This is a genomic window from Ruegeria sp. ABV4_181, assembly GCF_056158465.1.
The window spans coordinates 173,014-230,684 of record NZ_JBSWTI010000006.1 but is presented as its reverse complement, the minus strand read 5'-3'; the positions used below and the strand labels follow the sequence as shown (position 1 = coordinate 230,684).

At 59.6% G+C, this 57,671-nt stretch carries 40 protein-coding genes (2 of these 40 only partly in view); 14 read left to right on the top strand and 26 right to left on the bottom strand.

From position 1 onward, the window contains the following. The 3 genes from ACXAC3_RS20550 to ACXAC3_RS20540 all read left to right on the top strand — a co-directional run. Positions 1-191: the final stretch of a carboxymuconolactone decarboxylase family protein gene (locus ACXAC3_RS20550; protein ID WP_475164330.1), read on the top strand. It extends 379 nt beyond the left edge of the window; the window shows 191 of its 570 coding nt (coding positions 380-570); its start codon lies off the left edge, out of view; it ends in the stop codon at positions 189-191. A 533-nt stretch (positions 192-724) separates the two neighbouring features. Then, positions 725-2,923, top strand: coding sequence for an alkaline phosphatase family protein (locus tag ACXAC3_RS20545; protein WP_475164327.1), 2,199 nt, complete (start codon positions 725-727; stop codon positions 2,921-2,923). 4 nt (positions 2,924-2,927) lie between these two features. Further along, on the top strand, positions 2,928-4,259 hold the full coding sequence (locus ACXAC3_RS20540; RefSeq protein ID WP_475164324.1) for a hypothetical protein: 1,332 nt from the start codon (positions 2,928-2,930) through the stop codon (positions 4,257-4,259). Positions 4,260-4,286: 27 nt separating this feature from the next. On the opposite strand, the gene ACXAC3_RS20535 is transcribed toward ACXAC3_RS20540, so the two are convergent. Further along, the gene (locus tag ACXAC3_RS20535; protein ID WP_475164322.1) at positions 4,287-9,506 is read right to left on the bottom strand and encodes an AAA family ATPase; all 5,220 of its coding nucleotides are present in this window, start codon (positions 9,504-9,506) and stop codon (positions 4,287-4,289) included. Between the two features lie 49 nt (positions 9,507-9,555). Between ACXAC3_RS20535 and ACXAC3_RS20530 the strand changes: the two genes are divergently transcribed. From ACXAC3_RS20530 to ACXAC3_RS20520, 3 genes are all read left to right on the top strand, one after another. Then, the gene (locus ACXAC3_RS20530; protein ID WP_475164320.1) at positions 9,556-10,422 is read left to right on the top strand and encodes a gamma-glutamylcyclotransferase family protein; all 867 of its coding nucleotides are present in this window, start codon (positions 9,556-9,558) and stop codon (positions 10,420-10,422) included. 22 nt (positions 10,423-10,444) lie between these two features. After that, complete coding sequence (locus ACXAC3_RS20525; protein ID WP_475164316.1) at positions 10,445-11,170, top strand: MBL fold metallo-hydrolase; 726 nt, start codon at positions 10,445-10,447, stop codon at positions 11,168-11,170. A gap of 100 nt (positions 11,171-11,270) precedes the next feature. Further along, a complete protein-coding gene (locus ACXAC3_RS20520) occupies positions 11,271-13,001 on the top strand; it encodes a hypothetical protein (RefSeq protein ID WP_475164315.1) in 1,731 nt (576 codons plus the stop codon). 83 nt (positions 13,002-13,084) lie between these two features. On the opposite strand, the gene ACXAC3_RS20515 is transcribed toward ACXAC3_RS20520, so the two are convergent. The 3 genes from ACXAC3_RS20515 to ACXAC3_RS20505 all read right to left on the bottom strand — a co-directional run bounded on the left by ACXAC3_RS20515 (position 13,085) and on the right by ACXAC3_RS20505 (position 17,150). Continuing rightward, positions 13,085-14,677, bottom strand: coding sequence for an EF-hand domain-containing protein (locus tag ACXAC3_RS20515; protein WP_475164312.1), 1,593 nt, complete (start codon positions 14,675-14,677; stop codon positions 13,085-13,087). 24 nt (positions 14,678-14,701) lie between these two features. Beyond that, positions 14,702-16,129, bottom strand: a complete 1,428-nt coding sequence (locus tag ACXAC3_RS20510) for a hypothetical protein (RefSeq protein WP_475164311.1) — start codon at positions 16,127-16,129, stop codon at positions 14,702-14,704. Positions 16,130-16,580: 451 nt separating this feature from the next. Beyond that, positions 16,581-17,150, bottom strand: coding sequence for a DJ-1/PfpI family protein (locus ACXAC3_RS20505; RefSeq protein ID WP_475164310.1), 570 nt, complete (start codon positions 17,148-17,150; stop codon positions 16,581-16,583). Positions 17,151-17,396: 246 nt separating this feature from the next. On the opposite strand from ACXAC3_RS20505, the gene ACXAC3_RS20500 reads away from it, so the two are divergent. Beyond that, positions 17,397-18,518: an NAD-dependent epimerase/dehydratase family protein gene (locus ACXAC3_RS20500; RefSeq protein ID WP_475164308.1), complete on the top strand. Its 1,122-nt coding sequence runs from the start codon at positions 17,397-17,399 to the stop codon at positions 18,516-18,518. Between the two features lie 18 nt (positions 18,519-18,536). On the opposite strand, the gene ACXAC3_RS20495 is transcribed toward ACXAC3_RS20500, so the two are convergent. Then, positions 18,537-19,685, bottom strand: a complete 1,149-nt coding sequence (locus ACXAC3_RS20495) for a glycosyltransferase family 4 protein (protein ID WP_475164306.1) — start codon at positions 19,683-19,685, stop codon at positions 18,537-18,539. 348 nt (positions 19,686-20,033) lie between these two features. Here ACXAC3_RS20495 and ACXAC3_RS20490 point away from each other — a divergent pair, with 348 nt between their 5' ends. Further along, a complete protein-coding gene (locus ACXAC3_RS20490) occupies positions 20,034-21,581 on the top strand; it encodes a GMC oxidoreductase (RefSeq protein ID WP_475164305.1) in 1,548 nt (515 codons plus the stop codon). Positions 21,582-21,596: 15 nt separating this feature from the next. Here the strand turns inward: ACXAC3_RS20490 and ACXAC3_RS20485 are convergent, their stop codons facing one another. Beyond that, complete coding sequence (locus ACXAC3_RS20485) at positions 21,597-23,030, bottom strand: oligosaccharide flippase family protein (protein WP_475164304.1); 1,434 nt, start codon at positions 23,028-23,030, stop codon at positions 21,597-21,599. A gap of 381 nt (positions 23,031-23,411) precedes the next feature. Continuing rightward, positions 23,412-23,894, bottom strand: coding sequence for a MarR family winged helix-turn-helix transcriptional regulator (locus ACXAC3_RS20480; protein WP_475164302.1), 483 nt, complete (start codon positions 23,892-23,894; stop codon positions 23,412-23,414). 149 nt (positions 23,895-24,043) lie between these two features. Between ACXAC3_RS20480 and ACXAC3_RS20475 the strand changes: the two genes are divergently transcribed. Genes ACXAC3_RS20475 through ACXAC3_RS20465 form a run of 3 tightly spaced genes read left to right on the top strand, consistent with a single transcriptional unit; the run spans position 24,044 to position 26,871 of the window. Beyond that, positions 24,044-25,066, top strand: coding sequence for a TRAP transporter substrate-binding protein (locus ACXAC3_RS20475; protein ID WP_475164301.1), 1,023 nt, complete (start codon positions 24,044-24,046; stop codon positions 25,064-25,066). A gap of 6 nt (positions 25,067-25,072) precedes the next feature. Next, positions 25,073-25,564 (top strand): TRAP transporter small permease, encoded by a 492-nt coding sequence (locus ACXAC3_RS20470; RefSeq protein ID WP_475164300.1) that lies wholly within the window; start codon positions 25,073-25,075, stop codon positions 25,562-25,564. Next, entirely contained in the window at positions 25,561-26,871 is a 1,311-nt protein-coding gene (locus ACXAC3_RS20465) for a TRAP transporter large permease (protein WP_475164297.1), read from the top strand. The genes ACXAC3_RS20470 and ACXAC3_RS20465 overlap by 4 nt, the downstream gene beginning before the upstream one ends. Positions 26,872-26,895: 24 nt before the next feature. Here ACXAC3_RS20465 and ACXAC3_RS20460 read toward each other — a convergent pair whose 3' ends face one another. The 6 genes from ACXAC3_RS20460 to ACXAC3_RS20435 form a co-directional block, all read right to left on the bottom strand. After that, the gene (locus ACXAC3_RS20460) at positions 26,896-28,800 is read right to left on the bottom strand and encodes an alpha-amylase family glycosyl hydrolase (protein ID WP_475164295.1); all 1,905 of its coding nucleotides are present in this window, start codon (positions 28,798-28,800) and stop codon (positions 26,896-26,898) included. A gap of 194 nt (positions 28,801-28,994) precedes the next feature. After that, entirely contained in the window at positions 28,995-30,083 is a 1,089-nt protein-coding gene (locus ACXAC3_RS20455) for an ABC transporter ATP-binding protein (protein WP_475164293.1), read from the bottom strand. Next, the gene (locus ACXAC3_RS20450) at positions 30,076-31,758 is read right to left on the bottom strand and encodes an alpha-glucosidase (RefSeq protein WP_475164292.1); all 1,683 of its coding nucleotides are present in this window, start codon (positions 31,756-31,758) and stop codon (positions 30,076-30,078) included. Before ACXAC3_RS20450 ends, ACXAC3_RS20455 begins: the two co-directional genes overlap by 8 nt. A 7-nt stretch (positions 31,759-31,765) precedes the next feature. Beyond that, entirely contained in the window at positions 31,766-32,923 is a 1,158-nt protein-coding gene (locus tag ACXAC3_RS20445) for a carbohydrate ABC transporter permease (RefSeq protein ID WP_475164290.1), read from the bottom strand. Continuing rightward, positions 32,923-34,158, bottom strand: coding sequence for a carbohydrate ABC transporter permease (locus tag ACXAC3_RS20440; protein WP_475164289.1), 1,236 nt, complete (start codon positions 34,156-34,158; stop codon positions 32,923-32,925). The genes ACXAC3_RS20445 and ACXAC3_RS20440 overlap by 1 nt, the downstream gene beginning before the upstream one ends. 107 nt (positions 34,159-34,265) lie before the next feature. After that, complete coding sequence (locus ACXAC3_RS20435) at positions 34,266-35,534, bottom strand: ABC transporter substrate-binding protein (protein ID WP_475164287.1); 1,269 nt, start codon at positions 35,532-35,534, stop codon at positions 34,266-34,268. Between the two features lie 177 nt (positions 35,535-35,711). Between ACXAC3_RS20435 and ACXAC3_RS20430 the strand changes: the two genes are divergently transcribed. Further along, the gene (locus tag ACXAC3_RS20430) at positions 35,712-36,746 is read left to right on the top strand and encodes a LacI family DNA-binding transcriptional regulator (RefSeq protein ID WP_475164285.1); all 1,035 of its coding nucleotides are present in this window, start codon (positions 35,712-35,714) and stop codon (positions 36,744-36,746) included. A gap of 67 nt (positions 36,747-36,813) precedes the next feature. On the opposite strand, the gene ACXAC3_RS20425 is transcribed toward ACXAC3_RS20430, so the two are convergent. The 9 genes from ACXAC3_RS20425 to ACXAC3_RS20385 all read right to left on the bottom strand — a co-directional run bounded on the left by ACXAC3_RS20425 (position 36,814) and on the right by ACXAC3_RS20385 (position 51,895). Further along, on the bottom strand, positions 36,814-38,445 hold the full coding sequence (locus tag ACXAC3_RS20425; protein WP_475164283.1) for an alpha-D-glucose phosphate-specific phosphoglucomutase: 1,632 nt from the start codon (positions 38,443-38,445) through the stop codon (positions 36,814-36,816). Then, positions 38,433-40,436 (bottom strand): 4-alpha-glucanotransferase, encoded by a 2,004-nt coding sequence (malQ, locus tag ACXAC3_RS20420; RefSeq protein WP_475164281.1) that lies wholly within the window; start codon positions 40,434-40,436, stop codon positions 38,433-38,435. The genes ACXAC3_RS20425 and malQ overlap by 13 nt, the downstream gene beginning before the upstream one ends. Positions 40,437-40,444: 8 nt before the next feature. Beyond that, positions 40,445-42,535 (bottom strand): glycogen debranching protein GlgX, encoded by a 2,091-nt coding sequence (glgX, locus tag ACXAC3_RS20415; protein WP_475164279.1) that lies wholly within the window; start codon positions 42,533-42,535, stop codon positions 40,445-40,447. Then, positions 42,532-43,968 (bottom strand): glycogen synthase GlgA, encoded by a 1,437-nt coding sequence (glgA, locus tag ACXAC3_RS20410; protein ID WP_475164276.1) that lies wholly within the window; start codon positions 43,966-43,968, stop codon positions 42,532-42,534. Before glgA ends, glgX begins: the two co-directional genes overlap by 4 nt. 1 nt (position 43,969) lies before the next feature. Then, positions 43,970-45,229, bottom strand: a complete 1,260-nt coding sequence (gene glgC, locus ACXAC3_RS20405; RefSeq protein ID WP_475164274.1) for a glucose-1-phosphate adenylyltransferase — start codon at positions 45,227-45,229, stop codon at positions 43,970-43,972. 34 nt (positions 45,230-45,263) lie between these two features. Next, positions 45,264-47,468, bottom strand: coding sequence for a 1,4-alpha-glucan branching protein GlgB (gene glgB, locus ACXAC3_RS20400; RefSeq protein ID WP_475164273.1), 2,205 nt, complete (start codon positions 47,466-47,468; stop codon positions 45,264-45,266). Beyond that, a complete protein-coding gene (locus ACXAC3_RS20395) occupies positions 47,465-49,843 on the bottom strand; it encodes a glycogen/starch/alpha-glucan phosphorylase (RefSeq protein WP_475164271.1) in 2,379 nt (792 codons plus the stop codon). Before ACXAC3_RS20395 ends, glgB begins: the two co-directional genes overlap by 4 nt. A 678-nt stretch (positions 49,844-50,521) precedes the next feature. Next, the gene (locus ACXAC3_RS20390; protein ID WP_475164269.1) at positions 50,522-50,806 is read right to left on the bottom strand and encodes a YjiS-like domain-containing protein; all 285 of its coding nucleotides are present in this window, start codon (positions 50,804-50,806) and stop codon (positions 50,522-50,524) included. A gap of 132 nt (positions 50,807-50,938) precedes the next feature. Continuing rightward, entirely contained in the window at positions 50,939-51,895 is a 957-nt protein-coding gene (locus ACXAC3_RS20385) for a homocysteine S-methyltransferase family protein (RefSeq protein ID WP_475164268.1), read from the bottom strand. A 165-nt stretch (positions 51,896-52,060) separates the two neighbouring features. Here ACXAC3_RS20385 and ACXAC3_RS20380 point away from each other — a divergent pair, with 165 nt between their 5' ends. Continuing rightward, on the top strand, positions 52,061-53,614 hold the full coding sequence (locus ACXAC3_RS20380) for a winged helix-turn-helix domain-containing tetratricopeptide repeat protein (protein WP_475164267.1): 1,554 nt from the start codon (positions 52,061-52,063) through the stop codon (positions 53,612-53,614). Here ACXAC3_RS20380 and ACXAC3_RS20375 read toward each other — a convergent pair. Together ACXAC3_RS20375 and ACXAC3_RS20370 are read right to left on the bottom strand one after the other, a co-directional pair. Next, positions 53,589-54,572, bottom strand: a complete 984-nt coding sequence (locus ACXAC3_RS20375; RefSeq protein ID WP_475164264.1) for a hypothetical protein — start codon at positions 54,570-54,572, stop codon at positions 53,589-53,591. The genes ACXAC3_RS20380 and ACXAC3_RS20375 overlap by 26 nt on opposite strands. A 234-nt stretch (positions 54,573-54,806) precedes the next feature. Continuing rightward, positions 54,807-55,535: an antibiotic biosynthesis monooxygenase family protein gene (locus tag ACXAC3_RS20370; RefSeq protein ID WP_475164263.1), complete on the bottom strand. Its 729-nt coding sequence runs from the start codon at positions 55,533-55,535 to the stop codon at positions 54,807-54,809. A gap of 75 nt (positions 55,536-55,610) precedes the next feature. Here ACXAC3_RS20370 and ACXAC3_RS20365 point away from each other — a divergent pair, with 75 nt between their 5' ends. Beyond that, positions 55,611-56,225: a TetR/AcrR family transcriptional regulator gene (locus ACXAC3_RS20365; protein ID WP_475164261.1), complete on the top strand. Its 615-nt coding sequence runs from the start codon at positions 55,611-55,613 to the stop codon at positions 56,223-56,225. 72 nt (positions 56,226-56,297) lie between these two features. Here ACXAC3_RS20365 and ACXAC3_RS20360 read toward each other — a convergent pair whose 3' ends face one another. Together ACXAC3_RS20360 and ACXAC3_RS20355 are read right to left on the bottom strand one after the other, a co-directional pair. After that, positions 56,298-57,089, bottom strand: coding sequence for an endonuclease/exonuclease/phosphatase family protein (locus ACXAC3_RS20360; protein WP_475164803.1), 792 nt, complete (start codon positions 57,087-57,089; stop codon positions 56,298-56,300). Between the two features lie 287 nt (positions 57,090-57,376). Further along, a protein-coding gene (locus ACXAC3_RS20355) for a Tc toxin subunit A-related protein (RefSeq protein WP_475164260.1) crosses the window boundary here: on the bottom strand, positions 57,377-57,671 show its final stretch. The gene runs 8,588 nt beyond the window's last position; only the last 295 of its 8,883 coding nucleotides appear in the window; the start codon falls outside the window, past its right edge; its stop codon occupies positions 57,377-57,379.

The following is a 57,671-nucleotide window of genomic DNA, read 5'->3' as shown; positions in this document are numbered from 1 at the left end:
GGTCGGAAGCCGCGCTGTTTGACGCAATCCAGGTTTGTGGTGTCTTCAATCTAGTGAACCGGTTCATCGAAGGCACAGGTGTCGTGAGTCCCGGAGGCGATCCGAAGAGCGCTGATGAGGATACGCTGGCCAGGTGTCGCAGTGCGTCCTTTTACACCGATTTCGGAAAGGCAAATGGTCTCGACGTTTAGGTGGCGGCCACATTTCTGAACGAACCTCAGACGAAACCTCTGAAAGGTGATTCTCTGCGAATTCTCGGTTTCGTGACCTCGATTCCAGCGTCTGGTCGTGCAGGTCACGGTCAATTTGGCGGTGCGCTCAGAAGGAGTACAGGCACTGCTGCGCGCGGGTCGGCAAGGGATCGTGTCGCCTGCGGGCCTGCTCGGCTCTGGGTCCCGGATATGTCGATCGGCTCTGCAAGGACAGATAATCGGCAAGCTGTTGTTTGCGTGCCAATATTCCACGCGACAGGTGTCGCTGGTTTCCAAAGTTGCGCAAACAAAAGAGCGCCGCTGACGACGTGAGTGCCGCAGTTTTCCGACGGTTGGGCAAGGCGAACCAACCTTGCGAATCCGGCAGCTTGCACCACGGCGGGCAGATTTGAGGTGCGTGCACGTATTGCAATTTTTCTTTTTGTGAACTGCCGTTTGTTGCACATTGGTCAACAAATCGTTTCCCAAATCTCAATTTTTAAAGTTTTGACCCTGTATCGATTGGACGGACCATGACCGAGAAGGACCTTATTGCAAACGCAGCCCCAACATATGTCATCAGCCACAGTTCCCAGGGCGACAATTATGCGCTTTGGCGGATGGATTCGGATCTGCCGGACCTGTTTCAGCCAATGGAGCTGGGGCCGGGGGCATCATTTGCCGCGGGAAAAAAGTTGTGCCCGGTTGGGGGCTATATGTTCGCCTACGATCTGGCGCCGCTGCAGGACGCGGACAATCCCCATGTTGCCTATGACCTTTTCAGGTTCGACCCGACGCTGCCCGACCCGCTGAACGTGGCGCCCTTGCAGTCGGGCAAGTGGAAGAAAATGAAGTTCTGGCAGTATTTTGACCATTACACATGGGACGCGAGCGACACGGATATCGTGCAGCTTGTACCGATGACCGGATATGTCATGGCCTATATGCCGACCGCGGCCCGCGGAACCTATATGCTGTGGAATTTCGACCCGGCACCCAGCCCGGTGAAACCCCCTGATCCGCTGCCGAACGCAATGGGTCCGCAGGATGCCTTTGCCGAGATCGGAGAAGGCAGCGAGCTGCTGCCCATGGGCAATTACGTGCTGGAATGGATTCCGGCCCACTCGAAGTACCGCGTGTGGAATTTTGACCCGCAGAACTGGCACCCTCTGGCGCTGCCCACGATATCCGAGGGCGAACGCGCGGATATGGACGCCTCTCACCGGCTGATCGCGCTGGGTGAATTCATTCTGGATATTGCCACGGGCGACAGCAGTTACCGGCTGTGGGGCTTTGACCCGTTTCGGTCCGACCCCCTTGTCGGTCCGCTGAAATCCGGCACGCTGCCGCAGGGTTTTGACGTTACCGGCGATCTGACCCCTGTGCAGACCGAGGTTCCGGTTGATGCCGCGCGGGCGGCGGTGCCGGGCACGATGGATTTCATGCGCTCGAACATCGAACATGTGGTCGTCTATATGCTGGAAAGCCGGACAATGGACAGCGTTCTGGGCTGGCTTTACGAGGCAGACGCGCCGCATCTGAACTATGTGAATGCGGAACCGCCATTTAAGGCGAATTCCTATTCCCATACCAACAGTTATGACGGTGAAAACTACGCCGTGCATCAGTACAACAAGGGTGAGTTGAGCGCCGATATCGTGCTGTCCTCGCCAAAGATCGATCCGTTCCACGCCACGGCCGACTGCATAGATCAGCAATACAGCGGCGGCTTTTCAGCGTATGAGAGCGGCGCGGTTCCCGATATGGGCGGGTTCGTGTCGAACAACGTCAGCCCCGAGGCGATGGTGTCCTTCAGTCCGACCCAGCTGCCGGTTCTGAACGGTTTGGCAGAGCATTTTGCGGTCAGCGATTACTGGTTCTCGCCGATGCCGGGCGGAACAGTGGCCAATCGCGGATTTGCCCTGTCGGGATCAAACTACAACATCACGGTGAATTGCGAGGGCGAGCCGCAATATACCCAATATGCCGACCAACCCCTGCGGCAGCCAATCTGGAAGGTGCTGCAGAACAACGGCCACAATGACTGGAAAATCTACTACTCGGTCGAGTGGGAGAAACAAGTCTTCACCTACCATCTGTACATGCGCAACCAACTGCCCAGCGTGGATGCGAGCAAGTTCGAGTATGTGCAGACGCTGAACGCGTTCATCGCGGATGCGAAGGCGGGGATGCTACCGAAGTTCTCGTTCGTCGAACCGGCCTGGATCGCGCCGACCGGGGCGACCTCGTACCACCCCGGCGCGTCCGGGGACATGGTGCCCGGCGAACGGACGCTGAACCAGATATACGAAGCGCTGTGCAACGGGCCGCAATGGCACAAAACCGCACTGGTGATCACCTTCAGCAAGGGCGGTGGCCTCTACGATCACGAAGCCACGCCCGCCGCACAGCCCGCCTGGCCGCGGGATGAAAATGACGGGTTCAAATACGATGTGCTTGGGCCGCGCGTGCCGACGATCGTGGTCTCGCCACACGTCAAGGCCAACACCGTGTTCCGCAGCGGTCAGCCGACCCCTTACGAAGGGACCTCGCTGTTGTCGACGGTACTGGAGTGGTACGGCATCCCGCGAGCCCGCTGGGGGCTTGGCGACCGGGTGCAGGTTGCACCGACCTTCGAGTCGGTCTTTGAACTGGAAGAACCGCGCTCGGACAAACCGGCATTCACCCCGCCATATGACAAGAACTTTCCGCCCGGAGGGTCCGGGGGCTGATCGGGTGGCACGCCATTCCTATTCCTTGGGCGCAACCGATCTGCTGGACGAGCTGTTTCCGCCCGCGGATCTGGCAAATCGCGATGTTGGGCTGACCGACCGCGAAAGCGTCATCGCCCATTACACCCGGAACTCGCTTGAGGCGGACGGTTTCGCGGCGGCCAAGGTCGCGGTCACCCGGTCCGAAGGGCAGTATTGGGTCTTGGTCACGGCGGACGCGCCGGAGGCTGCGCTGGCGCAGTTTGGGGAACATCACCAGAAGCTGCTGGCGCCCGGCGCGGCGGGGAAGGCCGTTGTGGGCAAGGTGCTGTTGCAGGAGCTTGGGGTCTGGAACCCGATGGCGGGCTATCCCGTCAACAATGACAAGGATGACGGTCTGTGCAAATGGCATCTGTTTCCGCCGCTGGGGCTGAACGTGATGGGGCAGAGGGGGTTGCTGTTGATGCACTACCCGCCATGGCAGGTTTTGCAGCAGGGCACATTCCTGAAATGCATGACCATGCACCGCTGGGACACGGTGCTGCGCGCCTGTGGCATTCCCGCCGACGAGGTAAGTTTCTACCGGACCATCGTGGACGTGAATCCCATCGCCGCCCCCGGCGCGGGGCAGAGCGAGTATCCCAACGACTATTTTCCGATCATGATGGCCTCGGGGTTTTTTGATGGACCGCCTGAACGCGCCTATATCCGCACGATGCTGGGCCTGTATCTGAACGGGCCCAACGCCACCGGCCAGCGCCATACGTTGCCTTTGCTGGTCTGCGGTTCGCCGCTTTACGACCCGCAGGCGCCCGGCTGGTTCCGGGTGGCGTTCAAGGATGACATGCCCACGGATAAGAACGGCACCCCGGAAACGCCGGTATTGCAAGTGGGCAAGGTGCGGCTGTCCCCTGACGACCCGCGCGAGACGCCCTATATGATCGCCAATCACATGATCGCGGCAGGTGTGACCGGAAAATGCACCGACCACGCCAGGAAAATTCCCGATATCCGCATGTATGAAGCGCAGGATCTGGTGGCCGCCTCGTTTCTGTATGAATACGCTCAGACCCCGGATATCGAGCCAGAAGAGGCAAAGGCGCGGGCCTGCAAACGGTGGTTCGGCAACACAGACGGCACCGGCCCGCCCAAACCCGCCGACACGCGGGACGCGCAGGTCATGTGTGCCCTGGCCCAGATGGATCTGTTCTATTGCGCCGGGCCGCCGCCGCACCCGAAATATACGTTCGATCAGGCGATGGAGCGGTGCGAAGGGGCGGATAATGCACCTTGCAGCTGCGAAATCGGGCCGCCGCCGGGGCCTAAGAACAGCATGAAGCATCCCCAAGATAGGTGACGAAACGCCGTCTGCGCCCCGGCCGCTTTAGTGATAGTCCGTGTCGCTCGCCGCATCGTGCTTCACACCGCGGATTTCATAGGTCTGGACTGGCTCGGCGATGCCGCGCAGGTCGATCGCCCCGCAAGGGACGCAGTCGATGCGGGATTTGATCCTGTCATAGGTATCCTGCGAAATCAGAATGCCACCGGTGCGCGCCGCGTTTTCAAGCCGCGAGGCCTGGTTCACGGCGCGCCCGATGATCGTGTAATCCATCCTCGTCTCGCTGCCAAAGTTCCCGACGGTGCAGTACCCGGTATGAATACCGATGCGGCATTCCAGCGGGTTTTCGATACCGGCGTCGCGCCATTCCCGGCGCAACGCCGATAGCCGGTCGCGCATTGCAATTGCCATTTCGGCGCAGGCGATCGCGTCATTGTCCGACCCCCGGGTTTCCGGGTCGCCAAAAAAGATGACAATCGCATCGCCGACATATTTGTCGATGGTGGCCCCGAAGGACAGTGCCACTTCGGACATTTCGGACAGGTAGTGATTGAGCAGCGACTTCAGTTCTTCCGAGGTCATCCGCTCGGCCAGTTCGGTGAATCCGACAAGGTCCGAGAAGAAGATCGTCAGCAGTTTGCGTTCCGAGGTCAGCCGGACCTCTTTCTCGCGGTCAAAGATCGAACGGTAGACCTGCGGCGACAGATATTTTGACAGTTGGTTGGCGACAGCTTCCAGCGCGTTGGTCTTCTGACTCAGCTCGGCGGTACGCTGTTCGACCTTTTGTTCCAGCCCGTCGTAAAGCTTGGCGTTTTCGATTGAGATTGACGCCTGCGCCGCCAGCAATTCGGCAATCGAAACCCGGGCTTCGGGGAAAGCGCCGGCCGCAAGACCGTTTTCCAGATAGGCAATGCCGGCAAACTGGTCCGACCGGATGATCGGCACGCACATGACAGACCGGGTGCCGTTTTGGGCTACATAAGGATCAGAATTGTAGCGCGGCAGCGCCGATGCGTCGTCCAAAACCAGCGGCTTGCGGGTGCGCGACACATAGTTGACCACCGACAGCGGCACGGTGTCCGGTCCCGGTCGGAACCGGTCGTCCCGCGTGGTCAGACCGCCAGCCTCGGCAGCGCATTCTACCTCGACCCACAAATCGCCGTCATTCTGGCTCAGGAACACGCCACGCTGCGCGCCTGTGCTTTCCAGCAATATCTGCATGGTGCGCGACAGCAGGTTGTCCAGCACGATTTCACCCGAGATCGCGCGGGCCGCATTCATGACGGCCTGCAGGTCCAGCGCACTGTGCGAGATGGCGAAGGCTGACGGGTTATCCTCGCGGTCCCCACCGGCTTGCCCATCAGGTGCAGCAGGCAAAACCGTCGGGTTTTGATTGTCCAGTTGCCCGACCTTCCGCCTGGCGCCCCACAGGCCATACAGGTGGCGGGCGGCGTTGATATGAGCCTGGGCCGCAAGGGTCTGTCCGATCTGCCGGAAGGCCACGGCGCACAGTTCATGGATCATTGCCTGATCGCGGGTGAAGCCGTTTGCCCCGGCGCTGGAGATTGCCTTAGTGAAGTCCGAGAAAGCCGCCACGCTATCGCCGCGCAGCCGGGCCATTTCGGCCTGCATGGCCAGGTCGAGATGTTGGAAATTCTCGGGGCAATGCTGCGCCCAACTGGCCATCTGATCCGCGTGTCGGGTCATTTTTTGCCAATGCCCTGGCTCGGGGCTGGCCTCATACGTTGCGGCATAGGTCAGAAAGGCGATGAACCGGAACCGGGCGGATTGCGGCAGGGACATGACGCTGTCCATCATTTGTTCCTGCGCGGTCACATGCGGCAGGGCGCCCTGAAAATCGCGATACATGCAGTGAACTTCAGCCTTGTAGATATGGTAATTCGCCACCCCGGTCATGAATTTGCGGTCCTGCATCCTCAGCAGACAGGCTTCCTCATCAAACGCCTCATCGGTCAATGAGAACATGTCCCGCGTGTTGCCTGCAAAGTTCTGCAGCATCTGCAGGAACAGGCTTCCGGAATCGTAACTGTCGGCATAGTTGCAGTCTTTCACTATCATCAGATAGCGGGTCTGTTCGGCAATCGCGGTTTCCAGATCCAGCCGCGGGTCCCAGATGATGCAGTCCTGTGCGTTATAGGCCAGATACAGCAGATCGCCGGACTGGTACCCGGCCTCAAGCCCGCGTTTGAACCAGTCGGTCATGGTCGTCCAGTGATGGCTCCAGTGATGGATGAACATCGTATAGACGTAGAGGATGCGGGACTTCAGTGCGATGTCGTCATAGGTTTCGTTCATCGCCAGCGCAAGCTTGCCGAACTCCAGCGCCTCGGCCGGGCGGTTCATGCCACCGCAGAGCAGCATTCCGTAGGAAGAATAGGCAAAGGCCGTCTCGGCCGAGTTTCCGTATTTCAGCGACAGATTGACCGATTTCAGGACCAGCAGGCGGAACAGATTTCCCGCGCCCGACAGGAATGCCGCGGGAAAGATTTCCATCAACAATCCGATCGCCGTGGTCATCTTGTCGTCGGTCATGCGGTTGGCGTGGATCAGATCGGCGATCTGGCGGCCGCCAAGGTTGGTCGATATCTCGGCGATCTCGGCGTCCAGTTCTGCCTGCGACACATCCGCCGTGAACCGGATCCCCAGAAGGGCCAGCCCTTCGAGGGCCGCATCGATGGACTCCCGCATGCGGCCCAGCGTCGAATAATGCCGGGTTCGCATCGACAAAGCCCGCGCCTTTTCAAGTGGCGTCCACAGGTTGTCCAGGGCGTCGGAAATCTCGGCGTCGGCCTTGGCATGCAGCCCGTTCAGGTAAGCGGTTTGTGCATAAAGCGAGGACAGCGCCTTCGTCAGGTCATAGGCGTCGCGCCATGGATGTTCGGGCAATAGCGACCGGGCCACGCGCAGATAGTTCAGCGCCACATGATAGGATGAAGCGTCATGGGCCACACGCGCTGCGGTCAGGTTCAGGCGCGCCAGTTCGCATTTGTCTTGCCGCTCCCGGATCAGGTCCTGCGCCTCGTTCAGGTGGCGGACGATCTTGACCGCGCGTTCTTCGGGCGGTTCGTCGGTGACCTCTTTCTGCAGCAGCCTGCCGATGGACAGGTGCACTGGTTGCTTGTCGGCCGCGTCGATCAGCTCATAAGCGGCCTGATGCAGCCGGTCGTGCTGAAACCGATAGCGCGGGTTCATCGTGGCGTCTGCCTTGCCGGCGGTCTGGGCGGCGATCTGATCAAAAAGCTGATAGCTGTCGTCCAGCGGCAGGATGATGTTGCTTGCAAGTGCGCTCATCAGCGTCAGCCCAAGCTGTTCCTTGGAGCGCTGATGGATTACCGACAGTTTGGCCATGTCGAACTCGTGTCCGATGCAGGCCGCCATGCGCAGCGTGTCCTTGGTGTCCTCGGGCAGTTTGTTCAGGTTGCCGACAAGAAAATCGACGATGTTGTCGCCGATCTCGGCCCGGCTGATCTCGGCCAGATCCCAGTGCCACCGGCCGCGTGCCCGGTCGAACCGGATCATGTCGTCATCGAAGAGGGACTGCAAAAGCTCTTTGACAAAGAACGGGTTGCCTTCGGTTGTCCGGTACAGCTCGGCGCTCAGCTTTTGCGTTTCCTGTTCGTCGGTACGGAAGGTGCGGGCAACGATCTGGTTCACCACGGGCAGAGAAAGCGGTGGCAGTGACAGATCGTGCACCTCGCGAAGCTTGGTGACATCGTTGCGCATCAGGCTGAGCAGGTGATTGCCGTCAACCTCATTGTCCCGGTAGGCGCCCAGAATGAACAAATGGCCGACATCCCGCGCTGTCGCCAGTTTCTGCACAAGGTTCAGCGTCGGCGCATCGGCCCATTGCAGATCGTCGAGATACAGTACCAGCGGATGATCGGCACTGGCCAGCCGTCTGACAAAGCTCAGGAACGTCAGTTGCAACCGGTTCTGCGCCTCAGTCGGCGGTAATGCCGGGACCGGGGGCTGAGGTCCGGTGATCTGCTCCAGCCCCGGCAGGATTTCCAGCATGACCTGCGCGTTTCGCCCCAGCGCGTCCAGGATGGTTTTCTTCCACATGGCCAGCCGGTCGGGCGGTTCGGCCAGCAGTTCCTGTACCAGCCCAGAAAAGGCGGCGGCGATGCCGCTATAGGGTTTGGCGCGTTCGAACTGATCGAACTTGCCGCGCAGGAAAAACCCCCGGGCCTGAGTGACCGGCTTGTTGAGCGCGTCCACCAGAGCGGATTTTCCGACGCCCGAACTGCCGGAAATCAGGCACAGCTCGGTCGGTCCGCGTTCGACATTGCGAAGAAGTCCGGTCAGGAAAGCCAGCTCCGCATCACGACCCAGCAACAGTTGCGGTACGCGAAACGTTTCGGAAATGTCCCGCTGCGCGATCTCGAACGGTGCGACCCGCCCGGTGTCGGCCAATTGCCGGTGACAATGCCGCAAATCATGCAGCAGCCCGTATGAGCTTTGATAGCGGTCCTCGGGGTCCTTGGCGAGCAGACGCAGCACGATCTGGATGACGGGCGCGGGCACATGCGCCCCGGCGTCGTCGGGGATGGACGGCAGTTTGGCGATATGGGCATGCACCCATTCCAGCTGGGTTTCTGCGGTGAAAGGCAGGTGGCCGAACAGCAATTCGAAAAACACGACACCCAGCGAATAGAAATCGGACCGGTAGTCGACATCATGCGAAATCCGCGCGGTCTGCTCGGGCGAGATATAGGGCAGATGGCCTTCGACCAGTTTCGAGGCGACCCGGCCCTGATGTTCGCGCGTCAGCGCCGCGGCAATTTCGAAATTCATCAGCCGGATGCTCCAGTCGGAGTCATCGAGCAGGATGTTCTGCGGGGCCACGTTCTTGTGCACCATGTTGCGGTCATGGACGGCGCTCAGCGCGGTGGTCAGGTCGATGACGATGCCGAGGATCCTGTCCAGCGGCCAGGTGGCCGCGCGCTTTTCGCGCAGGAAATGCGACAGCGGCCAGCCGGTCGCCGGGCTGATCATGACCGGGGTTCCGTTGCGGCGGAAATGGATGCCCGAGACCGGCAGAACTCCGTCGCCCTCCCCGAACTCGGTCAGCAGCCAGTATTCCCGCTCCAACCGTTTCGCGTCGCGGGTATCGGGAAATTCGGCGGACAGGGTCTTGAGGATCGCCGGCTGTCCGTTCAGGCTGTTGCGGGCGCGGAAAAGCGTGCTCGAGTAGAAGGCCTCGATCTGCTGTTCGATCTGATATCCGGCTATTTCAGCATTCAAGGCAGAAACTACCTTTTCGCAAGCTTCAAATGCACCAATTAATTAAACTATGACTCGGACCCCGCAGGCTGCCATACTGCGCAAAGCGGGTCCGGTTCAGAGCATAGCCTTGATTAAGTATTTTGGATACGGCTCAAATATGAATTTTACTTCATTGAGGGCCAAGGGGGTTATCCCGTCCGCGTCGCGCGCGGCGGCGCTGAGCGGGTGGCGGCTGGCATTCAATGTCGAACATTTCTTTCGTCACGAAGGCGGGGTCGGGAATATCCAACGCACCGGCGCGCCCGGCGACCGGGTGCTGGGGGTTCTGCATTGCTGCGACGAAAGCGACCTTGCGGCGCTGGACAAGATGGAAGCCTATGGCGTTGGCTACGACCGGGTCGAGGTCACGGTCGACACCGCACAGGGCACGGAACGGGCGCTGGCCTATGTCGGCTTGCCGGAGTTCGTGAACGATGCCTGCCGGCCGACCCGGCGGTATCTGAACATTCTGACCCGTGGTGCCACCGAGGCCGGGCTGGACCCCGCCTATATCGCCGAGTTGGACGCGCGGCCTGTCCTGCGCCCCCCGAATTTGGCACCCTTCGAACCCGCGCCGACCGGCCTGCGCCTGGACCATACCGGGCTGGCGCCGCATCTGACGGCGCTTGCGGGATCGGTGTTTGACATGTCCGGCGCCCGCGCGGCCCAATCCATCGGCAAGGACTGGTTCGGCGGCAAGGAAGTGACGCTGTTCCTGCTGAAACGTCTGGACACAAGCGACGGGTCGGAACGTCTTGCGGATGTTCTGGCTGGCCGCCTGCGCCCGGATCAGCGCGATTGTCTGAACACCTATCTGCACGCTTTCGACGATGAGTACGCCTATGTGGGTCAATTCGACTATACTTCCCTGCCTGCGGAAAAAAGGCTAGGATAGCGTATTTTTTGGGGGGAATATTATGAGTTTTTCGGACGCCCAGCATTTGGCTGCGGCACCACATGGTGCCATTTCGGAACCTTTGCGGGACATCTTTTTCGTCACCGGCACGCGCGAGATGCATTTCAACGAAATCGACTGGCAGTTCAGCCGCAACATGACTGTCCTGCGTGAGGGTGATCAGCTGACGCTGTTCAATGCGGTGCGTCTGTCCGAGGACGGGCTGAAAGCGCTGGAGGCTCTTGGCCGGATCACAAATGTGGTGCAGGTGGGCGGGTTGCACGGTGCCGATGACGCCTTTTACCGGGACACATTCGGCGCGACCTATTGGGCGCAGCCCGGTGCCGGGCAGGACGGTGTTCCGGTGGACAAAGAGCTTGTTGAAGGCGGCCCGCTGCCGGTGTCCGGGGCCGAACTGTTCACGTTCAAAACCACAAAGACGCCTGAATGCATTTTCCGGCTGGACCGCGACGGCGGAGTGCTGATCGCCTGCGATGCCCTGCAAAACTATCTGGCGCCGGATGAGTTTTTCAGCAACGACTCTGCCGAGATGATGACCGGGATGGGGTTTTTCACCCCGGCGAATGTCGGCCCGGTCTGGAGACAGGTCGCAGAACCCGGTGCCGAGGATTTCCGTCGCCTTGCGACGCTGGAATACAGGCATGTGTTCTGCGGTCACGGGGCGCCGGTGCTGGACGGTGCTTCGGCGGCCTACACGGCAACATTTCAGCGCCTGTTTGACATTTAAGGCATCGCGCCTGCGCCCCCGCATCGTGCAGGCGCGCGCGCGATGATCATTAGAAAGCCGGATCGACGGCTGAAACTTCAATTTCGGAAGGGGACGGATCGTGACGACATCTCGCTGGAAGGCCAATCCGCAATCTGATCAGTGGAACGCGGCGGAAAACTGGGACGCGGGACAGGTTCCCGACAACGGTGCCCTGTTCGACGCTTCATCCCGGACAACGATCACTTTCGCCGCCGAGTCCGCGGCTGAGATCGAACAAATCGAGTTTGCCGAAACCGCCGCATCCTATTCCTTCACCGTGCGGGAACTGGGTAAGCAGCCTGCCCTGACCATCACCGGCGCGGGCATCGTGAACCGCTCGCTCAACACGCAGAGCTTTGTCGTGGCATCTTTCGGCACCTACAATCAGCCGCAGCTTAAATTCACTGGTTCAGCCTCGGCAGGCGAGGGACCGGTCAGCTTTTACGCGGGTCCGCCCGACCTGGAGACGACCTATGGCGGCGGCACCATCGCATTTCACGACGATGCCAGCGCAGGGGCGGCCTATTTTACCCTGAGAACCGGAAAGGCGCCCCCGCCAAACCGTCAAAGCACCCTTGGTGGCACCGTCAAGTTCAGCGAGCGTGCACGCGCCGGAACCGCCACATTCTCGATCTTTGGGACACTGGGCAGTGACGGAGACACGTTTGCGAATGCGGTGTTTCATCAGGCGGCCTCGGCTGATCGTGCAACCTTCATCAATCGTGGCGGGACGGTGCCGGGCGGCGATGGCGGCAATACCCAGTTCTATGACTATTCCTCGGCGGCGCAGGGCACGTACCTCAATCACGGCGGAGCGGCGGTGAATGCCGACTGGAAAGGGGCCAATGGCGGCGATGTCGCCTTTGACGGCGCGGCGACGGGCGGTCAGGGGTTATTTTACAATTACCCGGCCACGATCGACGGCGCGCATGGCGGCGTGACGAGCTTTAACAACAACCCCAATTTCCCTGAAATGGACAATGCGGGCGCTTCGGCGGGTGAGGGAACATACATCAATTACGGTGCCACCAAGGACAGCCCCGGCGGCGGCGGACATACCGAATTCACCGCCCGCTTTGGCTATGCCACCGCGGGCAGCGCGAAAATCCTGAACTTCGGTAGCGCCCTGAACAGCGCCTCGACCGCCGGTCACACGATCTTTTCGATCAAGCCGCCGAACGCCTTCTTTTCCAGCGCTGACAACGCGACCATCTGGAACCATCCGGGGCAGGCAGGAGGGTTTACAGTCTTCGAATCCTCATACGGCACCGGCGCGCCAAACCAACCGCCAACCGCCGGGAATGCCACGATTTTCAATCTGGGCAGCGATACGCCGGAACAACAGGGCGGATATACGTCCTTTACGGATACCGGATCGGCAGGCAATGCCACGCTGATTGCTTATGGCGGAACCCATGGCGGGGCAGGGGGGCAAATTCAGTTTTCTGACAGCTCCTCCGGTGGAACCGCGAAGATCCGCCTGTTCGGCAACGGCACGCTGGACGTCAGCGATCACAAGGGCGGGCTGCGCGTCGGCCAATTGGAACTGACCAACGGAGTAGTGAATATCCAACTGGGAACGGACCCCACCACCCTGACCGTTGCAGAAGCGCTGGAAATCAAACTGTCGCCGGTGCGGATGTTCTTTACTTTCCCCAAAGGACACAGTTTCGAGCCGGGTGTGGAATATCCCGTTCTGCAGGCCCCGAATATGGCCGATCTGGACGCAAACGCGTTCGAGGCGAACGAGATACATCACGCCAGCCCGAAATTTGTGATCGATGGGGACGTCCTGAAAGTGTCCTATTGAACTCCGGCGGGGGACAAAGCCCTTGCAGGTTTTGACACCGCCGGTTCCAAAGCAGGATTTGTTCTAACCACTTTTGAGCCGTTTCAGCATCTTGCACCGATAATGCAGGTGCCGGTTTCCTCAAGGATGACCGAGGAATGGCCGGGGCGTCCCGGCGGCAGTTGTACGCCATCGGCAACCACAAATGTCACCAGATGTGAGCCGGTCAACCCCGCAGGATACCGGGGAATGTCCGCAACAATACGGTAGGTTCTGTTCGGCAGGACCTGGAGTTTGCCATCAGCGATCAGTTGCAGCAGCCCAGCCTGATCCGGCAGCACGTCATAGGGTTCGACTTTGGCTGGTGCGATCAGTTCTTCTGCGGAAAATGGCGTCAACCCGCCGCGGAAAAAGCGGATCATCTCACGAATGGTCTGGCGCTCAGGGCCGGGTTCGGTTTTCGGGTTGCCTTCGGCGTCCAGCGCGACCATGCCTGTCACGTCCAAACGGTACCGGTTCGACCCGACGGAAATGTCCACCGGTGTCCGGTAAGGCCGTCCAGCGCCTGCTTGCCGGTCCTCGGCCGGAATGCCAGACGGAATCTGAACATGATCCAGCGTGTAGGTCGCGACCGGGTACGCGATCCGGGTCGACAGCTTTGCCGAAAGCTCTTTGGTCAGGGCATTCAGTTCCGGCCCTGTCTTGCTGGTGTATTTGCTCACACAACTGCGCGGCGCGACAAAGGTGACAGCCTTGGCATCCACACCTTGAACCGCCGCCCCGGGTCCGGCCGCGTTGTTGCCGGGCTGAACCACAATCTGCTTGATCCGATCTGTGGCACCTTCGAATTTCCAGACGATAGGACCGCGCGCGACGGCAAACACATAAAGCGGCGTGTCGCCCGGTTCTACGATGATTGAGGCAACCGTCGTCGTGCTGTCCTGCCCGTTTACGGCAATGTTGGACGTGGCCGGCCCCTGATATCCCGAGACCAGCACGACGTCATGCCCGCTTGGCACAGCCGGAGCCAGGCACCTGGCCGTGATCGCATTCTTTCGCGACGTTTTCCTTTTGGCAGATACTTCCAGAACGTCCGGGTTGATCGCGTTGGCCACCATCGAGATTTCGGCGACGTCTACTTGACCATCTTTGTTGAAATCGAAGGCCAGATACTGATCCAGCTGCTCCCGGCGAAAGCGGTTAGTGCCCAGACTGTCGAAAAAGGCGCTCAGCTCTGCCGCGGTCAGAATGTCGTCGCCATCGGCGTCGAACCCCGCGAAGGCCAGTGCAAGCTGACCTTTTGTGTGCTGGTTGATCAGATGGGCCTGCTTTTGGATTTCGTCCTGCGAAATCCGGAAATCCCCGTTCAGATCATGCCCCAGAATGGCCGTCAGATGCTTGGCCCGGGCCTTGGCGGCGTGCTGTTGTTCGACGATGTCGATCGCGTCTTTGGTCAATACGCCGTCCGGGGCGTAGGAGTAGATCTGCGTCGCCGCCTGTTGCAGGTATTGCCCTTTTGCCCGCCCCAACTGTTTCAGTATGTCCGGGGACAGCCGGTTGGCAAAGGCGGACAGGTCATCCTGTTCCTGTGCCGGTGATCCGCTGACCGAAAGCATCAGGGCGGCACAGGCCGCCAGGGTGATCCGGCCAATCCCGCTGGCCTTTTGGTCGAACGCGGTGTCTGGGTTTTGGAACATGGTGAAAATCCCTGAAATCTGGTTTTATCTTATAATATTCAGCGGTTTAGAGGTTATGGTCTGGGTGGCGCCGTTGCGGGTCAGCCGCCAGACATAGGTGCCGTCGGCCTGAATTTCAGGCGCGGGCATTTCCCTGGCAAACAGGATGTCCAGATCGGAATCGCCCCGAATCTCAACGCTGGATGCGGCCTTGGACAAATCATCCGGGTGCAGCCGCAATATGTTCTGGGCCCCATTGGTCAGGTCGATCAGCTGCCGGTTGGCAAACTGTTCGGCCGAAAACCCGACATAGCCGCCCCGCGTGACGTAAAGCGTTTTGGATAAATCGGATTCGTTCCTGGAGCCCGGATAGTGGGAAAGGTCGAGCAGCGCCGGGTTGCCCAGAAATGCCGGCATGGGCATCTGACGCAGGACAACCCCGGGATTGACGCCGACAACAAGCGCGGCGTTCCGGAAATCGGCCGGTAGCCGCGCGGTCAGCCCAAGATCGTCGAACCCAATCGACCAGCCCGCCGTGCCGTCAAGCCACACTTCGTCGCCGGGGTCGCCAAAGATCAGGGCGGTTGTGGCGCGCCGTAACCGCCCATCATTGCGCAGAATAAGGAAGTCCTTCCCGCCGTTTCGCAAGTCGATCGCATCCAGAGCCTTTTGCGCGTCACGGCTCAGGTGCCAGACACCGGGGTTTTCAGCGCGCCCGTGCCGGTTTCGTCCGTAACTGTTGCGGGACAAATGGAATCGGGACAGGTGTATCTCGGCGGATCGGCCACTGTCGTGCTCGGAACTCAGCCGGGCAAGATCGGGGTCCGTATGGCCCTGACGCGTCCAGCACTGCGGATCAGACACAAAAACGCGGTCGATGGCATCCGTTTTCAAATGAATTTCGTCGATATCCCGGCTGTACAATTGATCCGTTGAAATTTCGACGATGTTGGCAGCGTCATTCTGTAGGTCTAGATTGACCCGCCGTACCCCGGTTTGAAAAGCAGACAGGTCTGGGCGCGCGATCCCGGCCTCTGCCCACCGCAGCGTGACCTCCTGAGGCTCCGGATTGAGCGTTTCGGGTTGCGAACTGGCAACCATGCTCGGGCCCCAGACGAAGTCTCCGGCCGGGCCCGAGGTTGCGACAAGGGCAGGTATGTCTTTTCCCGTTAAGACATAGGTTCCGATCGGAACCCGGACTTGCAAGTGGGTTCCGTCGATCCGGGTTTTAAGCAATTCATCGGCAAAGGACTCGCTTGGGGTGCGTTCCCATTGCAGCCTTGGATCAACGATAACGATGTCGAACCAGTCGGCGCGCACATCCACTTCGCCTTCATCGGCCGTTTTCAGCAGATCGCCCAGCACCACCACCGTGTCAAACTGTCCGTTTTCCACGTCAATCCGCTCGACCGATTCCAGACGTCCGCGGCCGGCTACCAGATTGGTAGGGCCATCCAGCGCGACTGTGTCCAACCCGCCGCCTCCGTGGAAACTGCCCGAACCGGGCGGACCTAGCGGGACAGTTTCAACCTGTCGGGGGGCAGCCCCGCCTGGATACCCGCAACTGTTCTGAGCCTGCGCAGGATGCAAAACGCCGAATGGCGCGGCCAGAGCAATGCAAAGGCAGTAATCAAGCCTCTTTCGGCAAAGCCTGCTGATCTTGCCCGTAAGCCGGCCACTAAATCGCTTCATTCCAAACCGCACCCAGTCAAAACTATGAACGTAATGGCGCATATGTTCGGGTTATGCCGATTTTAATCTCATAAGCTGCGCGCAATACAAAAAACACTGTGGAAACAGATAGGTAAGAGCATTGCACGCTTGCCGTCAGCGCTCAACCCCTGATTGCGAGTGTTTGTTTTGACAGTAGTGATGTGAGGGAAGCCCAACCCCTTGGGCGCAGCGCGAACTTACAGTTCGCAGTCTACCCGTGCTCAGCGGACAAGGCGCCCCTGAACTTCGCAATCGCCTCATCCGGGACACCCGCCGCCTCCAGCACGGCGGCGGTGAAACTTACGGGTGCGGTGCCCGGTGCCGTAATGACCCGGCTGGCAGAGACCGCCGATGCGCTGTCCTGATACCGGGCAGCGCCCTTATAGTCCTCAACGTTTTGGACCAGGAAATCAGCAGCGTTCGAGGTATGTTGCACGTCGTTCAATAGCCCCGCACGAGCCACAGCCAGCGTCCCTGCGCAGATCCCGCCAACCGCTGCGCCGCCCTCATGCAGCCCGGCGAGGAGAGGGCCGATTTCTGGTGCTTCCGCGGTTTCCCAGATCGTGCCGCCAACAACCACGACCACATCCGGTTTCCAGCCTGACAGCGCATCCAGATCCTGAGATACGACGGCGCGAAGCCCGCCCATTGAACTGACTTCTCCGGTGTCGGGAGAGAAATATTGAACATCCAGATCGTAAAAAGACCTACCCGCTCCGCCGATCAACGCGTATTCCCAGTCTGCAAATCCCTGTGTCAGCAGTACCGCAATCTTTGTCATAATAATTCGTGTCCGACTGTTACCTGAGTAGAACATAAAGTGAACGCGGTAAGTCCGCAATACCAATTTCTCCCGTCACGCAGGATAAGCGGAACGCGAAACTTGCAAAGAACTCTGTAACCCGAAATCGGGGCATCCGCCGGGCCAAACACACGCCAAGCAGCGATGAACCCTGCCGGTTTTCCTTGCATCGGGCGCGGCAGTGGGGCTCAGTTGCCGGAAGGGGCTGACCGGAAAGGGCCGACAATGACCGAGCAAGACGCAATTAGCACGTCCAAATGGCCGCAGGGCGACGCGCCGGTTCTGGTGACCGGCGCGAGCGGGTTCATCGGTCGGGCGGTTGTGCAATGCCTGATAAAATCCGGGGCCAGCACACGTGCGCTGGCGCGAAGTCCGGGCACCAGCGCGCTTTCGCAGCTTGGGGTTGAGGTTTCGCGGGGCTCCATCAGCAGCCCGGGATCGGCGCTGAAGGGCGTCAATACGGTGTTTCACCTTGCCTATGATTTGCGCGCTTCGGGATCGGATAACCTGTCGGCCTTTCGCAGTTTTCTGGACGCAATTGCCAAGGCAGGTGTGCGCAATCTCGTGCACGCAAGCTCGGTCGTCGTCCATGATGGCTGGCCTTCCGGTGCGCTTGTCGAGGATGCTCCGATAACCGCGCCGGACAATGGTTCCAGCTATCGTGGTGCCAAGATCGCCATGGAAAACCTGATTGCCGAGGCCGTCCATGACGGGCAACTGGCATCCGCAACCCTGCTGCGCCCCACGCTTGTCTACGGGCCAGGCAGCCGGATGTGGAGCGAGGCCGTTGTCGATCGCCTCAGATCCGGTCCGATCCTTGTTCCGGATGCGCCTGCGGATCATCCGGCCGGGCGCCCCTTTGGTCTGTGCCATCTTGTCCACGTGGGCGATCTGGCCATGGCGGCCGTGAACGCGGGTGCCATAGCGAAACCTGGAGTTCGCGCCTATCTGATTTCCGATCCATCACCGATCACCTGGCCAGATTATTACCGGGCGCTGTCGAGTGCGATTGGCACCGGAACGGTGGAAACCCGGCCCTTCGCCGAACTGGAGTCCCGGCTTCCGCCGCAGGTCGATGGGCCGGTCGATCAGGGGCCGAGCCTTGCGGCCCGCGTGAGCTCGAAACTGCGAACAATCGTCGGAAACGACACCATCGACATGGTCGGGCGGAAGCTCCGCAAGTATCGTCAAAGCGGCACAGCCGAGCAGTTTCCCGATCGTTTCCTGTTCGAACTTTACACCTCGACCGGTGAAATCGACGTATCCCGGGCCAAAGCTGAGCTGGGTCTTTCGCGCGGTGCCGACATACAGGACCGAATGAAAGATGTGGCAGCCTATTACAAATAGGGGGCGGAACCACCTGAGCTAGCGTTTCGCGGCCAGCCTTCGATATGTGTCGATAAATTGCTGGTGAACCCAATCCGGGTTGAATCTGTCCTCGCGGCTTCTTTCCAGAGCGGCGGCCCCCATCTGCTCTAAGGCGGCCTCATCCGCAAGAACCGAATGAAGCGCATTGCAGATCGCGGCCACATCACCGACGGGCACAACACGCCCGACGCTGTCATCGACCAGTTCGACAACCCCCGAACAGGCGGTCGCTACGACCGGGGTTCCGGTCTGAAAGGCTTCGGGAATGACAAAGGGCAGCGCCTCGTAGCGCGAGGTCAGGGCGAACACATCCGCCGCGCGCACGTGCAGATGCACTTGTTCGGTGCGGCCCGCAAAGGTCAGATGGCTGAGCACGCCTTTTTCTGCTGCCAGCGCCTTGTAGGTTTCTTCCAGTGGTCCATCACCGACAAGCAGGAAACGGTAACCGGGCTGGATGTCTTTCATACGGGCGACACAGTCGATCAGGATATCGATGCCCTTCTGGTGCGACTGGCGCGCCACGGTCACGATAAGCTTTTCGCCGTCGCCAAGATATTTCTGCCGCACGGCGGCAATCGCTTCGGCCGAATCCACCGGTGCCGGTTTGACGCCGAGGCCAAGGACCTGAACCTGTGCTGCCGGGATTCCGCCGATCTCGATCAGGTCCCGCGCCGAGGCATGGCTGGGCGTGATCACCAGATCGCAGTGTCTGGCTACGCGGGAAAACGTCTTCACGCGTTCGGGCTCGGAGCCGTGATAGGTCACCACAACCGGAATACGCCGTCCTGTGCGGGCCATCAGCGAAACCAACGCAGGTGCCGATTCATGCGCATGGATGAGATCGACGCGGTTCCGCCCAAGCCATCGGCGCAATCCAAGAACCGAATGAGCAAGGTGTTTCAGTCGCGCGGGGATGCGCCCCCCCTCGCTGGCCACGTAGCGTATTGGAAGTTGCAGAAAACCGTCGTCATCACCCCCGTACCAGACGCCTGCGTTGCCCGACAGCGTGATGTCATGTCCAAGTTCGCGCAATGTCTGAGTCAGCGCCAGCATGTGCCTTGGGATGCCGCCAAGGTTGAACTGCGTGCCGATCTGAAGAACCGACAGGGGTGGCTGGTCACCATTTTGCGACTGTTCGGTCGTCATGGGTCTTTCTCCGGCCGTATCAGAACTGCGCGCGGGTAATCGCTGCATATTTACATCACTTTCACAGGTCGCACAGCGTTGCAAGGCGCAGGGGAATGCGCCTTCGCACGTGTTCTGCAAAGTGAACAATGGCACGTAGATCGGCAAAATGTTTCCAGACAGGGGCCGGCAATTCCGACAATACGCAAAGCCACCCATCCCCAACCGCCACCTGCCGATGCGGCCGGAGTCAGGCGGTTGACATATGGTATCCGATCTACAATCTGGTCCGGACTTTTGAGACAGGCGCCAACCATTGGAAACGAAGCGCATTTTTGATGACGGGAACGGCCCGCATGGACGGTATCCATGACGGAGGGGCTGACCGACATTGTTATTGGGTCTGGTCCCTCGGCGCTGGCAACGGTTGAGGCTCTGTTGGCGAGGGGCCGGAAAGTAACCGTTGTGGATGCGGGTCGGAAGCTTGAACCGAACCGCGCCGCGCTCCGCGATACTCTGGGTGCGACGGAACCGGAAGGCTGGGATCAGGGCGCGCTGGCTGAACTCCGCGCCCGTCAGCTTGATATTACCGACAGTGCGGCGCGTTTCGGATCACGCTTTGCGCTGCGCGCGCGGGACGACGTGGTTTTTCCCGAAAACACGGATGTGGTTTTGCAGTCTTCGCGGGCTTTCGGCGGCCTGAGCAATGTGTGGGGGTCGGCAGTTCTGCCCTGGGCTCCTGATGATCTGGCGGGTTGGCCCGTCACTGCGACCGATCTGAAACCACATTATGCCGAGGTCGCGTCGCTGGTATCTGTTGCCGGCAGCGCGGCCTCATTCGACGACATTCTGGCCTCGGGCGACCTGCCGCTTGCGCATCAGTTACCCGCGACGCGACAGGCCAGGACGCTGTTGCGCCGCCTGAAACCGAAAACCACACCGGGCGGAGCACAGTTCTGGCCGGGACTCGCGCGTCAGGCGGCCGGACCCGATTGCCGCGCCTGCGGGCTTTGCCTGTACGGCTGCCCATACGGTCAGATTTTCAACAGTTCGGCCAAAATGGCCGCCCACCTGCGGGAAGGCCGGATTGCATACCAACAGGCTGAGGTCGTTCGGATCCGCGAGGGTGCAGACGGTGTAACACTGGATATCGCGGACGGGCGTTCGCCGATTTCAGGCGCGCGCGTCTTCGTCGCGACCGGCGTGCTCGAGACCGCACGGCTTTTGTTTGAAAGCAATGGCGAACTGGCGGGGCGCGGCGTGGTTCTCCGCGACAGCCGGCACATGTTCACACCTCATCTGGCGACCTGGGGGGCGGGAAATATCGGGTCCGGACCCCATCACACATTGGCGCTTGCGTTTGTCGAACTGCGCGACCAGGCGATATCCCCCTGGACCATACACTCGCAGCTTTACGGCTGGAATGACTTCTACGCGCGCGAAATGTTCAACAAATACGGGCATGGCATTGGCCTGTTGCGGCCGGTATTCGACCGCGTCGCGCGTCGTTTGATTGTCGTGCAGAGCTTCCTGCACTCGGATCACTGTGCCAAAATTCACCTGCGGCCCGCGCCGGGCGATCCTGAACGACGGCTGAGCGCAGAGGTCGAAGAGGCAGAGGATTTTGGAAAACGGGTTGGCCAAATCCGGCACGCAATGGCAAGATACCTGCGGCCCGCAGGGTTGATCGCAATTACCAAGGCGGGCCAGATCGGCCTGCCGGGTTCAAGCTTTCATTGCGGCGCGACCCTGCCCATGAAGAATAATCCCGGGCTGGGCGATACCGACACACTCGGACGGCCGCACGGCGCCACCAGGACATATGTGGTCGATGCCTCAGTCATGCCGGCGATCCCGGCCAGTACAATCACCCTGTCAGTCATGGCCAACGCACACCGGATTGCCACATTGGCCTAGTGGCGGTTCCTTGGCTTACGTCTCGCCACGGATCATCCGCAACGCCTGGGAAATGGAGCCGGGCATGGCGACGGGCATCAGGGCAAAGAACGCCAATCCTCCGATGCCGATGGAACTGAAAAACAGCGCCGCAACGCCCAAAGACCCACCGACCAGTTTTTGCCACACAAGCACGACCAGGGCCATTGCGGCAGAGATCAGCAAAGGCGCGACCAGCTTCGCCAGATAACGCCGCCACCCGATGGCCTCGGTCGCCAGCGCAACATTCGAACGTATTGGAAACGCGATTACGGCACGGGTCGTGGCAGCGACCGCGACGGCAAACAAACCGAACTGCGCCGCGACACCTATCAGGGCGAAACCAACCGCGACCTCGATTCCTGCGGCAACCAGAAACCGCGAAAGTTTGCCATGGGCCAGCAGATAGGCCTCTTGTATGGCGACAAGCGCATTCACTGCCCCCATAAGGCACATCAGCGGAAGGATCTGTCCGGCACCGGTCCAGTCCGGACCGACAGTCAGCAGAACGCCGGGTTTTGCGACCACGGCCAGCCCGGCAAAGGCCACAAAAGCAATCAGCGCCGCGATCTGGGACACGTTGAGCAGGAAGCGCGCCGTGTCACCCGTTTGGCGGCGCAGTTCGGCAAAGCTCGACTGTGCGACGCCTTTCAGCGGAAACGAAACCAGTGTCGTCAACAACTCCACCAGCCGGAACGCGAAGGAATAAAGACCTACCGCGACCGGGCCTGTTGTCAGGCCCAGTGCGATGGTCGGTGTGTGGACGATGACCAGTGAGGATGTCCGCAGGACAAGCGTGTTCGGGCCCAGCCCGTGCACAAGCGCGAGATCGGCGCGTGTCGGAATCCGCTTGGGCAACCAGCCCGCGGCGACAATCGAGATCGCCGAGTTGACGCCAAGCTGCACCAATCGCTGCCCGACCAGGCTCCAGGCTCCGAAGCCATTGACCGCCAGCGTGATGCACACAATGCCGCCCGCCACAACGGCCACGGCGTTGCGAATTGCGATGATCCGGAAATCGTGGTTGCGCCTGAGGATGGCGCTGGATACTCCGCCAGCGCCCAGAAACAGGATCGCCGGGCTTGCAGCCGTCAGCAAACCGGCAACCTTTGGTTGGCCGTATAGCGCGGCGATCGCCGGCGAAAACAGGATCAGCAGGCCGACAATGGCAAGCGAGACAAACATGAGGGCGACGAATGTGCCTTCAAGCCGCCCATCCTCGATCGTGTGACGCTCGATGATCGCTTCGGTCATGGTGTCGCGAACCAGAACCTCGCCAATGAATACAAAGGCAAAGGCCATCATGACGATGCCAAAAGCCTCGGCGCCTATGATCCGGGCCACCAGAATAAAGACGAAAATCCCGGTCAGGTTCTCGACCAGGCTGGATCCGGTGATCCAGGCCACATTTCGCGAGAAATGCCGGTTCATCCGCCGCACTCCATACACGGATCAGGTATCAATGTGGCGGCCCGGTCGCTGGCAGAAATCATAGCGATCCGCTCCGGTCAAATTTCAGCGCCTGGTCTGTCATCCTGAAGTCACAGCCACCGGGGCTGGTTGTCCCATGCCTTGCCCATCAAAATCATCAAATATGGTTCTTACTTTTCTAAGCATAGGAATATACGCGTAAAGCCTTCAAATTCCCGAAAAGAACCGGAACCGCAATTTATTCGGCGACTCTGTTGCAAAATTAAGAACACTCCGGGTCCACTAAGCACCTATGTCGGAACCGAGGGATCGTTCGGGGCGGGAATTTATCCTGCGGACAGCCTGCATTTTGGCACACGGACTATATCCATCTGCCCCAAGTCACCGTTGCGCACGCGCACACTGCTCAAGCTTGCCGAGCATCTTCGTCAGTGTCTTACGCTCATCCGGTGCCAATGCGCCAAGGATCTGCTCTTCCAGTGCGACCAGATGGGGGGACATTGCCTTGTACAGATCCAGCCCTTTTTGCGATGGTGTAAGCAGTTCGCTTCGGCCGTCGTCGGGGTTTGGGTGCCGTTCAAGCAAGTGCCGGCTTTCCAGTTTTCCCACGGCGCGGCTGACGGCAACTTTGTCGATGGTCGCGGCAGCGACGATTTCGCGGTTGGTGATCTTCCGGTCGCGCACCAGAATTGCCAGAACCCGCCATTCGGCTGAGCTGAGATCAAACTTGTCCTGGTGGATGGCCCGTACCAGGTCGTTCACGGCGGCGTAGGTCCGGCGCAGCTGATAGGGAAAGAAACTGTTCAGATCAAGCTCGGTCGGTTTGGCTGGTTCGTGGGTTTCAATCTTCGACTTTTGTCCCATGCGGTATCTCCCACCGACCGCAATAGCGGTTGGCCAAGTCTGTCGTGATTTTAGTTGACATCGTTGCACATGAAACCAATACTTGCAATATAGTTTCGATAGTAACTAGTTGCAATCTGGGAACTGCTATCTCTGGGGAGGAGAATGACATGATCACTGGAACCAAGATCGGCGGACTTCTGGCAGCCACGCTGATAAGCACCGGGTTGACCGTTTCGGTCGCGACAGCCGAAGAGTTTGTCTTGTCTTCATGGTTGCCGCCGCAGCATCCGGTCGTTGCGAACGTCATCCAGCCATGGGCCGATTCCGTCGCCGAAGCCACCGAGGACCGGGTGACCGTGCGTATTCTTCCCAAACCGCTTGGCCCGCCCCCGGCGCATTATGATCTGGCCGTGGATGGGGTCGCGGATATTACCTATGGGTTGCATTCCTTTACCCGCGACGACCGGTTCCTGCGCTCGCGGATCGGGCAGTTTTCGTTTCTGGGAGACTCGGCGGAAAACACCTCAGTGGCTTACTGGAACGTTTATGCCGGGGATCTGGATGCACAGGCTGAACACGAAGGCGCCAAGCTGCTTGGTCTGTTCGTTCACGGGCCGGGCATGTTCCACAATAACCAGCGCAAGATCGAAACTGCCGACGATTTCGCCGGTCTGAAAATTCGTACCCCGGGCGGGTATATAGCGGATCTGTCAACGGATCTGGGCATCACCACACAGTTCATGGGCCCCGGTCAGGTCTTCGAGAAACTGTCCACCGGCGTCATCGACGGCGTTACTTTCCCGATGGAAGCGTTGAAAGCGTTCAAGCTTACGGATCACGTGACCCACACGATGCGCATTCCGGGCGGCATGTATAACACGTCCTGGTTCCTGATCATGAATGAAGACCGCTGGAACGATATCGCGGACGCTGACAAGGCGGCCATTGAAGCCGTATCCGGTGAAGCCTTTGCCGCGCTTGCCGGCCAGGCCTGGGATGCAGCAGATGCCGTGGGCGCCGAATATGTGGCCGAAAGCCAGGTCGAGGTTTACGAAGCGCCGGATGCGGTTCTCGACACCATTCGCGGTTTCGCGGACAAGCACGAAGCGGCCTGGGCCGAGGCAGTGGCCGCCACCGGGTTTGACGGGACGGCTGCGCTGAAGGAAATGCGCGCTCAGGCCGGAAACTGAACCGTCATGCGCCAGCAGGACACGGCAACCCGTCCGCGCAAAAGCGTGATGCTGTTCCGCGCCATGGCTGTCGGCTCTGTGGTGGTCCTGCTGGCGATGATGCTGCTGACATCCGCTGATGTGGTAGCGCGCTATGTTTTCAACAGCCCGATAAAAGGCGCGTTTGAGCTGACGGAAATCGGTCTTGCCGTTCTGGTGTTTCTGGCCATGCCCCTGACCACCGCTTCCAACGAACATGTGACAGTCGATCTCCTCACGCTGCCGTCCCGCGCGCTGATGTCCAGAGTTCTCGTTCTCGTTGGTTTCGTCATCGTGGCCGGCACGTTTGCAGCCATGGCGTGGGAGGTCTGGGAACACGCCGCAAAGCTGCAGAAGCGGGGCACGGTGACGAACTCTCTATCCATCCCTGTCTATCTGGTTGCATTCCTCGTTTCTGCGGCCTGCGCCGTATCGGTCTTTGCCGCGGCGGTTGCGTTTTTCAAAGGCTCTGATGAATGATCGCCTCACTTCTGGGTATCGCCGTCCTGTTTCTGCTGGTTCTGGCGCGGGTGCCGATTGCATTTGCCATGATCTGCGTCGGTACGGTCGGGTTTGCCCTGCTGCGCAGCTGGAAGGCGAGTTTTACCCTGTTGGGCAATACAACCTTTGACACGGTTCTCTCGTTTACCCTGTCGGTCATCCCGTTGTTCATTCTCATGGGAAACCTGCTGACCGCATCGGGTGTCAGCCATTCCCTGTTCGCCGCCGCGCAACGGCTGCTGCGCAATCTGCACGGCGGTCTGGCGATGGCGACGGTGGTGGCCTGCGGAGGGTTCAGCGCGGTTTGCGGATCGTCGCTTGCCACCGCTGCCACAATGTCAAAGGTGGCCATGCCATCCATGCGCAAGGTCGGCTATGCCGACAGCCTTGCGACAGGGTCCATCGCAGCCGGCGGGACATTGGGTATTCTGATCCCGCCTTCGGTCATCTTGATCATTTACGGCATCATCACCGAAGCGGATATTGCCAAACTGTTCCTGGCAGGATTGCTTCCCGGGCTGTTAGGCGTGCTGCTTTACATGGCGGCGGTTTATGCGGCGGTAAAGGTAAAACCCGAACTGGCACCAGCGGGTTCCGACGATATCCCACTGACACCGCGGGATATCGTCGGGGTCTGCGCGGTTGTCGGGCTGTTTGCTCTGATCATGATCGGTATCTATGGTGGGTTCTTTACCCCGTCCGAAGCTGCGGCTGTGGGGGCCTTCCTTTCTCTGCTGATCGCCATTGGCATGGGGGGGTTGAGGTTTCCCGACCTCATTCAGGTGGGTATCGACACGGTCCGGCCCACCGCCATGATCTTCGCGATTGTCATCGGGGCCGAGGTGTTTTCCAACTTTGTCAGCTTTGCGGGCCTGCCCGACGCGATCCTGAGCTTTGTGCAGTCCCTGAACGTCAATGCCTTTGTCGTGATGTTTGTGCTGGTCCTGATCTACATTCTGCTGGGCGCATTTCTGGAAAGCCTGTCGATGATCCTGCTGACGGTGCCGATCTTCTTTCCGATGGTCATGGCGTTGGACTTCGGAGACGGCTTGTTGTCGAGCCCCGAGGCGGTGGCCATCTGGTTCGGGATTATCGTAGTTGTCGTGACCGAGATCAGCCTGATTTCGCCACCCATCGGACTGAACGTATTCGTACTGCGTACGATCCTGCCGGATATCCCGATCCGGACGATGTTTGCGGGGATTTTGCCGTTTTGGGTGGCCGACATCCTTCGTCTGGCATTGCTTATCGCATTCCCGTCTGTTTCCCTGCTGCTTTCGATCTGAATGCGTCAGGTTTGACGTGACCTCTCAACGAAGCCAGAGACGTGCGTAAGGCGGCAAAGTAATGCGCCCATCAACGGGGTTGATCGCTGTATCGGATAGCAGGTCATGCAGTCCGGATGCGCCTTGCCGGCGAAGCCAGGACACCGGCATTTCGACTGCGTTTTCGGAAAAATTGAAGGCGCAGACAACGCTGCCGGTCGGTGACCGTCTGGCAAATGTGAACAATGCGGATGTGCCGGTGTTCAGAATTTCTGTCGGGTTGGCGGCATGAAACTCCTTTGTTCTGGCGCGGCGGTCCAGAATTTCCCGCATCCCGGAATAGACACGCCCCGGCGCGCCATCCGGTTCGGTCTGCGCTGTGCCCGCACGATCCCAGTCCATCATGGGCCGGTGCAGCCAGCGGCTGTCATGCACGTTGGCGGGATCGTCGCGATAGCTCCAGTCGTTCAGTAACGCAATTTCATCGCCCATATAAATCAGGGGAATGCCGCCATAGCTGGCGATAATCGCGTGACCCATCAGTATCCGGTCGATCGCGCGGTCGATTGTTGGGCCGTCACCGGCCGCCACGGCGCGTTCCAACCCGGCAAGCGATGCACAGGTGCCACTGATCCGCTTGTCGCCGGTATCGGGGTTGAACTGGAACAGTTCGCCCTTGGCAAAGCTTCCGGGAAACACGCCCTCGTAAAAGTCCGACAAAAAGGCCCGGTGCGGCTGACCGCCGAGCCCGACAGCTGCGGCATCTTCATCCGTCACGGCCCAGCCGATATCGTCGTGGCAACGCAGATAGGTCGCATAAGTGGCGTTTGTAAGCGTCTTGGGGAAATGCGTATCAAGCACATGGGTCATCAGCCTTGTGTCCCGGGACGCAAGCGATGACCAGAACTGCACCATAAGCGAGTTGTGGTAGGCCAGGTTGCCTTCCTTGCCGTCGTGTTCACCGCGCCCGAGATAGGGCAACATCTCAGCAGGGCTGACAATGGCTTCTTCCAGATGAATGACCGATGGCGCGACGATCCGGCTGGCGGCGCGCAGCGCGTGCAGCAGTACATGGCATTCAGGCTCAGACTGACAACGCGTGCCCATGCGCTTCCACATGAACGCAACCGCATCAAATCGCAGGATATCGACCCCGCGATTGGCCAGTGACAGCATGATGTCCGTCATCTCAAGAAAAACCTGCGGGTTGGCCCAGTTCAGGTCCCATTGGTGTTCGTTGAACGTGGTCCAGACCCATTTTTGGCAATCGTCATACCAGGTGAAATTACCGGGCGCGCCATCCGGGAAGACTTCGACCAGAGACTGTTCGTACTGTATCGGCAGCGTGTCATCGGAAAACATCAGGTAGTAGTTCGAATATTTCGCATCACCCTTGCGCGCTTTTTTGGCCCAGGCGTGTTCCTTTGCGGTGTGGTTCAACACCATGTCGATGCAGACACTGATCCCACGCGCGCGGCAGGCGCGGGCTGCGCTTTCAAAATCCTCCATCGTACCAAAGGCGGGATTGATCGCGCGATAATCCTGAACAGAATAGCCGCCGTCATTGTCGCCCTTGCGCGGTTTCAGGCAGGGCATGAAATGCACGTAATTGATGCCGAGGTCGCTTAGATAATCCAGCTTGCCTGAAACGTCGCGAAAGTGACCGCAGAAGCGGTCAATATAAAAGACATATCCCGCCATGTCCTGACGTTGAAACCAATCCGGTTCCAGATCCCGTTTCAGATCGAGCATACGCAAGTCTTCCGGGCGGTTTTTCCAGGCTCTGCGAAGCAATCTGTCCAGCGCCTTCCGGAATTGGTCAAAGTCGTCGCGATGGCCGTAAAGCCGCTCCAGCATCGGCCAGAGGTCGTCCCGGCTGCGCTGATAGCGCAGGTCAAAAAGCGTTTCGCCGATATCGTCAGAGGCGTTGTGGACCTTGTTTGGTGGCATTGGGGCAGCTTCAAATTGGTCTTAGGTAATCCGGAACATGGCAGCCTTGTCCGGTTTCGTCCGTGACGTCAGGATAACGAACCCGGCCTTGATGGAACATTCACCCCCGTGCGACCCGTTCACCTCCGGCAATTGAGGCCATGACGAACGGGCTGACACTGGGATATCGCATGCCGTCTGAGACGCCAGCGCGCTTACATGTAATACAGCGAGCGTCCGTCCATAAAGACCTGCACCTTCTCGGGCTCAGCCGTCATCCGAAGGGTTTTGCCCCGATCTTGGTGGATGCCGGTCAGTTTTCCGATCAGCGGGTCCCTGTCGCCGGTGCTTTCGAAATACAGCAGAGTGACTTCACCCAGCGCCTCGGTGATATTCACCTTGCCTTCGAATATGTAATCACCGGTTGTCTCAACCAGATCCTCGGGCCGAACGCCGACATTGACCTTCCGTCCCATAAGCGCCTCGGTTGATGGCGCCGCTGAGATGGCGGTTCCGCCGCCTTCCATCCGGATCGTTGTCTGTTCGCCCGTTGCGGTGATTTCGCCCGGCAACAGGTTCATGGCCGGGGACCCGATGAACTGCGCAACAAATTCGTTTTCCGGCCTTTCATAAAGCTCCAGCGGTGTGCCGACCTGTCCGATCCCTTCGCCAACCGTCAGAACAACAATGCGCGAGGCAAGCGTCATCGCCTCAACCTGATCATGCGTGACGTAGATCATCGTGCTGTCAGGCATGGATTCCTTGAGCTGGGCAATCTCGATACGGGTCGCAACCCGCAGCGCCGCATCCAAGTTCGAAAGCGGTTCATCGAACAGATAGACCTTGGGGTCCCGAACGATCGAGCGGCCAATGGCGACCCGTTGTCTCTGACCACCTGACAGCGCCTTGGGCAGACGGTCAAGAAACGGTTCAAGTTGCAGAATACGCGCCGCATTGGTGACCGCGGCGTCGATCTCTTCCGGGGTTTTCTTGGCCAGCTTCAGGGCGAACGACATGTTGTCGCGCACTGTCATATGGGGGTAGAGCGCGTAGGACTGAAACACCATCGCAATACCGCGCTGCGCCGGGGGAACGTCATTGACGACCTGGCCGTCAATCTCCAGCGTCCCGCTTGTGATGGTTTCAAGCCCGGCGATCATCCTGAGCAGGGTGGACTTCCCACAGCCGGAAGGGCCGACAAAAACGATCAGCTCACCTTTTTTAATATCCAGGTTGATATCGTGCAGCACGTGAACCTTGCCGCTGTAAACCTTTTGGACGTCGGTTAGTTTGATTTCAGCCATTTGCTCTCCCCTTGGAAGTCACTGCTGCCTTGGCGAATAGGGCTTGCCACGGACCCAGGGTCACGGTGCGGCCGGACAGGTCTTGCGGGGCGCAGGGCGCATCCGCAATCGTCGCCCAGTCTTCACCCGGCAAGTCCGTTGCTTGTTCGCTGTCGCTAAGGTTAAAGGCACAAAAGATGCGTTCGTCGTCTGTGCTTCGGATGAAGCTGAGGAAATCGTCCCGTGCGGCGACCGGTTCATACTGCCCATTGGCCAGAGCCCGGTGTTGCGCGCGGAAGGACAGTACTGATCTGTAATAGTTCAGCGTGCTGTTCGGATCGTCTTCCTGAACTGTGACCGACCGTTCGGTATGTTCCACGGCAACCGGCAACCACGGGCGCGCATCCGAAAATCCGCCATTGGGCGTGGTCCGGCGCCAGGGAATCGGCGTGCGGCAGCCGTCGCGCCCGCGGAACTTGGGCCAGAAGCGGATACCGTAGGGGTCCTGCAGGTCTTCGAACCCGACATATGCCTCGTTCAGGCCAAGCTCTTCGCCCTGATACAGGCAGACCGACCCTTTGATGGAACACAGCAGCGCAAGATAGGCGCGATAGGCCGGATCGGTCAAATTCCAGCGTGACTTGTGACGCACGACATCGTGGTTAGAAAAGGCCCAGCAGGCCCAGCTATCCGGGCCAACCTCGTCGAGATGTTCCAGCACATGCGCAACCCGCGATCCCGAAGGATGCGCGTTGGCCAGAAACGAGAAGTCGTAGCACATATGCAGTTTGTCGCCGCCGGACGTATAATCCGCCTGAACCTGCGTGCCGCGATGGCTTTCGCCAACTTCGCCAACGGATGTCGCTGCGGGGTATTCATCCAGCAGCGCCCGAAACCGGCGCAGGAACTCAAGGTTCTCTGGCTGGGTCTTGTCGTACAGATGATCCTGGAAGTTGTAGGGGTTTACCGCGGGTGCGGTCTCATCGTTGCGCTGGTCCGGTCGCAGAGCTGGATTGTCGCGCAACTGCGCGTCGTGAACATAGAAATTCACGGTGTCCAGACGGAACCCGTCGACCCCGTGATCGAGCCAGTAGCGCACGATATACAACAGCGCCTGCTGAACATCCGGGCAGTGGAAATTCAGGTCCGGCTGCTCTTTGAGGAAATTGTGCAGGTAATACTGCATCCGCTGGCCGTCCCATTCCCAGGCGGAACCGCCGAAAATGCTGAGCCAGTTGTTGGGGGGCGAGCCGTCCGGTTTCGGGTCTGCCCAGACATACCAGTCCGATTTCGGGTTGTCGCGGTCGGTGCGGCTCTCGGCGAACCAGGGGTGTTGGTCCGAGGTGTGGCTGAGTACGAGGTCGATCAGAACCTTCAGGCCAAGCTGATGCGCCCGTTCAACCAGCGCGCCGAAATCACCCAGAGTTCCGAACATGGGGTCGATGTCGCGGTAGTCGGTGACATCATACCCGAAATCCAGCATCGGCGACCGGAAGAACGGTGAAATCCAGATCGCGTCGACGCCGAGTTCCGCGATATAGGGCAGCCGGTGGATGATCCCCGGCAGATCGCCAATGCCGTCATTGTTGGAATCCTGAAAGCTGCGTGGGTAGATCTGATAGATTACCGCACCGCGCCACCAGTCCGGGTCGATCCGGCTTTCGATCTGAGGGGAGGGGGAGACTGATCCGTGCATGTCAGGGTCACTTCACCGAACCGGCCAGCAGGCCACGAACAAGATATCGCTGCATCGCAAAGAAAACCAACAAGGGTACCGCGATCGAGACAAAAGCAGCGGTTGCAAGAATTTCCCAGTTTCCGCCACGCGTGCCCAGAAGCTCGACAATCTGGTTGGTCATCACAGTTGTCTCACCGGTGGCGTCGATCAGGAACACCTTGGCAACCAGCAGGTCATTCCACGTCCACAGGAACTGGAAAATCGCAAAGGACGCCAAGGCCGGGAACGACAGGGGGAGGATAATTTTCACGAAAATCTGAAAATCCGTCGCTCCGTCGACCTTGGCGTTTTCGATGATGTCGCGCGGCAGCCCGACCATATAGTTTCGCAGCAGATAGACCGCCAGCGGCATGCCAAATGCGGTATGCGCCAGCCAGGTGCCAAGATATCCCTTGCCGATGCCGATCCCCAGATGCAGCTTCAGCAACGGAATCAGCGCCAGTTGCAGGGGCACAACCAGCAAGCCCACAACGCAGGCGATCAGCAGCGCCCGGCCCGGAAACTGCATCCACGCCAGCGCATAGGCCGCAAAGGCCGCGACCACGATCGGAATGATCGTTGCGGGGATCGTTACCGTCAGCGTGTTGAAGAACGCCTTGGCCATGCTGTCCGTGCTGGAACCGCTGAACAGGATCTGGTTGTAATTTTCCAGTGTGAATTCGGGTGGCACCTCGGCCTGGATGAACACACGCTGGCCGCGACGTCCGGGTTCTTCGACACTGGTATAGCGATAGCTGCCATCCGCGTTTAGGATCATAGTCTCTTCGCCGAACTCGGCCTTTTCACCGATCTCATAGGCCGAAACATCACGCGAGGACACGCCGTATCTGGACAGGGTCACCTCGGTTCCGGGGCCATCTTCGGCGTCGGTCAGCAGGTTGCCTTCAACCACATACAGCCCGTCCTGCTGGGTGGCGGCATCCCGACCACCCGTGCGCATCTGCAAGGTCTGCTGGGCCGGGAACATCGCGTTCCACCAGCCCGAACTGGTGATCTGATCAGCTGTCCGGAAGGATGACACCAGAAGCCCAACGGTCGGGAACAACCACAGAGCCACCAGTAGAACAACTGAAATATGCACCGCCCATGTGAGGGACGATTTGGTTCCTGCCATGCCGTCCATCAGCTCATCTCCTTGCGTGCGTTGTGAACGTTCCAGACAAGGATCGGCGACACCAGCAGCATGATGATAATCGCACTGGCCGAGCCGACGCCCCAGTCATTTGCGCGGAACAGTTTGTCGAACATGTAATTGGCCAGAACCTGCGTTTCCCACTGGCCGTTGGTCATCGCAAAGACGATATCGAAGACCTTGAGAACGACCAGCGTGATGGTTGTCCAGACCACGACGATGGTGCCCATGATCTGCGGTATCTTGATCGAGAAGAAGACCTGAAACGGGTTGGCCCCGTCAATGATCGCAGCCTCAATGGTCTCTTCTGGAATGCCGCGCAGCGCGGCAGACAGGATCACCATGGCAAAACCCGTCTGAATCCAGATCAGCACAACCATCAGGAAGAAGTTGTTGAAGAACGGAATTGTCAGCCAGGTCTGGGGCTGGCCGTAGGGCAGGTCGGCGCTGAAAATGTTGACGACCAGCACAAGCGCGCGAACCGCGAAATAACCCACCACGACAATGCCGGCGAACCGTATGGTCGACAGGAAACCTGAGGAATTGTCGCCGCTGCCCTGTCGTATCAGCTGATACAGGACCCAGCCGGCATAAAGCAAAATGCCCGCGATGCTCAGCACCATCAGCCCCGGTACAAGTTTCAGAAGCAGGAAAGATCCGACCCCTCCGTTGAACTGAAGCCATACCGCGTTCAGAACGCCGATCTGGTTCGATTCAATCGGCCGGATGTCGTAGATAAGCTTGAAGATCACCGAGGCCCCCACGAATGAGATCGCCATCGGCATGAAAATCAGCGACTTGGCGATGCTGCCCCATTTGATACGGTCGGTTAGCTGCGCGGCCAGAAGGCCGAAAGCCGTCGACGCCGCGGGCACTACGATCAGCCAAAGCATGTTGTTGCGCATGGCTTCCCAGAACTTCGCTTCGCTGAACATCTGGTTGTAATTGGCCAGTCCGACAAAGGCACCGCCCTGACTGCGATCCGTCAGGCTCAGGCGGAGCGTTTCCACCACCGGATAGGCAAGATACAGGCCAAGCGCGAACATTGCCGGGAAGAGAAACAGCCAGGGTCTTATCCTGTTGGCCCGATTGATATTGCGCCCCGCATTGGGGCCCTTGGCGGGGAACAGGACCTTATCCAGAAACTGGTTCGAGAAATAGTAATACCCGATACACCCACCAACACCGACAATGATTGTAATCAAACCTTGAAGAGAAGGATGCATGGCAGGATTCCCATTGCTGAACCGAGACTGATCCCGGTCTTTTGAGGCACATCAGGCGCCAGGAATGTGCGAACGGAACCCGGGCCGGTGCGGCCCGGGTCTTAATTTTATTTCAGCGCGTCCCAGCTGGACTGGATTTCACGCGCGACCGCCGTGGCGTCTTCGCCACCGGCATAGTCGACCATGCCTGTCCAGAACGTTCCGCCGCCAACGCCGCCGGGCATCAGGTCCGAGCCGTCAAAGCGGAAGGTGGTCGCGCCCAGCAGGATATCGTTCATCTTGCGCAGCGTTGGATCGCTGAAGGCGTCCGGGTTGACGCCTTTGTGCGGCGTCAGGAACCCTTTGCGGGCCATCCAGATTTCATGCGCCTCGGGCTCCTGCAGGAACTTGATCAGATCATGCGCGGCCTGATTTTCGCTGGTGATCGCCCACAACGTACCCGCCCCCAGAACCGGTTTTCCGAGGTCCTTGTCCGCATAGGCCGGGAAATAGAAGAAATCCGCGTCCTCGCCGACAATTGTCCCTTCAGGGAAGAACGACGGGATGAAAGACGCCTGGCGATGCATGTAGCACTGCGGTGGGCTGTCGAACAGGCCCTTGGGACTGTCGCGGAAGTCGGTCGAAGCTACAACGCCGGCCCCGCCGGCCACGTAGTCGTCATTGCGGGCGAATGCACCGAATTCTTCAATGGCGGCGATGATCCTCGGGTCGTCAAACGGGATCGAATTGTCCACCCAGCCATCATAAACGTCAGGTGTCTGCGTGCGCAGCAGCATATCTTCGACCCAGTCGGTTGCCGGCCAACCGGTGGCGCCGCCCGAACCCAGACCGATGCACCATGGCGTTTCGCCATCGGCTACAATCTGGTCAGTCAGCGCCTTCAGCTCTTCCATGGTCTCTGGCACTTCGTACCCGGCGTCTTCGAAGTTCTCGGGCAGGTACCAGACCAGGGATTTCACATCGACCTTGTAGAAAAAGCCATAGAGCTGATCATTGCCGTCGGCATCCGCATAGGTGCCCAGATCGACCCAGGACTGACCCGCCGCGTAATTGTCACGAATCCAGTCACCGGTGCCTTCGGCCAGCGGCGTAAGGAATCCGCGGCTTGCCATATCAGCGGCCAGACCCGGTTGCGGGAATACAGTGACATTTGGCGCCGATCCGGCCTCGGCATCGACAAGAATTTGTTGCTCCAGGCTGTCCGAACCCACATAGCGGACATCGTGACCGGATGCTTCTGCAAAGGCGCTGAGAACGGCCTCGACATTTTCCTGATCAGGCCCCAGCCACGGGCCGAAGACCGTTACCTGTTCCGCAACTGCGCCAGACGCCGTTAATGCCATTGCAGCAACGCTGCAACCCAACAGTCTTCTCATTTTTTCCTCCCTAGCATGATCGCACGGACTGTCGTTTTTGTGCCGTGACAGGCCATTTAAAGCGCTTTCATTGTTTCAAACGTGACGGATGCAGACGATTCTGTCAAACTCCGTTGCAACTGAAATTGATACACATGACCCGGATCCGTCGGGTCCGAGCGTGGTGGCTAAAGGAATATGAACTTAAAAGACCTGGCGAAGCGACTGAATCTATCGCAAGCAACCGTCAGCCGGGCGCTGAACGGTTACCCCGAAGTCGGTTCTTCGACCCGGGAACGCGTCCTTGCGGCGGCGGCGCGTTATAACTACAAACCCAACGCCCGCGCCATCGGTCTGGCCACCGGTCGCGCCAACGCAATTGGCCATATCGTGTCCATCTCGAACAAACGCGAAACGCTGAATCCTGTATTCGGCGATTTTCTGGTGGGCGCGAATGAAGTCTACGCGCGCGAAGGTTTCGACATGAACCTGTCGCTGGTCGAAGACGATTTTCTGGGCGATGTTTTCCGCGCCCTGAAAACGCGGGGAACCGTTGACGGTGTCATCGTGCACTGGCCTGTCGCCAACGATTCCCGGATTGCGCTGCTCAGCGATATCGGTCTTCCGTTTGTGGTCCACGGTCGGGTGTCCGAAGTTTCGCAACCCTACAGCTGGGTGGATATAGAAAACCGCAAGTGTTTTCGGCGCGCAACGGAGCATCTTGTCGAATTCGGGCATCAGCGCATTGGTCTGATCAACGGGCGCGAAGTGCTGAGTTTCGCCTCAAGCCGGCGCGCGGGGTATGAAGAAGTCCTGCGTCTCAACGGCTTTGCCGTCGACCCGGACCTGCATACAAGTGACGAGATGACGGAAGGGTACGGGTTCAGCGCAGCGTCGAAAATGCTCAGCCTTTCTGACCCGCCGACAGCCTTTCTGACCTCTTCGGTTATTATTGCCTGGGGTGTGCGCCGCGCGATCGATGCCGCCGGCCTGAAGATTGGAGTCGATGTCTCTGTGGTGACCCATGACGACGATCTTTACTATATGGCTAACGACGGAAACCCGCCATTTTTCACCGCAACGCGGTCTTCGGTGCGCGAGGCCGGCAATCTTGCCGCCGAAACTCTGATCCGCAGGATTCGAACGCCGGACGCAGAACACGAGCAACACCTCGTGGAGTCGGAGTTCATAGTTGGAACCTCGTCAGCGCCGCGGCGTCAGACCCTTTTCTGAAGACATCCGAGAGTTGGGCGTGTAGCTGGCGGTACCAAACTCTGGTGTGTTCAGCCGGCAGGCCGATTCAGGTCATAACGTCCGGAGACGGCCTCTCACAGATTTCGCGGAGCTTCGATATTTCCGCGATTGCCTCTGCGACGCCCTGCAACGCCGATTGCGTTTCGACGTCCAGTGCGCCGTCTTTGGGCGCGTAGCGCTCAAGATAAACGCGGATCGTTGCATTGTCGGTTCCGGTGCCAGACAGGCGCAGCACGCCGCGACTTCCGTCTTCGAATTGCAGGCGGACGCCCTGGTTGCTGCTGACCGATCCATCCACCGGATCGTGGTAGGAAAACTGGTCTGCCGAAGCGACGACATACCCGCCCACGACAGCGCCCGAAAGATCGGGCAACCGCGCTGTCAGTTCGTCCATCATCTGCGCCGCCTTCGCGCTCTCCACCGCCTCATAATCGTGCCGGGAATAGTAGTTGCGCCCGTAGGTCCGCCAGTGATCCTGCAAAATCTCAAGAACGGAAGTCTTGCGCGCTGCCAGAATGTTCAGCCACAGCAGCACCGCCCAAAGGCCGTCTTTCTCGCGTACGTGATCCGAGCCGGTCCCGGCGCTTTCCTCACCGCACAGCGTTATGCGCCCTGCGTCGAGAAGATTGCCGAAAAACTTCCACCCGGTGGGCGTTTCGAAACATTCGATGCTCAGCGCTTCGGCGACACGGTCCACGGCTGTGCTTGTGGGCATGGATCGCGCCACTCCGGCGAGACCCCGATCATACCCCGGTGCAAGGTGGGCATTGGCCGCAAGAACCGCCAGGCTGTCGGAAGGTGTCACGTAGATGCCCCGCCCGAGGATCATGTTGCGGTCGCCGTCCCCATCCGAGGCGGCGGCAAAATCGGGGCCGTCCGGCGACATCACCAGATCCACCAGCGGTTTTGCCCAGATCGGGTTCGGATCGGGATGCCCCTTGCCGAAATCGACAGAGGGTGCTGCGTTGATCACCGACCCTGCGGGGGCGCCCAGTTCATCCTCAAGGATCGCTTTCGCATAAGGTCCGGTCACTGCGTGCATCGCGTCAAAGCGCAGGGAAAATCCACCGGAAAGCAGCGCTCTGATCCGGTCGAAATCAAACAGTTGTCGCATCAGGTCGGCGTAGTCCGCCACCGGATCGACAATTTCGACAACCATGCCATTCAGATTGGATGTTCCGATCTGTTCCAGATCGATATCCCTGGTATCAAGCGTCTGGTATTCGACAATTCGCTGAGTTTCGGCGTACAGCTTTTCCGTCAGTCCTTCGGGGGCGGGACCACCATTGGACGTGTTGTATTTCAGCCCGAAATCGGCATCGATTCCACCGGGGTTGTGGCTTGCCGACAGGATGAGCCCGCCATCCGCACCTCGCTGACGAATGAGGTTCGATGCCGCCGGTGTCGACAGCAGCCCGCCCCGGCCGACGATCACATGCGACGCGCCGTTGGCGGCGGCCATGCGCAAGATGGTCTGGATCGCCTCGGCATTGAAGAACCGCCCATCGCCGCCCACAACGAAGGTTTTGCCCGACGCCCCGCCAATGGCGTTGAAAACCGACTGAACGAAGGTTTCCAGATAACCTGGCTCCATAAAGACCCGTGTCTTCTTTCTCAGGCCGGAGGTGCCCGGTTTTTGCCCCGGGAAAGGCGTGCATGAATGAGTCACGTGAGGCATGTGTCTGGTTCCTTGCTGATCTCAGGCAAAGGGGCTCCCCGCGCTGTCGCCATCAGCGCGCATGTTTCCACAATAGCGGGTGAGGTGGCAAAGTCATCAACGGCCACAGGCAGCCGTCGCCGCCAATTCGGGTGTTCGTCCACGGTGCCCGGCAGGTTCTGCGAATCTTCGCAGCCGAACACATCATCCAGTTGCACCGTCGCCAGGGCGGCGGGGCTTTGCGCAAGGCCCGTTTGGATTGCGTTGCGAATGTCGTTTTGGGTCGCGTCGGGGGGTATGTTGCAATGTGTGCGCAGGCTGTTGCGCTGCTGCGCGCGGTTGCCATGGCTTGCTTTGGCTCTGTCGACAGACAACCAGCCAAGCTCGCGCCAACATTCGATGTCCCGACCACGCCAGAAACCTTTGATCGTTGGTGTGTCATGGGTGCCGAAACACGTCATGCTGAACGGCCGCATGTGCTGCGCGGGCCGCAAGGACCCGTCGGACTCTGCCTCGTATTGCCATACGGCATAGCTGTAGAGGCCCGAGTTGTTGAGCCGCTCGCGAAAACCCGACGGGACGAGGCCCAGATCCTCGCCCACGACAAGGCAGCGATTGCGCCACGCCTCGATGGCTACCACGGCAAGAAGTGAGTCGAAGGGTTGGGTCACATACCCACCGGGGCTGCCGTCATCCGGCACCCAGAAGCTGCGCATGAGGCCAAGCACGTGGTCGATCCGGACAATGCCCGCCCGCGCCATCAGTTTCCCCAGCAGTGCCCGGATCGGCTGATACCGGTTGCGGCTGAGCTTGTTGGGCGCATAGGCGGCGAGGGTCCAGGACTGTCCGCCGGGGCTCAGATGATCCGGCGGGGCGCCGATCGATACGCCTTCGGCAACGATGTCCTGATGCATCCAGACCTCGGCGCCGCCCGGCCGCGCACCGACCGCAAGGTCGAGATAGAGCCCAAAGGCCATGCCGTTTTCGTGTGCGGTTTTCTGGGCGGACTCGATCTGCGTGTCCGCCCGCCATTGCAGCCACTTATGAAACACATCGCGCGGATCGGACCCGGGTCCGTTGGGCTCTCTTAGGTGGTCGGGCCAATCCTGGAAGTCGCTGCCATAGTGTTCGCTGGTGGTCTCGAAGCGTGCAAAGTGAGCAAGCTCCGCCCCTTCTCTTTCGCAGAAAGACCGAAAAGAACTGGTGTTGGATGAGGTCGCGTTTTGCTCGAATCCCGCAAATTCCGCCTCAAGGGCCCGGCGATGACGCGCGCGGAATGCCGGATAATCCACCAATGCACATTCGGGTGACGGGCCAAGTCCTTCTTTGGTGGCGATGTGGTCGATATTCAGGAAACCGCGATGGCAGGGCGAATAGGGACTGATCGTGTCATCGGCTGCCCAGCCCAGTGCGTGAATCGGGTTGACCCCGAAATACTGCGCCCCGGCGCGGCCCAACGCCGCCATAGCAGAAGCAAGATCGGAATAGTTTCCCAGCCCGCCATTCAAGGATGACCGCAAAGCATAAAGCGCGCCCGACACCCCCCAGGCTGATTGGGTTCCGGCCAGCGTGGCGATGTCCGGTGCCGCCGCAGGGCGGCTGAGGATAAAGACCTCCTCGGCCCAGTCCGCGCTTTTGACCAGCAGTGTGAAGTACCCGACCGGCAACGCCTGAACGGTAATCCGGGCGTCGCTGCGCCCTGCCTGCACCTCGTTGTCATCCGTGTCGAGGACATGCCATTCACAGGAATCCGGAACCGCGATGTCCACCGGTGCGCTTGCCTGCGCCACCAGTTCACCGGGCAGGTGTCTGGCCGTGACGAACGCTTGTCGCGCGTGCAGCGCGTCTGTGATCGCGGCGTCGGTGTCGGTCGGGATGCCCAATGCGGTCAGCAGCGCCCGCAGCGTCGGCGGCTCACTGACCTGACGATGCCCGCTCCAGCCGTCATATTCCAGGTGAATGCCCCACTCCTGCGCGAGGAGCCTGAGCTTATCGTCCGAAGTCAATGTCATGGCGGGCGCTAGGCCAGAACAAAGGCCGCGACCGAATTGGCCGCAATCCTGGTCGTCGGCGTCGTGATCGGGCGGGTTTGCTGCAAGTCCGACGAGGTGTCGATCTCCTGCTGCCATTGCCTGTCGCCCGCTGACGGCAGCGTGAGGTCCAGCGCCTGAGCTTCACGGTTGAACGCCAGAAGGACCACGTCCGACAAAGCGTCCCCCGCTGCGCTTTCGGCACATCCGCGCAGGATCAGGCACAGGCTGGACAAGCTCGGGTCGCGCCAGTTCAGCGCCGACCCGTCCATCGCCCGCCATTCGACGTCCGGTTTGCCGTCCGCCCGTTCAGCCCCGTGCAGAAAGCGGTTCTGCCGCAGCGCCGGATGGCCGGCGCGGAACCGTGACAGCGCCGCAGTAAAGTCGACCAGATCCTGATCCATTGCCTGCCAGTCAATCCAGCTTGTCGGGTTGTCCTGACAATAGGCATTGTTGTTGCCGTTTTGCGAATTGCCGCCCTCGTCACCGGCCAACAGCATCGGGGTGCCCTGTGACAGCATGACCGTCGCAAGCATGTTCCGAACCCGCTGGCGGCGTGCGGCGATGATCTGGGGATCGTCGCTGTCGCCCTCGACGCCGAAATTATCGCTGTAATTGCTGTGGTGACCGTCCCGGTTGTCTTCGCCGTTGGCCATGTTGTGGCGGTGCAGGTAACGTGTCGTGTCGGCCAATGTGAATCCGTCATGCGACGCCGCAAAGTTTACGGATGACCATGCCTGACGCCCCTTTGTGTCGAACAGGTCCGCCGAACCCAGCAGGGCCGAGCCCATATCCTGTGCCGAATGCCCGTCGCCGCGCCAGAACTTTCGCACGGTGTCGCGAAAACGGTCGTTCCATTCGACAAATTCCGGCGGAAAACGACCCAGTTGGTAACCACCCGGTCCGATATCCCAGGGCTCTGCGATCAGCTTCACGCCTGCCAGAACAGGGTCCTGTCGCAGGGCATCCAGAAACCCTCCGTTGGCCTCGAACCCGTGCACTTCGCGCGCCAACGTGGTCGCAAGGTCGAAACGGAACCCGTCCACACCCATTGCCTGTACCCAGAATCGCAGGCTGTCCATCACCAGTCGCAGCACGAAAGGATGGCTGACCTTCAGAGTGTTTCCCGTGCCGGTGTCATTCACATAATAGCGGGGCTGACCGTCGAGCAGCAGATAGTATGAGGCATTGTCGATGCCCCTGAAGCTCAGGGTCGGACCCAGATGATCACCTTCAGCGGTGTGGTTGTAGACGACGTCCAGAATGACTTCGATACCTGCTTCGTGAAACCGGTCGACCATTGCCCGGAAGCCAAACACACCCGACGGCCCGAAGTATCGCGGGTCGGGGGCAAAGAAACCGATGGAGTTGTAGCCCCAGTAGTTTTTCAGCGAACGCGCGTTCAGGGCACCCTCGGAGGTGAATGCCTGGACCGGCATGATCTCAACTGCCGTGACACCAAGGTGGTTCAGGTGATCGAGAACGGGTTGCGATGCCAGCCCGTCATAGGTGCCGCGCAAATGCTCCGGAATGTCGGGGTGTTGTCTGGTCAGGCCCTTCAGGTGGGTTTCATAGATGAATGTTCCGTCCCAGCCGCGGCCCAGCGTAACCGCGTCAGGCACAAAGCTGTCGGGGTGCGAAACCACGGATTTCGGAACATGGGGCGCACTGTCGGCCTCGTTGAATGACAGGTCGCCATAAGGGGAGTCGGGCAGGTATCCCAGTGCATCGCGATGATGGGTGAAGCCGCCAAAGAACTCTCGGGTATAGGGGTCGAGCAGCAGTTTGTTCGCGTTGAACCGATGTCCCCGCTCCGGCGCAAAGGGGCCGTCGACCCGATATCCGTACAAGGCCCCGGGTTTCAGGCCGGGAACATAGCCGTGCCAGACCGCGCCGTTTCTTTCCGGCAGCGGCAGCCGCTCCAATTCGGTCTGCCCGTCATCGGAAAAAAGGCACAGATTAACGCGGGATGCATGTTCGGAGAACAGGGCGAAATTTGCGCCCTCGCCATCGAAATGCGCGCCCAAGCGCGCCGGGTTTCCCTGCCTGATCGCCATGTCCTTACGGCCCATATCCTTCATGCGCACAGCTCATTATACAGGTGCGCATAGGCGGATGCAGACCGGTCCCACCCGACGGGCTGCCGCATCGCCGCGCGTTGCATCGTCTGCCAGGTCTTAGTGTCGGCATAGGCGTCGAACACCCGGTCAAGCGCCGCGGTGATGCCGTCGGCAGTCACCCGATCAAACACAAATCCCGTGGCACATTCCATATCCATCGCGGCAGCATTTGCGTCAATCACGGTATCGGCCAACCCGCCGGTGCGGGCAACCACGGGCAGGGTGCCGTAACGCAGGCCATAAAGCTGTGTCAGGCCGCACGGCTCGAACCGCGACGGGATCAGGATGGCGTCGCTGCCGCCCTGTAAAAGATGGGCGAACCCTTCGTCATAGTCGATCAGGGCGCCAACCTGACCAGGGTATTCCTTGGCGGCGCCCGCAAAGGCGCCTTGCAGGTCGGTCTCGCCGGTGCCCAGAACCGCCAGTTGGCCGCCGCGCTTGACGAAGTGCGGGATCGCGCCGGCCAGCGCGTCCAGCCCCTTTTGCCGGGTCAGGCGGCTGATCACGCAAAACAAGGGGCCGGAACTGTCGCTGGCCAGACCAAGTCGGGCCGCAATCTCTGCGCGGTTCTCAGATTTGCGCGCCAGACTGCGGGCATTATAGGTGCGCGCCAGTGCAGGGTCGCTGGCCGGGTCCCAGACGCCGGTGTCTATGCCGTTCAGGATGCCGGACAAGACAGCAGATCGCGCCTGCAGGACGCCTTCCAGCCCCATGCCATATTCCGAGGTCAGGATCTCGCTGGCGTAGGTTGGGCTGACGGTCGTGATCCGGTCGGCGAACATGAGACCGCCCTTTAGAAATCCCAGCGCGCCGTGATATTCCAGCCCATCAGGATGATACCAGTCCCCTCGTAATCCCAAATCGCCCATGACGTGGGGCGAGAATAGGCCCTGAAAGGCAATGTTGTGAATCGTCAGGACCGATTTCGGTACCTTGTGGCCAGCCTGTTTCAGATAGACCGGAACCAGGGCCGCCTGCCAGTCATGCGCGTGAACGATATCCGGGACCCAATCGCCCGACCCGTTCACCGCGATCCGCGCCGCGGCTTGGGCAAGCGCGCCAAAGCGCTGGTGATTGTCGGACCAATCCGCCCCGTCCGGTCCTGAATAGGGTCCACCGGGGCGGTCAAATAGCTGCGGGGCATCCAGCAGTAACAGATCAAGCCCTTCGGCCTTTACATGCACCACCTGCCCGTATCCGCCCGGCAGATTGTCAAAACTGGCGATCTGACGCCCCTTGGACAGCAGCGGCTGCAATGAAGGGTAGGCCGGTAACAACGTGCGGCATTCCACCCCGTGTTCAGCCAAAACCGTTGGCAGCGCGCCAACAACATCCGCAAGTCCGCCGGTCTTGATGAATGGTGCGCATTCCGACGCAACCATCAGTATCTTCATGTCACATTTCCAATCGATCGATCATGGCCTGTGTGATCAGGCAAATGCCGCCTTCGGTACGCCGGAACCGTTTGGCGTCCAGTTCGGGATCTTCGCCGACAATGAGCCCGGGTGGTATCTTGACGCCACGGTCGATGACAACGTTTTTCAGGTAGGCGCGACGCCCGACCTCGCAGTAAGGCAGCGCGACCGCGCCTTCAAGCTGCGAAAAGGAATGTGTTTTAACGCCGGTGAACAACAAGCACCGATAGAGCGACGAGCCGGAGACGATGCAGGCACCGGACACCATTGACGACACCGCCTGTCCGCGCCGGCCTTCCTCGTTGTGGATGAACTTGGCCGGCGGGGTCAGTTCGGAATAGGTCCAGATCGGCCAGTCGGTGGCATAGATGTCGAGCCCGGGTTTGAAATCGGTCAGGTCGATATTCGCCTGCCAATAGGCGTCAATCGTTCCGACGTCGCGCCAGTATGGCTCGTCCTCCAGACCCGACATGACGCAGGAGCGGCTGAAGGGATGCGCCATCGCGCCGCCTTCGGCCACGATGTCCGGGATTATGTCCTTGCCGAAATCGTGGCTGGACTCCGCGTTCAAGGCGTCTTTTTCGAGGATGCTGTAGAGGTATTCGGCTTCGAAAACATAGATTCCCATGCTGGCCAGCGACTGATCGGGATTGCCAGGCATTGCCGGCGGATCGGCGGGCTTTTCCACGAAATCCAGGATCTTGTCAGTTTCGTCCACGGCCATCACGCCAAACCCCTTGGCCTCTTCCCGGGGCACCTCGACACATCCAACCGTTACCTTGGCCCCGGACCGGACATGCTGTTCGATCATGTGGGAATAGTCCTGCTTGTAGACATGATCACCGGCCAGGACGAGAATGTATTTCGGACCGTAGCCGCGCAGGATGTTGATGTTCTGGGTCACCGCGTCGGCGGTGCCCTTGTACCAGTTCTCTTCGTCGAGCTGCTGCGACGCGGGCAGGATATCCAGCGATTCATTGCGCTCGGCGCGAAAGAAACTCCAGCCCCGTTGCAGGTGCCGGATCAGGCTGTGCGCCTTGTATTGCGTGGCGACGCCGATCCGCCGGATGCCCGAATTCACTGCGTTGGACAAAGCGAAATCTATGATCCGGGTCTTGCCGCCGAAATACACGGCCGGCTTGGCCCGTACATCCGTCATTTCCTTGAGGCGACTTCCTCGGCCACCAGCAAGGACGTAAGCCATCGTTTGCTGTGCCAGTCGGTAACGGTCTCGTTCCATAATGTCCCCTCCCAATGAAGCCTTTCAATTATTCTTATCGTAACTCAAAGAATACGGTGGCCAGCGGCGGCACGGTCAAGGCGATCGAGTGATCGCAGCCATGCGCCGGAACGGGCGCGGATGTCACGCCGTCCCCGTTGCCCTGATTGCTGCCGCCATAAAACATGGAATCCGTGTTCAGCCGCTCGGCCCAGAACCCTGGCGCGGGTACTCCGATCCGATAGCCGGTTCTGGGTACAGGCGTGAAGTTCGCCACGGCAAGGATCGGTTTGCTTTCGTCAATGCCATAACGCACCCACGAAAACACCGATTCATCGGCGTTGCCGCCGTCAATCCATTGGAACCCGTCGGCCTGACAATCTTTCTCGTATAGCGCCGGCGTCGCACGGTAGAGCGCGTTCAGATCCCGCACCAGCCGTTGCACGCCCTCGTGAGGGCCGTGTTCCAGAAGATGCCAGTCGAGACTTTGTTCGTGGTTCCATTCCGAGGCCTGCGCAAACTCACCCCCCATGAACAAAAGCTTTTTGCCGGGATGTCCCCACATGAACCCAAAATAAGCCCGCAGATTGGCAAAGCGCTGCCAGTCGTCGCCGGGCATTCTGTCCAGTAACGACCCCTTGCCATGCACAACTTCGTCGTGGCTGAGCGGCAGAACGAAGTTTTCGGAGAACGCATAATGCAGACCAAAGGTCATTTTGTCGTGATGGTATTTCCGGTGCACCGGGTCTTCGGCCATGTAACGCAGGGTGTCGTTCATCCAGCCCATGTTCCACTTGAACCCGAACCCCAGACCGCCGTCAGAGGTCATGCCGCAAACGCCGGGAAACGCGGTCAATTCCTCGGCAATGGTCATGGCGTCGGGATAGGCGGCATAGACCGCCTCGTTCATGCGCTGCAGGAAGCTTATCGCCTCAAGGTTTTCCCGGCCGCCATGGACATTGGGCACCCACTCGCCCTCTTTGCGCGAATAGTCACGGTAAAGCATCGAGGCGACAGCATCCACCCGCAGCCCGTCGATGTGGTACTCTTCCATCCAGAATTTAGCATTGGCAGTCAGGTAGTTGGCTACCTCGGATCGGCCGTAGTTGTAAACCAGCGTGTTCCAGTCCGGGTGAAAACCTTCCTTGGGATCGAAATGTTCATAAAGCGCGGTGCCATCGAACCGCCCCAACCCGTGCTGGTCCGTCGGGAAATGGCCCGGAACCCAATCAATGATGAGGCCCAGATCAGCCTGATGGCACGCGTCCACAAATGCGCGAAAATCCTCGGGCGGGCCAAAACGGGCGGTCGGCGCGAATAGACCGATGGGTTGATATCCCCATGAGCCGCCAAACGGGTATTCCGAGATCGGCGTCAGTTCGATATGGGTGAATCCCATGTCACGGACGTACCCAACCAAAACATCCGCAAGTTCGCGGTAAGAGAGGGCTCGCCCACCTTCTTCCGGTACACGCCGCCAGCTCTCCAGGTGCACTTCGTAAACGGACATTGGCTGATCGACGCCATGCCGTCCCTTGCGGGCCGACATCCATGCGTCGTCACCCCATTGATAGCCTTTCAGATCGCGCACCACCGAGGCCGTCTTGGGCGGCATCTCGGCACCGAACCCGACCGGGTCGGCCTTTTGCGGAAGAAGCTGGCCGTTGTCGCCCACGATCTCGTATTTATAGACTGTACCTTCGCCGAGATCGGGCAGGAATATCTCATGTACCCCTGTCTGGCCCCGTCGGCGCATCACGTGCCGCCGCCCGTCCCAGCCATTGAAATCGCCCACCACCGACACCCGCCGCGCGTTTGGTGCCCAGACGGCAAAATGAACGCCGTCGGAACCGCCGTGGTCAACGACATGCGCACCCAGGGCGCGCCAAAGCTGCCCATGCGTGCCTTCGCCCAGAAGGTATTCGTCAATCTCGCCCAGATATGGCCCGAACGCGTACGGGTCCTGCACGGTCCAGGTATCGTCGCCACGGGTCAGGCGCAGAAGGTAAGAAAACCTTTTTTTCCGGCGCGGAACAGTTCCGGCAAACACGCCGCCGTCTTCGGGTTCAACCCGCGACAGGGCGCACAGTTTGCGCCCGGTCTTTTGATCCAGCACCTCGACAGTGTCCGCCTCAGGATGAAAACACCGGATCGACAAACGCCCATCGACGCTGTGCATTCCAAGAACCGAGAACGGATCCCCGTGCGCGCCGCCGGCAATAGCCAGTACCGTGTCACGAGGGATCAGTTCGGTGTTCATGCTGTTTTCCCCAAAGCCAAGGTTTCGGCGCTTTCGGCATGCCAGATGTCGCGCGCATACCCTTTGATCGTCCGGTCGGACGAAAACCATCCCATGCTGGCCGTGTTTTGCAAGGCCATCGCAGTCCAGCGGTCGGTGTCGCGATAGGCCGCATCGGCCCGGCGCTGTTCTTCAAAGTAACTGTCAAAGTCGCATGTCACCAGAAAATAGTCATGGTCGTACAGCGTTCCGATCAGCGAATGATAGCGCCCCGGCTCTTCCGGAGAGAACCTGCCGTCAAAAATCTGGCCCAGCACCCGCTGCAGCCGCGGGCTGGAGGCAATCGCCCGGCGCGCGTATTCATGCTGGGTGCGCCGCTCCATGACTTCCGATGCGGTCAGGCCGAACAGAAAGAAGTTGTCCGCCCCGACATGTTCGCGAATTTCGACATTAGCCCCGTCCAGAGTGCCGATCGTCAAAGCGCCGTTCAGGGCGAATTTCATGTTTCCGGTGCCGGACGCTTCTTTGCCTGCGGTTGAGATTTGTTCGGACAGATCGGCAGCCGGGATCAGCTGTTCCGCCATGGTCACGTTGTAGTTCGGCGGAAACACCACCTTGAGCAGGTCAGCGGTGGCAGGGTCGGAATTGATGACCTTGGCCACGTCATTGATCAGGTGCACGATCCGCTTGGCCACGTGATAGCCCGGCGCGGCCTTGCCACCAAAGATTTTCACGCGTGGGGTCCAGTCCCTGTTCGGCTCATCCCGCATCTCATTCCAAAGCGCGATGGTTTCCAGAATGTTCATGAACTGGCGCTTGTATTCGTGAATACGTTTGATTTGCACATCGAACATGGCGTCCGGGTCGACGGAAACCCCGCATTTCTCAGAAATCCAGCCTGCAAGCTGTTCCTTGTTGTGCCGTTTGGCTGCGCGGAAATCCGTCAGAAACGCCTGATCTCCGGCGCGATCCTTCAGTTGTTTCAACTGTTCAAGATCCGCAACCCAGCCGTCGCCGATTTCCCGTGTGATCAGGTCCGACAGGGCCGGGTTGGACGTATGCAGCCATCGCCGCGGCGTGATGCCGTTGGTCTGGTTGACGATCCGCGAGGGGTGAATGCGGTGAAGATCGGCAAAGACCGTTTCTTTCACCAGATCGGTGTGCAGCGCCGAGACACCGTTGACCTTATGGGCCATGATGAACGCCAGCTCTCCCATTCTGACCTCGCCGTGGTGCAGGATGCGCGGGCTGCCGGGGAATTCCTGCTGTTGCATGTCGTCGATGACCCGGATGATCTCCAGATGTCGGGGCAGGACGCGACCCAGAAGCCCCTCGTGCCATCTTTCCAGCGCTTCGGGCAACAGCGTGTGGTTGGTGTAACCCAGACAGTTTCGTGCAAGCGAGATCGCCGCATCCAGCGGCAGGCCGTGGTCGTCGGCCAGAATCCGCACCAGTTCCGGCCCAGCGATGGCGGGATGGGTGTCGTTCAGCTGGATGGCGACGGCATTTGGCAATTCACGGATATCATCGTGGTCGGTCAGGAACCGGCGAACCAGATCGTTGATCGAGGCGGCGGTAAAGAAATATTCCTGCTTCAGCCGCAGTTCCTTACCTGCTTCGGTCGTGTCGTCGGGATAGAGAACCCGCGAGATTGTCCGCGCCAACGCTTCGGACCGGCTGGCCGCCAGGTAATCGCCCTTGTTGAAGCTTTCCAGATCGAAGTCGTTTTCCGGCTGTGCCGACCACAGACGAAGGGTGTTGCCCCATTTGCCCTGCCAGCCAACGACCGGAACATCAAACGCCTGCGCGACAACGGTATCAGACGGGTGCCATTCGGCCTTGCCGCCATTGTGATCGACATACCCGCCGAACGCGATCCGGTAGCGGACTTCGGGGCGTTCAAACTCCCACGCGAACCGCTGTCTCAGCCAGGATTCCGCACCTTCGATCTGCCGTCCTTCTAAAAAGCTCTGTTCAAACAGCCCGTGCTCATACCGGATTCCGTAGCCGATCGCGGGAATGCCCAGCGTTGCGAGCGAATCCATGAAACAGGCCGCCAGCCGGCCCAACCCGCCGTTGCCCAACGCGGCATCCGGTTCATCGTGGAAAATGACATCTGCGTCCTGACCCAGCTCGTCCAGAGCAGCCCGGATGTCATCTGTCAGCGCCAGATTGGCGGCCATATCCTCGATCATGCGGCCGATCAGGAATTCCATCGACAGGTAATAGACGCGTTTCGCCCCGGACTGGTATGTCGCGCGCGTGCTTTCGAACCACGAGTTGACGATACGGTCCCGCAAAGTCAGCGAAAGGGCCATCCGCCAGTCATAGGTCGAAGCGTGCTCGGCGTCCTTGCCAAGCGAGTAGGTGAGGTGTTTGAGGATTTCTGATTTCATTGTCGACTTTTTTAGAAAGAGTTCGGGGGCGATTGGTTGTGAAGGCTGTACCTTCGCGGTCGGACAGGGATTTCACGTAGTCAGAATCTATTCATCATCGTCCCCGGGTGCTGTGTGTTCTGCCGCCACTGCAGGTAACGTTCCGCTTTTTCCAGGCTCGACCCTGCGGACGAATGCGTCTGCACCACGCCGTAACAACGATCCCATTTCCCGAATGGTCAGAGGGCGCGTGTAGCCAGTCAAAGCGGTTTAAATTTTCGATTTCAGAATTCCTGTGTCGTCATTGCGGGCGTGCTGCCCGAGTAACTGATCATATCAGACAACGGTCTGTCAAAGACCCAAAGGGCCGGGATTTCCGTTGATCCGAAGGAACCGAGCGAAATCAAAGACCTGAACCTGAGTAATTTCCTTGGCGGTGGAGAGCGACGCTGCGTCAGCCCTGCTGACCCGAGAGTTTTTGAACAATTTTTGGGCAATTTTGGCGCTCACTGACAGGTATTGAGCCGAATTCCTTGGGTCCGCGATCTAATCGGCTTGCAACTTTTTGGCTCTTAGCAAGGGTGAAGTGCCGGCCGGGGAATTGTCGCGGCTGAAGAGATTGGGCGTGCTCTGGAAATACAAAGCACGCCCTTCAGGCTTCTTGCCACTGCTTTGCAGCGGCAAGACAGTGTTGTCGTCTCAGCCCTTCCAATTGAAGTCGCGCCCATAGCGCAAGGCGTCGACGAAACGGTCCGGCTCAAGGCCGATATCCTTCAGCAGTCTTTTGTCCAACTTGTTGACGTGCTGGATATCCCGCCGCAGCCGGTACTTGCGAATGAGGGCTCTGAACAACTGCGCACACAGGCTGAACAGTTTTCGAACCGGGCCGTTGAACCCGTGCTGCGGTTCCAGCGACATGCAGCTGCAATCACGTGGAATCGGGACGCCATGGGCCCTGAAAAAGGAATTTCGATCAATGGACATTTTTCTCTCCTTAAATTGGCGCGATTGCGCCGAAATTGCCCGGGCCCCCGCTCACCAGGTCCCACCGAACCTTTGGTGTGCCGCGATGATTTGCGGGGTAGGAGGCCCGGACTTGCATGTCCGACCTGGCGGTCAGACGGTTTCTGCGGCGGGTTGCCGGGCCGCCTTGCAGACGTGTTCGACATGGCGGTGGTCGGTGCCGCAGCACCCGCCGATTACGGTCAGATTGGGCAGAAGCCGCCCGAGTTCCTGATGAAGCTCGCCGAATTCCTGCGGGTTTCCGTCATCCAGTTCCTCGGCCGCATCCAACTCGGCATGAGACAGGCGTGACGCGTTTGCCCGCACTCCCATGATCCGCGCGGTCCAGTCGCCACCCTGTTCCAGCACGGGCCGAAAGTGGTCTGGATGCGCGCAATTGATCATGAAATATGCCGCACCGCCGTTTGTGGCAGCATCGACCTGTTCAATGGCGGAGCGCAGGCCCTGACCCGAAGGCAGGCGACCGTCGGTCTCGACAGTGAATGAAATCACCACCGGAATGTCGACTTCCTGCGCGGCGCGCACGATACCGATGGCCTCATCGACATAGGTCATTGTGATGGCCGAGACCATGTCCGCGCCCAGCCCGGCAAACCAGTTCACCTGTGTCCGGTGATAGGTTTCGGCCTCTGCCGCGCTCAGAATTTCGGTCGGGGCATATCCGTCGCTGTGCGGTCCAATCACCCCGTTGATCACAAAGGGCGATTCCGGCGTCTCGTGTTTCTTGCGCATCTCGACCAGCGTCGCGATGACCTCGCGGTGCACTTCCTTCAGCTGATCGCGGTCCACGCCCAGCTCGGCCGCCCACCGGGGGCTGGCGCGCCAGGTCGGGGTGTCCATGACAAACCCGCGGCGGTTTTGAACCGCCAGTTCGGCAAACCCGCGCATATACCGGTCGATGGCGTCGATGCCGTCCTGACTATCCAGCGCCTTAAAGGCGGCAAACAGCGGCAGGTCGATCCCGTCATGAAAGACAAGGGTGGTTTCCAGGCCACCATCGGCCAGCATCTGGGTCCCGTTCAACTGGGGCAGGGCATTGCGATATTTCATTGCTATTCTCCTGTTTCTGGGCCGCAGGCGGGCCGTTTGGAATGAAACGGGAATAGCAGCGCGGCGGTTTCGAACCTTTAGCCGCATCTGAGCTTTTCCTGAGAAAGCATGAGGGTTAGGTTTGTTTCAAACGAGAATTGTTTCAAGCATGATCGGTTCCGGGCCATGAAATACGCGTTCAATGACTGTGTGATCGATACCGACCTCTTTCAGATATCGTGCGGCGCGGATCGCAAAAGCCTGACACCCCAGACCCTGGAAATTCTGGAATTCCTCATCGCAAACCGCGACCGGGTGGTTCTGAAGGACGAGTTGGTCGAACAGGTGTGGCAGGGGCGGTTCATCACCGACGCCACGCTATCGACGGCAATGAAAGAGGCGCGGCAGGCCGTTGGCGACACGGGGCGGGATCAGCACACGATCCGAACGATACATGGCAAAGGGTTTCGCTTTGTCGCGGATATCGACAATGCCACAGACACTGCCACATCCGCGCCGCCGTCGGACGGAATTGTTCTTGCCGTTCTGCCATTCCGAAGTCTTGGCTCCAACCCCGATGACGCGTTTCTGGCCGAAGGTCTGACCGAAGACACGATCACGAACCTGTCCCGATTTCGCGAGTTGACTCTGCTGTCGCATCGCACAACCGCGCAACTGGCTGCCGAGAGGGTTCCGAACACGAAGATGTCGGAACGATATGCAGTCACCCATGTCGTCGAAGGCAGCATCCGAAGGTCACAGAACCAGTTGCGGGTCACCGTGCAGGTGACCGAAGCCCGGGGTGGCCGGCTGGTCGCGACAGAACAGTTTGATCGGGGTGGCGGGCCCGAGACCCTGTTCGACATTCAGCAGGACATCGCAGCCCTTATCGCCGGCAGGCTGGGCAGCCGCCACGGATTGATGGCTAAGCAGGCTGCGCGCTCGGTTCCCGACGGGCGCACCCATTCCTGGGACACATACATACTCGTTGCGCAGTTTTATGAATATTACAGGTCCTACAACCATTCCCTTCACGCAGAAATCCGGGACCGGCTGAAGGACGCGCTGGCCATTGATGCCCAGTCGTCCGACGGGTGGGCTGCCTATGCCATGCTGTTGTTGGAAGAGTATCGCTATCATATCAATCAGCGTCCCGAAGTTGATGCTCTGGACCTGTCGGCAGAGGCCGCGCGCCGGGCGGTGGATTGCGATGGGCTGAACGCCTTTGCCCGGATGACTTTGGCGCTGACGCTGTTCTATCAAATGGATGTTGCCGGGTTTCGCGCCGCTGCGGATCGGGCGCTGGAACTAAATTCCGGTCATTGTGATGTTCTGGCCGAGATCGGCTCCTGCCACCTGTTTCTGGGCGAATATGACCGCGCAGTGGAATTGTTGGACCGTGCGATGGACCTGAGCCCGGTCCACCCCGGCTGGTATCACTATGCCCGCTGCTGGCTTTATGCATCGCAAGGCTTCACCGAGGCTGCGCTGGTCGAGATTGAGAAGGTCCCCATGCCCGAGTTTTTCTGGTATCAGGCGCATCTGGCATGGCTTCACGGCGAATTGGGCAACACAGAAAAAGCCGAGGCCGCCGCGGCAATCATGCGAGAGATGTTTCCTGTCTTCGAAGAGGTCGCCTATGACGAGCTTGCATTGACCGGCATCACGCCGGAACACGGTGAGATGGCCGTTCGCGGCTGGCGCAAAGCCGGGCTCAGAATCCCGGAATATCCGTCTTAGGTTGCAGGCGCATCAGAGCGGGCAGGGCAATCAGGCCCGAGATGGCGACTGCGGCGGCCAACGCCGGATAACCGCCGAAAGCGATTGCAAGCCCCCCGATCCCGCCACCCATCGCGAACCCCAGAAGATAGCGGGCCATACCCGCCGCTGGCGCGTCCGTCCGGTCCAGATAAAGCGGGAAAAGCAGGAACAGGCCAAAGGCGTTGATCAGGATCGTCACGCCAATCAACAGCTCGCTACTGGACAAATAGGTCAGCCCGCCCGCAAACGCGGCCAGCAGCAGACCAAGAATTCGGGCATGCAGGTTCAGCCGGTCGGGAAGGGTTCCGGCAAGAAACGATCCCAATGCCGAAAACAGCAGGCTGCCCGCCAGCCAGGCGCTGAGGCTGCCCAGGTTTTGCTCAACCGAATAGATCTCCAGAAAGGCCCAGTAGGCACCCATGCAGATAAAGAATGGCAGCAGGCTCAGATCCTGCTTCCAGTCAAAGTGCCGGGCCTCTTGTTTCTTTGCCAACGGCAGGTGCCGCAGCAACAGGACCGCCTGAACCGCCGCCAGAAGCGCCATCAGGGGCAGCAACGGCGTTTCGATTGCGTGAATCCCTGCCAGCAGAACGAATGAAGCGGCACAGCCGATGGCCATGCCATTGCTGATCATTCGCAATAGTTTTGTCGCATTGAAACTGCGCGACAAGGGCAAGGCCAAAACAATACCCAGCGACAAGCCGACGATTCCAGCTCCGATAAAAAGCGCTGCTGCTGCGATTGCATGAACCGCCGCCGCGCCTGCAATGCCTGCGAAGGCAACAAGCGCTGCGGTTCTTGGCAATGTCACATTTTCGGTGTCGGCGCCAATCGCACATCCAAACGCGGCGGATAGGAGGACAACGCTGGCCAAAAGGCCGGCAGCAACCTCGGAAATCCCGCTTTTGACCGCCAGTTCGGCCAGCCAGATCGGCATCGTATTCAGGATGGTGACCGCAAGGGCAATGATGAATAATCGTATCAGTTGGCCATCCTCGCCGCGTTTGGGTTGGGTGCCATTTCGATGTTTGTTGAATTCCTCCCCAGGGTCAACTTTGCAGCGTCTCTGAAAGGGCCGGAAAGTTCGGGGCTGAGAATGTCGGCAAGGCAGGGCGCGGCGTCGGCCGCCGGCCGGATGGGAAAGCCCGCGTATTGCAGGCTTTCCATAGTGTCACCAGACGCGCTTCTGGTTCATTTTGAAGGTTTTCAGGCTTTTCGGATCGATCTGGGCAATGAATTGCATTGCCAGCGATTGCGGGTCAGCCATGTCGGCCATCAGGGCCCCCTCGGCCGCCTCGGCATCGGCGCGCGACTGCCAGTGGGTCATGTCGATCCACCAGCCATCCGCTGTCTGGAAAAGCTCGCGGTCGGCAAAGCCGGGTTGGGCCGCGATGACATCCTGGACAGAGTCGGCGGCGGTCAGGAACGCTTCGTCCGTGGTTGGCGTCAGGTATTCAAGCTCTGATCCCGGTGCAACCAGCCGAAAGACGTGGATTTCCGTGAACCCGTTGCCCTGAGGGATGTCCGTCGTCTTCCAGTGGCGCACCCGGTCGGCGTGGAACCATGCCATTGTGGATGGGTCGATCAGGTCCATGATCGGTGCACCGTCCGGATCGGTCAGGATTTCGGCGGCCGCCTTGGCAAAGTCGCCAACCGAGCGCCAACGGATCGAGTCGATCCAGTAACTGCCCTGATCATCCACCATAAGCTCGCGATAGAGCCGCCCGTCGAACCTTGGCAGGAAGTGATCCTGCACATGCTGCGCCCCGTCAAGCATGCGGGTCTCATCGGTTCCGGGGTGCAGTTTGAACCACGCGATCTCCAGAATTGTGCTGTCTTGCGCCTGGGCGCTCAGGCCCGCCACGGCCAGTGCGGCGGTCATTGCAAGGGTTTTGAACATGGGAATCTCCTTTTCTGAACGATAGGTGATAAATCACGGTGACGCAGATGTCGTCAAGATTTTTCTGAACGATGCGTGGTAAAACTTGCACGCCGACAGCCGATGGCCCATATTCAGATCATGGGCAGGCATAAGAGTTACGACCGCGAAAAGGTTCTGGAAAACGCGATGGCGTTGTTCTGGGCGAAAGGATTCGAGGGCACACATCTCGCCGAACTGGTCGAGGTCACGGGGGTCAACCGCTTTGGCCTTTACGGAGAATTTGGCGGCAAGGACGGCCTGTTTCGCGAAGCGCTCGATCTGTATCTGGAACAAACGCTTGTGGCGTACCGGGCGACGCTGGATGCCGAACCGCCGGGTTTGGACAATATCCGTAATTATTTCAAGGCGTTGAGCTACGGAGATGATTACCACGGCTGTTTCATGATCAACACGCTGACCGAACAGAATGTCGTCAGCCCGGCGGCCTTTGATGCGGCGCGCAAGGTCATGGATCAGGCCGGCGAATTGTTCCTGAAAAACCTGATCGCCGCGCAGGAAAACGGAGAGTTACCGGCCGACCGGGACGTGCAGGCGCTTGCGCAATTGCTGGTGACGATAGACAGCGGCCTGTCCATTCGCGGTATCCTGTCCCCGAGCGACGCCGAGAAGGATGCGATAGCGGCACAGGCGCTCGCTTTGCTGAACTGACCATGGATGAAGCCCGCGCACCATCAGCGGCCGACAGTGTGGCGGTCTGTGACGCCCAAGCCCCGATCCAGGCTAAATCTCCAGAACAAGCGGGCAGTGGTCCGAAACCTCGGGATCGCTGATCACATCGAATCCGAGGACAGCTTCTTCCTGATCAATGAGCATGTAGTCGGCAAACTTGCCGGGCTTCTTGTAGTGTGAGCTTCGCGTGCCGGTAAAATCGCGACCGGTTATCAACTCAGCGAACCCGGCCCCAGCCAGGAGCCTTAAGGTCTCGCTGTCCGGCGCGACATTGAAATCACCGCAAATGATCCGAAAATCACCCGGCTGGGCCACCTGATTGGAGATGCCGAGCAATCTGTGTGCCTGCGCGGCACGTTCAGGCGTGTCCATCTTGCCGTTCAGGTCGCGCAGACCGTGCATATGTGTCACGCTCATGAACCGGTTTCGGGCGTGGTCATACACCCGAACGCCATGCGCCGTTCTGGATCGCGGGTGATCGCCATATCCGTCCGGAGAATAGTCCTTGTGCACGAACCCCTGCACCTGTCCGATGATCGGAAACGCGCGATGAACGAAGGTCGCCAGTCCCCATTGTGACGGGATCGGTTTAACTTCGTCCCACAATTCGCCCTGCGCCGCCGGGCAAAACACAGCCTCATGTTCGGGCAAGGCATGACAAACGTCCCGGAAGAGGTTCGCACGCTGAGCCAGGACGTGATCGCCGTCCCTGTATGTCAGCCAATCCTTGTCCGATGCCGGGCTGTGCACGACCTCCTGAAGGCAGAGAATGTCCGGGGCGGTTTCCTTCAGATACGGCAACAACTGTTCGTGGAGCTTACCGCCCCAACCGTTCAGGCACATGATGTTCACAGCGTTTCCCCTACCTCTCGGTTCAGCCGGACTTTCGCTGCGTTGCAAGCCAGATGCAATATGGGCCTCAGATATGGTGAGGTGTCTGGCTTGCGGGTTCTTCGTTCATTTCGGGGTGGCTTGTCGGAACCGATGGTCAAAGGGGGCAGTCCCCCTGTCCATCCGCCAGTGGCGCGGCGTGGGCGGGCAACAAATGACGTCCAACACCTAGTTTGGGTCCGGTTGGGCTTCGTCAGCCCAACCGGTCCTTGTTCCATTTGATTCAGCGAAACCTCCGATCAGTCGAGCGTCAGTTCCACATAAACGACAATGTCTTCCAGCGCGTTTTCGGCCAGCGCCGCAGGTGCCGTACCGGGGCCGAGGTCGCCGGCATCGGTCACGGCGATCGTGTGATCCCCGGTGATCCCCGCGGCCAGAGCGCCGGTTGCGTCCGTCAGGACATAGCCCGGGAATTCCGGCGTTGCGGCAAAGCCCGACAGCACCGTGCCGTTCACCGTCAGTTCCGTGCCGGTCGCATTGCGGCCTTCGGACGGTTTGAGAAGCAGCAGCGCCCGTTCTATCGCAAGGTCGCGC

Coding starts and splice junctions, on each gene's coding strand:
- ACXAC3_RS20375 (WP_475164264.1), bottom strand. CDS start 54,572: ATGCCGATCTGGCTGGCCGAACTGGCGGTCAAAAGCGGGATTTCCGAG.
- ACXAC3_RS20440 (WP_475164289.1), bottom strand. CDS start 34,158: ATGCATCCTTCTCTTCAAGGTTTGATTACAATCATTGTCGGTGTTGGT.
- ACXAC3_RS20455 (WP_475164293.1), bottom strand. CDS start 30,083: ATGGCTGAAATCAAACTAACCGACGTCCAAAAGGTTTACAGCGGCAAG.
- ACXAC3_RS20515 (WP_475164312.1), bottom strand. CDS start 14,677: ATGTTCCAAAACCCAGACACCGCGTTCGACCAAAAGGCCAGCGGGATT.
- ACXAC3_RS20500 (WP_475164308.1), top strand. CDS start 17,397: ATGACCGAGCAAGACGCAATTAGCACGTCCAAATGGCCGCAGGGCGAC.
- ACXAC3_RS20485 (WP_475164304.1), bottom strand. CDS start 23,030: ATGAACCGGCATTTCTCGCGAAATGTGGCCTGGATCACCGGATCCAGC.
- ACXAC3_RS20505 (WP_475164310.1), bottom strand. CDS start 17,150: ATGACAAAGATTGCGGTACTGCTGACACAGGGATTTGCAGACTGGGAA.
- glgX (WP_475164279.1), bottom strand. CDS start 42,535: ATGAAGGATATGGGCCGTAAGGACATGGCGATCAGGCAGGGAAACCCG.
- ACXAC3_RS20425 (WP_475164283.1), bottom strand. CDS start 38,445: ATGCCTCACGTGACTCATTCATGCACGCCTTTCCCGGGGCAAAAACCG.
- ACXAC3_RS20360 (WP_475164803.1), bottom strand. CDS start 57,089: ATGTGCCTGAACGGTTGGGGCGGTAAGCTCCACGAACAGTTGTTGCCG.
- ACXAC3_RS20480 (WP_475164302.1), bottom strand. CDS start 23,894: ATGGGACAAAAGTCGAAGATTGAAACCCACGAACCAGCCAAACCGACC.
- ACXAC3_RS20430 (WP_475164285.1), top strand. CDS start 35,712: ATGAACTTAAAAGACCTGGCGAAGCGACTGAATCTATCGCAAGCAACC.
- glgA (WP_475164276.1), bottom strand. CDS start 43,968: ATGAAGATACTGATGGTTGCGTCGGAATGCGCACCATTCATCAAGACC.
- ACXAC3_RS20495 (WP_475164306.1), bottom strand. CDS start 19,685: ATGACGACCGAACAGTCGCAAAATGGTGACCAGCCACCCCTGTCGGTT.
- ACXAC3_RS20390 (WP_475164269.1), bottom strand. CDS start 50,806: ATGTCCATTGATCGAAATTCCTTTTTCAGGGCCCATGGCGTCCCGATT.
- ACXAC3_RS20470 (WP_475164300.1), top strand. CDS start 25,073: ATGCGCCAGCAGGACACGGCAACCCGTCCGCGCAAAAGCGTGATGCTG.
- glgB (WP_475164273.1), bottom strand. CDS start 47,468: ATGAACACCGAACTGATCCCTCGTGACACGGTACTGGCTATTGCCGGC.
- ACXAC3_RS20395 (WP_475164271.1), bottom strand. CDS start 49,843: ATGAAATCAGAAATCCTCAAACACCTCACCTACTCGCTTGGCAAGGAC.
- malQ (WP_475164281.1), bottom strand. CDS start 40,436: ATGACATTGACTTCGGACGATAAGCTCAGGCTCCTCGCGCAGGAGTGG.
- ACXAC3_RS20475 (WP_475164301.1), top strand. CDS start 24,044: ATGATCACTGGAACCAAGATCGGCGGACTTCTGGCAGCCACGCTGATA.
- ACXAC3_RS20545 (WP_475164327.1), top strand. CDS start 725: ATGACCGAGAAGGACCTTATTGCAAACGCAGCCCCAACATATGTCATC.
- ACXAC3_RS20380 (WP_475164267.1), top strand. CDS start 52,061: ATGAAATACGCGTTCAATGACTGTGTGATCGATACCGACCTCTTTCAG.
- ACXAC3_RS20435 (WP_475164287.1), bottom strand. CDS start 35,534: ATGAGAAGACTGTTGGGTTGCAGCGTTGCTGCAATGGCATTAACGGCG.
- ACXAC3_RS20450 (WP_475164292.1), bottom strand. CDS start 31,758: ATGCACGGATCAGTCTCCCCCTCCCCTCAGATCGAAAGCCGGATCGAC.
- ACXAC3_RS20490 (WP_475164305.1), top strand. CDS start 20,034: ATGACGGAGGGGCTGACCGACATTGTTATTGGGTCTGGTCCCTCGGCG.
- ACXAC3_RS20385 (WP_475164268.1), bottom strand. CDS start 51,895: ATGAAATATCGCAATGCCCTGCCCCAGTTGAACGGGACCCAGATGCTG.
- ACXAC3_RS20465 (WP_475164297.1), top strand. CDS start 25,561: ATGATCGCCTCACTTCTGGGTATCGCCGTCCTGTTTCTGCTGGTTCTG.
- ACXAC3_RS20460 (WP_475164295.1), bottom strand. CDS start 28,800: ATGCCACCAAACAAGGTCCACAACGCCTCTGACGATATCGGCGAAACG.
- ACXAC3_RS20525 (WP_475164316.1), top strand. CDS start 10,445: ATGAGTTTTTCGGACGCCCAGCATTTGGCTGCGGCACCACATGGTGCC.
- glgC (WP_475164274.1), bottom strand. CDS start 45,229: ATGGAACGAGACCGTTACCGACTGGCACAGCAAACGATGGCTTACGTC.
- ACXAC3_RS20530 (WP_475164320.1), top strand. CDS start 9,556: ATGACTCGGACCCCGCAGGCTGCCATACTGCGCAAAGCGGGTCCGGTT.
- ACXAC3_RS20445 (WP_475164290.1), bottom strand. CDS start 32,923: ATGGACGGCATGGCAGGAACCAAATCGTCCCTCACATGGGCGGTGCAT.
- ACXAC3_RS20370 (WP_475164263.1), bottom strand. CDS start 55,535: ATGTTCAAAACCCTTGCAATGACCGCCGCACTGGCCGTGGCGGGCCTG.